54 protein-coding genes, 1 other RNA gene and 1 pseudogene are annotated in these 55,520 nt (G+C 67.5%); 41 read left to right on the top strand and 15 right to left on the bottom strand.

Translation table 11 applies throughout. The features are described 5' to 3' along the window. Positions 1–61 precede the first annotated feature (61 nt). The 3 genes from AC1RNQ_RS05240 (at position 62) to AC1RNQ_RS05230 (ending at position 1,312) form a co-directional block, all read left to right on the top strand. On the top strand, positions 62–511 hold the full coding sequence (locus AC1RNQ_RS05240; RefSeq protein ID WP_493169484.1) for a DNA polymerase III subunit chi: 450 nt from the start codon (positions 62–64) through the stop codon (positions 509–511). A 78-nt stretch (positions 512–589) separates the two neighbouring features. Next, positions 590–1,012, top strand: coding sequence for a nucleoside-diphosphate kinase (gene ndk, locus AC1RNQ_RS05235; RefSeq protein ID WP_493169482.1), 423 nt, complete (start codon positions 590–592; stop codon positions 1,010–1,012). 99 nt (positions 1,013–1,111) lie between these two features. Continuing rightward, on the top strand, positions 1,112–1,312 hold the full coding sequence (locus tag AC1RNQ_RS05230) for a hypothetical protein (protein ID WP_493169480.1): 201 nt from the start codon (positions 1,112–1,114) through the stop codon (positions 1,310–1,312). Positions 1,313–1,317: 5 nt separating this feature from the next. Here AC1RNQ_RS05230 and AC1RNQ_RS05225 read toward each other — a convergent pair whose 3' ends face one another. Genes AC1RNQ_RS05225 through purM form a run of 3 tightly spaced genes read right to left on the bottom strand, consistent with a single transcriptional unit; the run spans position 1,318 to position 4,011 of the window. Continuing rightward, positions 1,318–1,947: a hypothetical protein gene (locus AC1RNQ_RS05225; protein ID WP_493169478.1), complete on the bottom strand. Its 630-nt coding sequence runs from the start codon at positions 1,945–1,947 to the stop codon at positions 1,318–1,320. A gap of 2 nt (positions 1,948–1,949) precedes the next feature. Beyond that, positions 1,950–2,900 (bottom strand): phosphoribosylglycinamide formyltransferase, encoded by a 951-nt coding sequence (gene purN / locus AC1RNQ_RS05220; RefSeq protein ID WP_493169476.1) that lies wholly within the window; start codon positions 2,898–2,900, stop codon positions 1,950–1,952. Next, positions 2,893–4,011, bottom strand: coding sequence for a phosphoribosylformylglycinamidine cyclo-ligase (purM, locus tag AC1RNQ_RS05215; RefSeq protein ID WP_493169474.1), 1,119 nt, complete (start codon positions 4,009–4,011; stop codon positions 2,893–2,895). The genes purN and purM overlap by 8 nt, the downstream gene beginning before the upstream one ends. Before the next feature lie 85 nt (positions 4,012–4,096). Here purM and AC1RNQ_RS05210 point away from each other — a divergent pair, with 85 nt between their 5' ends. Genes AC1RNQ_RS05210 through AC1RNQ_RS05195 form a run of 4 tightly spaced genes read left to right on the top strand, consistent with a single transcriptional unit; the run spans position 4,097 to position 9,672 of the window. Next, positions 4,097–5,368 carry a heavy-metal-associated domain-containing protein gene (locus AC1RNQ_RS05210; protein WP_493170583.1) on the top strand — a complete coding sequence of 424 codons (1,272 nt, stop codon included), beginning with the start codon at positions 4,097–4,099 and terminating at the stop codon, positions 5,366–5,368. After that, entirely contained in the window at positions 5,368–6,018 is a 651-nt protein-coding gene (locus tag AC1RNQ_RS05205) for an HdaA/DnaA family protein (RefSeq protein WP_493169472.1), read from the top strand. The genes AC1RNQ_RS05210 and AC1RNQ_RS05205 overlap by 1 nt, the downstream gene beginning before the upstream one ends. Further along, a complete protein-coding gene (locus AC1RNQ_RS05200) occupies positions 6,015–8,183 on the top strand; it encodes an RNA degradosome polyphosphate kinase (RefSeq protein ID WP_493169470.1) in 2,169 nt (722 codons plus the stop codon). The genes AC1RNQ_RS05205 and AC1RNQ_RS05200 overlap by 4 nt, the downstream gene beginning before the upstream one ends. 4 nt (positions 8,184–8,187) lie before the next feature. Next, complete coding sequence (locus tag AC1RNQ_RS05195) at positions 8,188–9,672, top strand: Ppx/GppA family phosphatase (protein ID WP_493169468.1); 1,485 nt, start codon at positions 8,188–8,190, stop codon at positions 9,670–9,672. 3 nt (positions 9,673–9,675) lie between these two features. On the opposite strand, the gene rnd is transcribed toward AC1RNQ_RS05195, so the two are convergent. Then, the gene (rnd, locus tag AC1RNQ_RS05190) at positions 9,676–10,875 is read right to left on the bottom strand and encodes a ribonuclease D (RefSeq protein ID WP_493169467.1); all 1,200 of its coding nucleotides are present in this window, start codon (positions 10,873–10,875) and stop codon (positions 9,676–9,678) included. Between the two features lie 105 nt (positions 10,876–10,980). Between rnd and AC1RNQ_RS05185 the strand changes: the two genes are divergently transcribed. The 8 genes from AC1RNQ_RS05185 to AC1RNQ_RS05150 all read left to right on the top strand — a co-directional run bounded on the left by AC1RNQ_RS05185 (position 10,981) and on the right by AC1RNQ_RS05150 (position 18,728). Further along, complete coding sequence (locus AC1RNQ_RS05185) at positions 10,981–11,310, top strand: hypothetical protein (RefSeq protein WP_493169466.1); 330 nt, start codon at positions 10,981–10,983, stop codon at positions 11,308–11,310. Next, entirely contained in the window at positions 11,310–12,821 is a 1,512-nt protein-coding gene (locus AC1RNQ_RS05180; RefSeq protein ID WP_493169465.1) for an FAD-binding protein, read from the top strand. Before AC1RNQ_RS05185 ends, AC1RNQ_RS05180 begins: the two co-directional genes overlap by 1 nt. 103 nt (positions 12,822–12,924) lie before the next feature. Beyond that, positions 12,925–14,706: an aspartate--tRNA ligase gene (gene aspS, locus AC1RNQ_RS05175; RefSeq protein WP_493169463.1), complete on the top strand. Its 1,782-nt coding sequence runs from the start codon at positions 12,925–12,927 to the stop codon at positions 14,704–14,706. Between the two features lie 5 nt (positions 14,707–14,711). Further along, the gene (locus AC1RNQ_RS05170) at positions 14,712–15,584 is read left to right on the top strand and encodes an alpha/beta fold hydrolase (protein WP_493169462.1); all 873 of its coding nucleotides are present in this window, start codon (positions 14,712–14,714) and stop codon (positions 15,582–15,584) included. Between the two features lie 58 nt (positions 15,585–15,642). Beyond that, entirely contained in the window at positions 15,643–16,584 is a 942-nt protein-coding gene (locus tag AC1RNQ_RS05165) for a hypothetical protein (protein ID WP_493169460.1), read from the top strand. 85 nt (positions 16,585–16,669) lie between these two features. Then, entirely contained in the window at positions 16,670–17,455 is a 786-nt protein-coding gene (locus AC1RNQ_RS05160) for a polyphosphate kinase 2 family protein (RefSeq protein ID WP_493169459.1), read from the top strand. A gap of 220 nt (positions 17,456–17,675) precedes the next feature. Continuing rightward, positions 17,676–18,212, top strand: coding sequence for a J domain-containing protein (locus AC1RNQ_RS05155; protein WP_493169458.1), 537 nt, complete (start codon positions 17,676–17,678; stop codon positions 18,210–18,212). A 90-nt stretch (positions 18,213–18,302) separates the two neighbouring features. After that, a complete protein-coding gene (locus AC1RNQ_RS05150) occupies positions 18,303–18,728 on the top strand; it encodes a hypothetical protein (RefSeq protein ID WP_493169456.1) in 426 nt (141 codons plus the stop codon). Positions 18,729–18,884: 156 nt separating this feature from the next. On the opposite strand, the gene mtgA is transcribed toward AC1RNQ_RS05150, so the two are convergent. From mtgA to AC1RNQ_RS05125, 5 genes are all read right to left on the bottom strand, one after another. Then, the gene (gene mtgA / locus AC1RNQ_RS05145) at positions 18,885–19,595 is read right to left on the bottom strand and encodes a monofunctional biosynthetic peptidoglycan transglycosylase (protein WP_493169454.1); all 711 of its coding nucleotides are present in this window, start codon (positions 19,593–19,595) and stop codon (positions 18,885–18,887) included. Between the two features lie 44 nt (positions 19,596–19,639). Beyond that, positions 19,640–20,752: a M23 family metallopeptidase gene (locus tag AC1RNQ_RS05140; protein ID WP_493169453.1), complete on the bottom strand. Its 1,113-nt coding sequence runs from the start codon at positions 20,750–20,752 to the stop codon at positions 19,640–19,642. A gap of 78 nt (positions 20,753–20,830) precedes the next feature. Beyond that, on the bottom strand, positions 20,831–21,670 hold the full coding sequence (locus AC1RNQ_RS05135; RefSeq protein ID WP_493169452.1) for a LytTR family DNA-binding domain-containing protein: 840 nt from the start codon (positions 21,668–21,670) through the stop codon (positions 20,831–20,833). An 11-nt stretch (positions 21,671–21,681) separates the two neighbouring features. Next, positions 21,682–22,584: an RNA polymerase sigma factor RpoH gene (gene rpoH, locus AC1RNQ_RS05130; protein WP_493169450.1), complete on the bottom strand. Its 903-nt coding sequence runs from the start codon at positions 22,582–22,584 to the stop codon at positions 21,682–21,684. An 82-nt stretch (positions 22,585–22,666) separates the two neighbouring features. Continuing rightward, entirely contained in the window at positions 22,667–23,620 is a 954-nt protein-coding gene (locus AC1RNQ_RS05125; RefSeq protein WP_493169448.1) for an RluA family pseudouridine synthase, read from the bottom strand. 320 nt (positions 23,621–23,940) lie between these two features. On the opposite strand from AC1RNQ_RS05125, the gene AC1RNQ_RS05120 reads away from it, so the two are divergent. The 9 genes from AC1RNQ_RS05120 (at position 23,941) to AC1RNQ_RS05080 (ending at position 31,578) form a co-directional block, all read left to right on the top strand. Next, the gene (locus tag AC1RNQ_RS05120) at positions 23,941–24,582 is read left to right on the top strand and encodes a histidine phosphotransferase family protein (protein WP_493169446.1); all 642 of its coding nucleotides are present in this window, start codon (positions 23,941–23,943) and stop codon (positions 24,580–24,582) included. Between the two features lie 236 nt (positions 24,583–24,818). Beyond that, complete coding sequence (locus AC1RNQ_RS05115) at positions 24,819–27,215, top strand: chemotaxis protein CheA (protein WP_493169444.1); 2,397 nt, start codon at positions 24,819–24,821, stop codon at positions 27,213–27,215. After that, the gene (locus tag AC1RNQ_RS05110) at positions 27,212–27,649 is read left to right on the top strand and encodes a chemotaxis protein CheW (protein WP_493169443.1); all 438 of its coding nucleotides are present in this window, start codon (positions 27,212–27,214) and stop codon (positions 27,647–27,649) included. Before AC1RNQ_RS05115 ends, AC1RNQ_RS05110 begins: the two co-directional genes overlap by 4 nt. 64 nt (positions 27,650–27,713) lie before the next feature. After that, positions 27,714–28,088, top strand: coding sequence for a response regulator (locus AC1RNQ_RS05105; protein ID WP_493169441.1), 375 nt, complete (start codon positions 27,714–27,716; stop codon positions 28,086–28,088). 10 nt (positions 28,089–28,098) lie between these two features. Next, entirely contained in the window at positions 28,099–29,217 is a 1,119-nt protein-coding gene (cheB, locus tag AC1RNQ_RS05100) for a chemotaxis-specific protein-glutamate methyltransferase CheB (protein WP_493169440.1), read from the top strand. Continuing rightward, positions 29,214–30,071, top strand: coding sequence for a CheR family methyltransferase (locus AC1RNQ_RS05095; RefSeq protein ID WP_493169439.1), 858 nt, complete (start codon positions 29,214–29,216; stop codon positions 30,069–30,071). Before cheB ends, AC1RNQ_RS05095 begins: the two co-directional genes overlap by 4 nt. A gap of 71 nt (positions 30,072–30,142) precedes the next feature. Then, positions 30,143–30,832, top strand: coding sequence for an N-acetylmuramoyl-L-alanine amidase (locus tag AC1RNQ_RS05090; RefSeq protein ID WP_493169437.1), 690 nt, complete (start codon positions 30,143–30,145; stop codon positions 30,830–30,832). 125 nt (positions 30,833–30,957) lie between these two features. Beyond that, positions 30,958–31,348: RNase P RNA component class A (gene rnpB, locus AC1RNQ_RS05085), an RNA gene on the top strand. A gap of 74 nt (positions 31,349–31,422) precedes the next feature. Then, a complete protein-coding gene (locus tag AC1RNQ_RS05080) occupies positions 31,423–31,578 on the top strand; it encodes a hypothetical protein (RefSeq protein ID WP_493169436.1) in 156 nt (51 codons plus the stop codon). Positions 31,579–31,587: 9 nt separating this feature from the next. Here the strand turns inward: AC1RNQ_RS05080 and AC1RNQ_RS05075 are convergent, their stop codons facing one another. Next, positions 31,588–32,250 carry a hypothetical protein gene (locus tag AC1RNQ_RS05075; protein WP_493169434.1) on the bottom strand — a complete coding sequence of 221 codons (663 nt, stop codon included), beginning with the start codon at positions 32,248–32,250 and terminating at the stop codon, positions 31,588–31,590. A gap of 167 nt (positions 32,251–32,417) precedes the next feature. Here AC1RNQ_RS05075 and AC1RNQ_RS05070 point away from each other — a divergent pair, with 167 nt between their 5' ends. After that, on the top strand, positions 32,418–34,175 hold the full coding sequence (locus AC1RNQ_RS05070; RefSeq protein ID WP_493169433.1) for a caspase family protein: 1,758 nt from the start codon (positions 32,418–32,420) through the stop codon (positions 34,173–34,175). A 252-nt stretch (positions 34,176–34,427) separates the two neighbouring features. Here AC1RNQ_RS05070 and greB read toward each other — a convergent pair whose 3' ends face one another. Both greB and AC1RNQ_RS05060 read right to left on the bottom strand, forming a co-directional pair. Then, the gene (greB, locus tag AC1RNQ_RS05065; RefSeq protein WP_493169432.1) at positions 34,428–34,916 is read right to left on the bottom strand and encodes a transcription elongation factor GreB; all 489 of its coding nucleotides are present in this window, start codon (positions 34,914–34,916) and stop codon (positions 34,428–34,430) included. A 7-nt stretch (positions 34,917–34,923) separates the two neighbouring features. After that, positions 34,924–36,951, bottom strand: a complete 2,028-nt coding sequence (locus AC1RNQ_RS05060; protein ID WP_493169430.1) for a lytic transglycosylase domain-containing protein — start codon at positions 36,949–36,951, stop codon at positions 34,924–34,926. Positions 36,952–37,052: 101 nt separating this feature from the next. Between AC1RNQ_RS05060 and dapA the strand changes: the two genes are divergently transcribed. The 13 genes from dapA (at position 37,053) to AC1RNQ_RS04995 (ending at position 51,414) form a co-directional block, all read left to right on the top strand. Beyond that, entirely contained in the window at positions 37,053–37,928 is an 876-nt protein-coding gene (gene dapA / locus AC1RNQ_RS05055; RefSeq protein WP_493169429.1) for a 4-hydroxy-tetrahydrodipicolinate synthase, read from the top strand. Positions 37,929–37,937: 9 nt separating this feature from the next. Then, entirely contained in the window at positions 37,938–38,423 is a 486-nt protein-coding gene (gene smpB, locus AC1RNQ_RS05050) for an SsrA-binding protein SmpB (protein ID WP_077028920.1), read from the top strand. After that, the gene (locus tag AC1RNQ_RS05045; protein ID WP_493169427.1) at positions 38,420–39,058 is read left to right on the top strand and encodes a DUF2062 domain-containing protein; all 639 of its coding nucleotides are present in this window, start codon (positions 38,420–38,422) and stop codon (positions 39,056–39,058) included. The genes smpB and AC1RNQ_RS05045 overlap by 4 nt, the downstream gene beginning before the upstream one ends. A gap of 81 nt (positions 39,059–39,139) precedes the next feature. Further along, a complete protein-coding gene (locus AC1RNQ_RS05040) occupies positions 39,140–41,200 on the top strand; it encodes a M13 family metallopeptidase (RefSeq protein WP_493169425.1) in 2,061 nt (686 codons plus the stop codon). 95 nt (positions 41,201–41,295) lie between these two features. Further along, the gene (locus AC1RNQ_RS05035; RefSeq protein WP_493170582.1) at positions 41,296–43,671 is read left to right on the top strand and encodes a hybrid sensor histidine kinase/response regulator; all 2,376 of its coding nucleotides are present in this window, start codon (positions 41,296–41,298) and stop codon (positions 43,669–43,671) included. Next, entirely contained in the window at positions 43,664–44,014 is a 351-nt protein-coding gene (locus AC1RNQ_RS05030) for a response regulator (RefSeq protein WP_493169424.1), read from the top strand. Before AC1RNQ_RS05035 ends, AC1RNQ_RS05030 begins: the two co-directional genes overlap by 8 nt. 122 nt (positions 44,015–44,136) lie before the next feature. Continuing rightward, the gene (gene recA / locus AC1RNQ_RS05025) at positions 44,137–45,213 is read left to right on the top strand and encodes a recombinase RecA (protein WP_493169423.1); all 1,077 of its coding nucleotides are present in this window, start codon (positions 44,137–44,139) and stop codon (positions 45,211–45,213) included. Between the two features lie 141 nt (positions 45,214–45,354). Further along, positions 45,355–46,170 carry an agmatinase gene (speB, locus tag AC1RNQ_RS05020; RefSeq protein ID WP_493169421.1) on the top strand — a complete coding sequence of 272 codons (816 nt, stop codon included), beginning with the start codon at positions 45,355–45,357 and terminating at the stop codon, positions 46,168–46,170. A 12-nt stretch (positions 46,171–46,182) separates the two neighbouring features. Beyond that, positions 46,183–46,806, top strand: a complete 624-nt coding sequence (locus AC1RNQ_RS05015) for a glutathione S-transferase family protein (protein WP_493169420.1) — start codon at positions 46,183–46,185, stop codon at positions 46,804–46,806. A 25-nt stretch (positions 46,807–46,831) separates the two neighbouring features. Then, positions 46,832–47,386, top strand: a complete 555-nt coding sequence (locus AC1RNQ_RS05010) for a hypothetical protein (protein WP_493169419.1) — start codon at positions 46,832–46,834, stop codon at positions 47,384–47,386. Positions 47,387–47,488: 102 nt separating this feature from the next. Next, on the top strand, positions 47,489–48,226 hold the full coding sequence (locus AC1RNQ_RS05005; RefSeq protein WP_493169417.1) for a hypothetical protein: 738 nt from the start codon (positions 47,489–47,491) through the stop codon (positions 48,224–48,226). 60 nt (positions 48,227–48,286) lie between these two features. Continuing rightward, entirely contained in the window at positions 48,287–50,938 is a 2,652-nt protein-coding gene (gene alaS / locus AC1RNQ_RS05000) for an alanine--tRNA ligase (protein WP_493169416.1), read from the top strand. Continuing rightward, entirely contained in the window at positions 50,935–51,414 is a 480-nt protein-coding gene (locus AC1RNQ_RS04995; RefSeq protein WP_493169414.1) for an SRPBCC family protein, read from the top strand. Before alaS ends, AC1RNQ_RS04995 begins: the two co-directional genes overlap by 4 nt. 169 nt (positions 51,415–51,583) lie before the next feature. Here the strand turns inward: AC1RNQ_RS04995 and AC1RNQ_RS04990 are convergent, their stop codons facing one another. Together AC1RNQ_RS04990 and AC1RNQ_RS04985 are read right to left on the bottom strand one after the other, a co-directional pair. Then, positions 51,584–51,997 carry a holin family protein gene (locus AC1RNQ_RS04990; protein WP_077028929.1) on the bottom strand — a complete coding sequence of 138 codons (414 nt, stop codon included), beginning with the start codon at positions 51,995–51,997 and terminating at the stop codon, positions 51,584–51,586. A gap of 52 nt (positions 51,998–52,049) precedes the next feature. After that, on the bottom strand, positions 52,050–52,625 hold the full coding sequence (locus AC1RNQ_RS04985) for a glycoside hydrolase family 108 protein (RefSeq protein ID WP_493169413.1): 576 nt from the start codon (positions 52,623–52,625) through the stop codon (positions 52,050–52,052). Between the two features lie 72 nt (positions 52,626–52,697). Here AC1RNQ_RS04985 and AC1RNQ_RS04980 point away from each other — a divergent pair, with 72 nt between their 5' ends. Both AC1RNQ_RS04980 and AC1RNQ_RS04975 read left to right on the top strand, forming a co-directional pair. Then, positions 52,698–53,675 (top strand): NADPH:quinone oxidoreductase family protein, encoded by a 978-nt coding sequence (locus tag AC1RNQ_RS04980; protein WP_493169411.1) that lies wholly within the window; start codon positions 52,698–52,700, stop codon positions 53,673–53,675. Between the two features lie 139 nt (positions 53,676–53,814). After that, positions 53,815–54,129 (top strand): EF-hand domain-containing protein, encoded by a 315-nt coding sequence (locus AC1RNQ_RS04975; protein ID WP_493169409.1) that lies wholly within the window; start codon positions 53,815–53,817, stop codon positions 54,127–54,129. A gap of 210 nt (positions 54,130–54,339) precedes the next feature. Here the strand turns inward: AC1RNQ_RS04975 and AC1RNQ_RS04970 are convergent, their stop codons facing one another. Continuing rightward, positions 54,340–55,212: a helix-turn-helix transcriptional regulator gene (locus tag AC1RNQ_RS04970; RefSeq protein ID WP_493169407.1), complete on the bottom strand. Its 873-nt coding sequence runs from the start codon at positions 55,210–55,212 to the stop codon at positions 54,340–54,342. Between the two features lie 189 nt (positions 55,213–55,401). Here AC1RNQ_RS04970 and AC1RNQ_RS04965 point away from each other — a divergent pair. Beyond that, positions 55,402–55,520: pseudogene (locus AC1RNQ_RS04965) on the top strand (sulfate adenylyltransferase subunit CysD); the annotation flags it as partial.

The following is a 55,520-nucleotide window of genomic DNA, read 5'->3' as shown; positions in this document are numbered from 1 at the left end:
GCCTATCGTCGTGAACGCCCTCCGACAGGCTCGGGGCTACGGTGAGGATGAGAGGGAGAGCATGCCCCGCGTCGACTTCTACCGCCTGACCCGCGACCCGGTCGAGCGCGTGCTCCCCGCCATCGCGACGCGCGTCCTCGGTAATGGCGACCGCCTGCTCGTCGTCGCGGGCCCGGCGATGCAGCGGCAGGCGATCGACGACGCGTTGTGGACGCTCGCGCCGCCAAGCTTCCTGCCGCACGGCGCCGCGGGCTCGCCCGACGAGGAGATCGAGCCGATCCTGATTTCGGGCACGCTCAATGCCTCGCCGCCCAATCGCGCGACGCATCTCGCACTCGCCGACGGCGAATGGCGCGAGGAAGCGCTCGGCTTCGAACGCACTTTCCTTTTCTTCGACAACAGCCGCATCGACGACGCCCGCGCGCTCTGGCGCGCGCTCGCGGCGCGCGATGATGTCGACAACCGCTTCTGGAAACAGGACGAAAATGGCCGCTGGAGCGAGGGCCCCTAGACAAGCTTGCCTTGCGGTGCGGCGAAAGCGCGGCTAGAGGCGCGCGCATCAAATAACACACCACGCAGGAGCTTTCCCATGGCGGTCACCCGCACCTTTTCGATCATCAAGCCCGATGCCACCCGCCGCAACCTGACCGGCGCGGTCACCAAGATGCTGGAAGACGCCGGCCTGCGCGTCGTCGCGTCGAAGCGCATCCACATGAGCCGCGAACAGGCCGAAGGTTTCTACGCGGTCCACAAGGAACGCCCCTTTTTCGGCGAGCTCGTCGAATTCATGATCAGCGGCCCGGTCGTCGTCCAGGTCCTCGAGGGCGAGGACGCGATGCAGCGCAACCGCGACATCATGGGCGCGACCAACCCCGCGAACGCCGAACCCGGCACGATCCGCAAGGAACTGGCTGAGAGCATCGAGGCGAACACCGTCCACGGCTCGGACAGCGACGAAAATGCGGCGATCGAAATCGCCTATTTCTTCAAGCCCGAAGAAATCGTCGGCTGATCCCGCCGGGATAGCAAATAGAAGGGGCCGCCGGAGCGATCCGGCGGCCCTTTTCTTTGGTTCGCGCCGCGGTTAGTCTGACCGCATGGGGAGGGGATCATGGCCAGAACAAGATCGGTCGCGGTACAGGGCGGCAATCTCTACGAGATCGGCGAATATGACGGCACCTTCTATGTGCGCCGGGTGAAGGTCAATCTGCTGTTCAACGACAAGTCCGACATCGGCAAGACGCGCTCGCTCGAGGATGCGTTGACGCTGATCCGCTCGCATTCGGGGCGCGAGATCAAGAGCATCGACTGAGGGCGCTAGTCGAGCGCGGGGCGGACCCAGTTGAACTGCGGTAGCGGGCCATCCGCGGCGGGACGGCTCGCCTTTGCGGCGTCGCGTAGCACCTGCACCGATTCGGGCCGGCATTTCTCGTCGAAACCGGGGAAGCGCACCAGCGTGTCGGGTTCGTCGTCGTCGGCGCCGTCGACGGGCTCGTAGCGGCCGCACATCACGATCCAGAAGCCGATCGCGCGCAGCTTCGCCGTCGCTGCGGGCTTGTTGTCGAACGCGACGAAGGTGAAGGGCGTCGGGTCGACCTTGCCGTCGTCGCCGGGTTCGGATTCGAGCTGGACGATCGCGATGTCGCCGTTCGACACCACCACCGCCGTGCGCGGCACGGTCTTGGTCGCGGTGCCGCTGTCGCCGTCACGCGCGAACCATTGGCCGTCCCGGTGCACCGCCCAGGTCGCGCAGTCGGGCCATTCGGAAACCGGCCGTGCGGCGTCGACGGCGCAATCCGCCTCTTCGTCCAATTCGGGCATCAGCCAGACGCCGTCCTCGAATTGCGGCGCGCCGGCGGTGTCGGCGGCGGTCAGCATCGGTTTGTCGGAGACGGCGATACCGCAGCCGCCGAGGAACAGGATCAACAGCGCCGCGAAAAACCGCATCGTCAAAACTCCTCCGCGACCCCCATCAGCCCCGCCAGCTTCTTGGGCGCGACCGCGAGCCAGCTCTTGCGCAGCCACTCGCCGATCGCATCCCAGTCGGTATCGCCGAGGTCGAGGCGGATGCCGATCCAGCCGTCGCCGAAATAGGCGGGGCGATAATAGCGCGCCTCGTCCATCTCGATCAAGGCGGTCTGCTCGTCCGCGCCGCTGATCTTCACCAATATCGCGATCTTGCCGTCGCCGTGATGATCCTCGGTGAAATAGGCGAATTTCTTGCCTTTCACGATCCCGAAACAGGGCATGCCGTGCGAGGTCACCTCGTCGGCCTCGGGCAGCGCCAGCGCGAGGTCGCGCACCCGGCCGCGGAGGTAATCGGGCGAGCGCTCGCGGGAAACGAAGGCGGCGAGGGTGGCGGGATAGAGTTGATGTTCGGCAAAGCGCACGCGCGCGGCGAGGCTTTCGACCGTGTCGCCGGCGACGATGGCGACTTTCGTCTGCGCGAGTACCGGGCCGTCATCGACCCCCGCGGTCACGATATGCACGCTGCACCCGCCGAACTTGTCGCCCGCGTCGATCGCTTGGCTGTGGGTGTTCAGCCCTTTGTAGAGTGGCAGCAGGCTGGGGTGGATATTGACCATCCGCCCCGCCCACTGCGCGACGAAATCGTCGCTCAGGATGCGCATATAGCCCGCGAGCGCGACGAACTCGGCCTTCGCTGCGCGCAACTGTTCGTCGACCAGTGCGTCGAAGGCGTCGCGGTTCAGTCCCTTGTGCGAGAGGCTCCAGGTCTGGATGCTCTCGGCCGCGGCGATCGCGAGTCCCGGGGCATCGGGGTCGTTGCTCGCAACCAGCACCAGCTCATAGGGGCAATCCGCCGCCTTCGCGGCATAGAGCAGCGCCGCCATATTGGTCCCGGCGCCCGAGATCAGCACGGCGACCCGCGCCTTAGCCATGATGCGTCGCGCTCCACGCGCTCATCGCGCTCCAGGTATCGGCGCTGCCCGACACCGTGCAGCCCTTCGGCGCTTCGGCGATACGCCCGATGCGCAGCACCGTTTCGCCCGCCGCCTCCAGCGCCGCCGTCACATCGGCGACGTCGGTCTCGGCGACGACCACCGCCATGCCGATGCCGCAGTTGAAGGTGCGCGCCATTTCCTCGGGCTCGATATGGCCCTGCGCCTGCAGGAACGCCATCAGCCTCGGCTGCGCCCACGCGTCGGCATCGACGAAGGCGTGCAGATCGGCGGGCAAAATCCGCGGGATATTCTCGAGTAGCCCGCCGCCGGTGATATGCGCCAGCGCGTGCACCTTGCCCGACTTCACCAGCGGCAGCAGGCTTTTCACATAGATGCGCGTCGGCGCCATCAGCGCCTCGATCAGCAGCACTTCCTGGTCGAACAGCGCGGGGCGGTCGAGCTTCCAGCCCTTGTCCGCCGCGAGCCGCCGCACCAGCGAGAAGCCGTTCGAATGCACCCCCGACGAAGCGAGGCCGAGGATCACGTCGCCCGCCGCGACCTTGTCGGCGGTCAGCACCTCGTGGCGCTCGACCGCGCCGACGCAGAAGCCCGCGAGGTCGTAATCGCCCTCGCCGTACATGCCCGGCATCTCGGCGGTTTCGCCGCCGATCAGCGCGCATCCCGCCTGCTTGCACCCCTCGGCGATGCTCGCGACGACGGCGGTCGCGATGGCGTTGTCGAGCTTGCCGGTCGCATAATAGTCGAGGAAGAAGAGCGGCTCGGCGCCCTGCACGATCAGGTCGTTGACGCACATCGCGACCAGGTCGATGCCGACCCCGTCGTGCTTGCCCGATTCGATCGCGAGCTTGAGCTTGGTGCCCACGCCATCATTGGCCGCGACGAGCAAAGGATCGTTGAATCCCGCCGCCTTCAGGTCGAAAAAGCCGCCGAATCCGCCTAGGTCGGCGTCGGCGCCCGGGCGGCGCGTCGCACGGGCGAGCGGGGCGATGGCACGGACCAGCGCATTGCCGGCGTCGATCGATACGCCCGCCTGGGCATAAGTGTAGCCGGCGGGCTGCCCGTCCGATTTGTTGTGCTTGGAATCCATGGCACGCGCGACTAACGGTTCCAGCCGACAAATGCCATGATTTCCTTGTCCCCGACGCGGGTTCGGGGCAGAGCATAGAGAAGTGATGATTTCGGCCGCGCCCTCCCGTTTCGCTCCCCGCTTCGACCTCGCCCGCCTGCTCGGCCGCGACCGGCGGATTGTCGCGCTTCTGGCGCTGCTCGCCCTCGCGCTCGTCGTCGGCGTGGTGCAGGGACAGATCGGCCGCGGCAATCGCGGCATCACCCCGATCAACAGCAGCGGCGACTTCCTGACCAGCGGCATCCTGGTCGACGTCACCGGCGACAATGCCGACGACGCCCGGACCAAGGGTTGGCGCGAGGCGCAGCGCAAGGGCTGGGCGCAGCTCTATCGCGCGACCAACGGCAGCGACGGCCCGGCGCTCGGCGATTCGGTGCTCGACGGCATCGTCACCGCGATCGTCGTCGAGGAGGAACAGATCGGCCCGCGCCGCTATGTGGCCAGGCTCGGCGTCCAGTTCGACCGCGTCCGCGCCGGCCAGATTCTGGGCGTTAGCGGCCGCACCCTGCGCTCGCCCCCCTTGCTCGTCATCCCCGTCTATTCGATCGACGGCATGCAGCAGGTGTTCGAACAGCGCAGCGCCTGGCAGCGCGCCTGGGCCGAGTATAATACGGGGCAGAGCGCGATCGACTATGTCCGCACCGCGGGCACCGGCGCCGACACGCTGCTGCTCAATTCGGGCCAGATCGGGCGCCGCGGCCGCGTCTGGTGGCGCGTCATCCTCGACCAATATGGCGCCGCCGACGTGCTCGTACCGATCGCGCGCGTCGAATACAGCTATCCCGGCGGACCGATCACCGGCCATTTCACCGCGCGCTTCGGCCCCGACAACAAGCTGATCGGCGGCTTCACCATGACCGGGCCCAGCCCCGCAGCGCTGCCCGACATGATGGAAAAGGCCGTCGCGCGCATGGACCGCCTCTACACCGACGCGCTCGCCGCGGGGGTGCTGCGCACCGACACCTATCTGGTGCTCGAAAAGCCGGTCGCGGTCGAGGAACTGCCCGCAGTGGCCGATGCCGACGCCGACGCGCTGCCGACCGAAGTGGACAACAGCGTGTCGACTGCGCCGGTCGCGGGGGCGCAAAGCTTCACCGTCCAGTATAGTTCGCCCGACGTCGAATCGGTGTCGGCGACCGAGCGCGCCGTCGGCGGCATCGCGGGGGTCCAGTCGGCGGCGACCTCCAGCCTCGCGCTCGGCGGCACCTCGGTGATGCGCGTGACCTTCCGCGGCGACCTTGCCGCACTGAAGGCCGCGCTCGAAGCGCGCGGCTACAAGGTGCAGGCGGGCGGGAGCACGCTGCGGATCAGCCGCTGATGGCAGGCCCGTCGGGACAGATCGCGCTCCCGCTCGACTGGAGCGCCGGGGGCAGCAACGACGGCCCGCTGATCGTCGGCACCAGCAATGCCGATGCGGTGCGCTACCTCCGCCATGTCGGAACCTGGCCCGTGCGCACCGCGGTGCTCACCGGCCCGCGCGGCTCGGGGCGCAGCCTGATCGGGCGGCTCTTCGCGCGCGAGACCGGCGGCCGCGTCATCGACGGGCACGCCAGCGTCTCCGAAGAGGAGATTTTCCACGCCTGGAACGCCGCGCAGGCGAGCGGCACGCCGCTGCTGATCGTCGCCGACGCGCCGCCCGCCGGCTGGGACATCCAGCTTCCCGATCTGGCATCGCGGCTTCGCGCAGTGCCCGTGCTGACGATCGGCGAGCCCGACGACTGCCTCGCGCGCGACCTGATCGAGGCGCTTTTCGCGCAGCGCGGCATCGCGCTCGCACCGGGGGTCGCCTCCTATATCGTGCCGCGGATGGAGCGCAGCTATGCGACGATCCACCGCATCGTCGCCGCGCTCGACGCTGCCTCGCTCGAACGCGGCGGCGGGATCGGCGTTCGTCTCACGCGTGAAACATTACTGTCACAGGGGCTGATCGATCCCGATCTGCTCGAACGACAGGATAATGATATATGACCCTCTCCGGACAGCCGCTTCGCGCCGACAATGACGCCGATACGGCGGGCCCCGGTTTCGGCCCCGAACGCTTCTTCAACCGCGAACTCAGCTGGCTCGCCTTCAACCGGCGGGTGATGGAGGAGGCGCGCAACCCCGCGCATCCGTTGCTCGAACGGCTCCGCTTCCTGTCGATATCGGGCAGCAACCTCGACGAATTCTTCATGGTCCGCGTCGCGGGGCTGAAGGGCCAGCAATTGCAGGGGATCGACGATCCCAGCGCCGACGGCCGTTCGCCCGGCCAACAGCTCGCCGAGATCGAGGCCGAGGTGAATCGCCTCGTCGATCAGCAGCAGAGCGAGTGGCAGCGGCTGCACCGGCTGCTCGGCGAACAGGGGATCGTCGTGCACGGCACCGGCTCGGACGCCGAAAGGCTCCGCACTGCGCTCCGCCAATATTTCATCGACCAGATTTTCCCGATCCTGACGCCGCAGGTGCTCGATCCGGCGCATCCCTTTCCCTTCATCCCCAACCGCGGCCTCGGGGTTATTTTCGACCTCGAACGCAAGGCGGGTGGCGAGAATATCCGCGAACTGGTGATGATCCCGTCGGCACTGGCGCGCTTCGTGCCGGTGCCGGGCGAACCGTCGGCGTTCGTCCCGATCGAATATCTGATCGAATTGTTCGGCGACACCTTGTTCCCGGGCTATCGAATCCGATCGCGCGGGGTGTTCCGCATCATCCGCGACAGCGACATCGAACTCGAGGAAGAGGCGGAGGATCTCGTCCGGCTGTTCCGCACTGCGATCCGCCGCCGCCGCCGCGGCCGCGTCATCCTGCTCGAACTCGAAGCCGACATGCCCGGCGAACTCGCCGCAGTGCTCAACGCCGATATCCAGGGGCATGAGGCGATCGTCGCCAAGATCGACGGGTTCGTTGGCCTCGCGGCGCTGTCGGCGCTGGTCGACGTCGACCGCCCCGACCTCAAATTCCCCGCCTTCTCGGCGCGCTTCCCCGAACGCATCCGCGAACATGGCGGCGACTGTTTCGCGGCGATCCGCTCGAAGGACATCCTCGTCCACCATCCCTATGAGAGCTTCGACGTCGTGCTCTCCTTCCTGCGCCAGGCGGCGGCCGACCCCGACGTCGTCGCGATCAAGCAGACGCTCTACCGCGCGGGCAACCAGTCACCGGTAATCCGCGCGCTGATCGAGGCGGCGGAGGCGGGCAAGTCGGTGACCGCAGTGGTCGAGCTCAAGGCACGCTTCGACGAGGAGCAGAATCTGCTCTGGGCGAACCAGCTCGAACGCGCGGGGGTGCAGGTCGTCTACGGCTTCATCGAGTGGAAGACCCACGCCAAGATTTCGATGGTCGTGCGCCGCGAAGGGCAGGGGTACAAGACTTATTGCCACTTCGGCACCGGCAATTACCACCCCGTCACCGCGCGCATCTATACCGATTTGAGCTTCTTCACCGCCGATCCGCGCGCGGGGCGCGATGCCGCGCAATTGTTCAACTACATCACCGGCTATGTCGAGCCCGAGCGGCTCGACATGATCACCATGTCGCCGCTCAACATGCGCCGGCATCTCAGCGAATTGATCGATGCCGAGACCGCGGCGGCGAAGGCGGGCCTGCCGTCGGGGGTCTGGGCGAAGATGAACAGCCTCGTCGACCCCGACATCATCGACAGGCTCTACGAGGCGAGCGCGGCGGGGGTGCCGGTCGAGCTCGTCGTGCGCGGCATCTGTTGCCTGCGCCCCGGCGTGCCCGGCCTGTCGGAGACGATCCGCGTCAAGTCGGTCGTCGGCCGCTTCCTCGAGCACAGCCGCGTCTGGGCCTTCGCGAACGGCGCGGCGCTGCCGAACCGCAACGCCAAGCTCTATATCTCCAGCGCCGACTGGATGCCGCGCAACTTCGACCGCCGCGTCGAATATATGATCCCGATCGAGAATCCGACCGTCCACGACCAGATTCTGGACCAGGTGCTCGTCGCGAACCTCATCGACAATGAACAAAGCTGGGTGCTGCAACCCGATGGCACCTACATGCGCTTAACTCCGGACGACAAGCCTTTTAACTTGCATCATTATTTCATGACGAACCCGTCGCTGTCGGGCCGCGGCACCGCGCTCCATCAGCGCCAGGACGTGCCGACGCTCATCCTCGACATGCGCGAAGATTGAGCCATTGCCCTTCCGCCGAACGCCCGTCACCAAGGTCCACCGCTCGGCGGTCATCGACATCGGCTCAAACTCGGTCCGCCTCGTTGTCTATGAAGGCCCGCCACGCGCGCCGGCGGTGATCTTCAACGAAAAAGTCGCCGCCGGCCTCGGCCGTGGCCTCGCGATCGACGGCCGCATCGCGCCCGAAGACGCCGAACGCGGCCTCTATGCGCTGCGCCGTTACGCGCTGCTCGCGCGGCACATGGAGGTGCAGGACCTGCAATGCGTCGCGACCGCCGCGGTGCGCGACGCGCCCAACGGCCCCGATTTCATCGCCGGAGCGGCCGAAGCGGGCCTGACAATTCGCCTGCTGTCGGGGCAGGAGGAGGCCGAGGCGGCGGGTTATGGGGTGGTCGCAGCGATCCCCGACGCGCACGGCATCGCGGTCGATCTCGGCGGTGGCAGCCTCGAACTCGCGCAGGTGTCGAACGGTCAGGTCGGGCGCCGCAACAGCTTCCCGCTCGGCGTGCTGCGGCTCCCCGCGCTGCGCAAGGACGGGCACCAGGCGTTCGAGCGCGCGATCCGCAAGATGCTGCGCGCCAAGGATTGGCCGGGCGATTGCGCGGGACTGCCGCTCTATCTCGTCGGTGGCTCGTGGCGCGCGCTGGCGCGCCTCGACCTCGAACTCACCAACGATCCGCTTGCCGTGCTCGACCAGCACAGCCTGCCGCGCACCGCACTTCGCCGGCTGACGCGCGCGACGCAGCGGCTGAGTTTCGAGGAATTAAGGGCGATCCCCGGCATGGCGTCGAACCGCGCCGCGTCGCTGCCCGACGCCGCCGCGCTGCTCGCCGCGCTCGCCAATATCATCGACGTGCCCGAAATGACGATCTCGTCGTCGGGCTTGCGCGAAGGGCTGCTCTATCAGGCGCTCGACGCGGCGACCCGCGGACAGGACCCGCTGATCGTCGCCGCCGAGTTCGAGGGGCGCCGCCTCGCGCGCTTCGCGCCGCACGGCCCCGCGCTCGCCGACTGGATCGCACCGCTGTTCGCGGCCGAGGACCAGGCCGACAGCCGCATCCGCCTCGCCGCGAGCCTGCTCAGCGACGTCGCCTGGTCGGCAAATCCCGATTTCCGCGCCGAACGCGGGACCGAGATCGGGCTGCACGGCAATTGGCGCGGCATCGACATTCCCGGCCGCATCCTGCTCGCGCGCGCGCTGCATGCGGGCTTCGGCGGCGCCGACGGCGATTTTCCGGCGATGGGCAGCCTGGTGTCCGCCGAACGGCTGGCGCGCGCGCGGCAATGGGGGCTGGCGATTCGCCTCGCGCAGCGGCTGACCGGCGGGGTCGAGGCACCGCTCAAGGCGAGCCGCATCACGCAGGAAGACGGGAAGCTGGTGCTCCGCCTCGACGCCGGCTGGCATCATCTGGCGGGCGAATCGGTCGATCGCCGCCTGCGCTCGCTGGCGCAGGCGCTTGGCGCGAAACCCGAACTGGTGCTGCTCTAGTTTTTAGACGGCGTCGTCGATCGGCGTCGCGGCGGCGGGGTCGATCACGCTCATCACCAGCTTGCCGTTCACGACCGCAAAGCCCATCCGCCCCTCGACGAGGTCGAGCGCGGCATGGCCGAACACGTCGTTACGCCAGCCCTGGAGCATCGGGATATCGTCGCGTCGCCCTGCGGCGAGCGCCTCGAGGTCGTCGCTCCGCGCGATCAGCCGCGCCGCGACATTGAGCTCGCGCGCACGAATCTTCAGCAGCAGCTTCAAGAGGTCGGCGACGAGCACGCCCTCCTTGCCGAGCCCCGGCCCGCGCGGTGCGCGGTCGGGCAGGTCGTCGCGGCCGAGCGGCTGGGCGTTGGCCAGCGCGTCCATCAGCCGGCTGCCGATGTCGTTCGAGCGCCAGGTCGCCGACAGCCCGCGTACGCGGCCGAGCCCGTCCTGGTCCTTGGGCGGATGCGCCGCGAGGTCGGCGAGCGTCTCGTCCTTGACGATGCGCCCGCGCGGCAGGTTCTTCGTCCGCGCCTCGCGCTCGCGCCATGCGGCGAGCGCCTTCAGCCGCCCGAGCACGTCGGGCTTGCGCGACGGGATTTTGATCCGGTGCCACACCTGTTCGGGATCGATGTTGTAGTTGGCGGGATCGGCGAGCTTTTCCATTTCCTCGTCGAGCCAGTGGCCGCGCCCGGTCTTGACCAGCTTCTTGAGCATCATCGGGAAAATCTTTGCGAGATGCGTGACGTCGCCGATCGCATAGTCGATCTGGCGCTTGTCGAGCGGGCGCCGGCTCCAGTCGGTGAAGCGCGCGCCCTTGTCGAGATGGAGGCCGATCCACGCCTCGACCAGGTTCGAATAGCCGACCTGCTCGGCCTGGCCGAGCGCCATCTGGCCGATCTGGGTGTCGAAGATCGGGTGCGGCGTCTTCCCCGTCAGGTTGAAGATGATTTCGACATCCTGGCCGCCGGCGTGGAAGACCTTCAGCATCTCCTCATTGTCGACGAGCAGGTCGAGCAGCGGACCCAAGTCCATATCTTTCGCCATAGGATCGATCGCCGCGGCATGCTCGCTGTCCGCGACCTGGATCAGGCAGAGTTCGGGCCAGAAGGTATTCTCGCGCATGAACTCGGTATCGACCGCGATGAAATCGCTGTCCTTGATCAAATTGCAGAAGTCGACGAGCGCGGCGCTGGTTTCGATGAGCGGATGGACTTGCATGCCGCGCCTATACAGCTAGTTGATGCAGACGGGCAGGAAAATTTGCCCAAGCTCTTCGGGGTCGTGGAGCCGGAAAACCGGCCGGAAACGCGAAGGGGTATCGACATGCATTGGGTCGGTTGGGGGCTGGCAGCGCTCGGATTCGCGCTGCTTTTCGGGCAATATCTGGCGGGGCAGGCCGACATTTTCGTGTCGATCGCCAATCCGCGGCCGCTCGACGAGGAGCGGATGACGGTGACGATGCGCTGGTGGGGCTTCGCCGCCGAGTCGCATCAGCCGTTCGTCACGCCCGAATCCGATCATGGCCTGTGCGACGTGCGCGTCTATGCGACGCGAAAGCAGGTGCTGACTGCGCTCGTTACCTTCGGCGCGATGCGCCCGGTCACCGTCACCTGGCGCGCTCACGCCGGCATCCAGCCGCTGGGAGACGCGTGATGCCGATCGTGAGGCTCGGCGACGCGACCGACTGGACCAATTACCATGGCACCGGGGTTTGCGAAGGCGCGGTCCGCTATGCGCTGCGCAGCGGCGCCGCGCCGCGCGGGCGTGACGAACTAGCGGCCTCGGCGGCGGCGGTGCACCAATGGCTGGTCGAGGCGCAGGCGGCAGGCAAGCGCGTGCGGCCGCTCGGCGCGGGCTGGTCGCCCTCCAACGTCAACATCTGTTCGCAGGCCTGGCTGCTCCATACGCGCCGCTTCAACCGCTGCTTCCGCATCGGTCCTGACGACGTGCGCCCGGGCGTCGATGCCGCGAGGCTGATGCTCGTCGAAGCGGGCACGCTCGTCGACGAAGTGTCCGACAAGTTCGAGGAACAGGGCCGCTCGCTGTGGACCAGCGGCGCGGGCAACGGGCAGACCTTCGCGGGCGCCGCCGCGACCGGCACGCACGGATCGATGGTGACGCGCGGCGGCATCCAGGACCATATCCGCGCGGTGCAGGTCGTGACGCCCGCGGGCGTGCACTGGATCGAGCCGGCCGCGGGACTGATGAGCGACGCCTTCATCGCCGCCACCGGGTCGGTGCCGGTGCGCGACGACGATCTGTTCGCGGCGGTCCAGCTTCCGGTTGGCGCGCTGGGCATCGTCACCGCGCTGGTCGTCGACAGCGTCCCCAAATTCCTCGTCCGCCCGATCCAGAATCTGCGCAAGGTGGACTGCGCTGCGCTCGATTGGCTGGCGGCGGGCGATTTCCGGCGCTTTTCGGCAGCCTATGCGCTCGATCGCGAGCCCGATTTCGTGCAGATGATCGTCAACCCTTTCAAGCCCTTCAAACGGCCCGCGATGCTGCGCTTCCTCTACCGCGAGGAATGGCGGCCCGACTATCCGCACGCTACGCCAGGCCAGATGGGCGCGGGCTATGACGCGCTGAGCCTGCTCGGCAAGCTCCTCGACGATTATCCCTGGGCGCGCGGCGCGCTGCTCCAGTTCGCGATGAAACAGGGCTATGCCGCGGGTCCCGATGTCGACGACCCGCCGGTATTCGGAACGTGGGGCGAGGGGCTCGACACGCACCGGCCGCTCGCCGACCTGTTCAACGCCTCGGTCACTGTCGACCGCGCCGAACTGGCGCGCGTGTTCGAGCTCATCTGCGCCGTTTATACGAAGCATGGCGGCTCGACCGCGGTGACGATCCGCTTCATGGAGCGCGCCGAGGGGCTGCTCGCCCCCGCGCGCTTCGCGCATAATGCGGTGATCGACTTCGACGGGCCGCGGAGCCAGCGCACGGCCGATGCCTATGCGCGCGTCGTGGAGTTGCTCGACCGCGAGGGCGTGGTATTCACGCGCCACTGGGCGAAGAGCTGTCACCTCGACGCGGCGCGGATCGCCGCCGATTATGGTGACGACTTGCGCCGCTGGCGTGCCGCACGCGACCGACTGCTGCCCGACCCGGCCCACCGCGGCCTGTTTGGCAGTCCGGTGCTCGACGGACTGGGCCTGACGGTCTGAATCGCCCGTCGACCCTTGACAAATGGCGCGCCGGCCTGCCTTAGGCGCGGCCATATCGGCGCGGCTTTTGCCCACGCTCCCCCGAATATTGAAAGACGAAATAATGCACGCCTATCGCACGCACACCTGCGGCCAGCTTCGCGCCGAGACCGTCGGCCAGTCTGTCCGCCTCTCGGGCTGGGTGCACCGCAAGCGCGACCATGGCGGGCTGCTGTTCGTCGACCTGCGCGACCATTATGGCCTCACGCAGATCGTCGCGGACTCGAGCGATTCCGCCTTCGCGATCCTCGACGGGCTGCGCGCCGAAAGCGTGGTGACGGTGACCGGCGATGTCGTCGCGCGCTCGGCCGAGACGGTCAACGCCAACCTGCCGACCGGCGCGATCGAAGTGCGCGCGCGCGAAGTCTCGGTCCAGTCGGCGGCGGTCGAACTGCCGATGCCGGTCGCGGGCGAGCAGGAATATCCCGAGGATATCCGCCTGAAATACCGCTTCCTCGATCTGCGCCGCGAGCGGCTTCACGCCAACATCATGCTGCGTTCGAATGTGATCGCCAGCCTGCGCCGCCGCATGGTCGATCAGGGTTTCACCGAATATCAGACGCCGATCCTCACCGCCTCGTCGCCCGAGGGCGCGCGCGACTATCTGGTGCCGAGCCGCGTCCATCCCGGCAAATTCTATGCGCTGCCGCAGGCGCCGCAGATGTTCAAGCAGCTGCTGATGGTCGCGGGCTTCGACCGCTATTTCCAGATCGCGCCTTGCTTCCGCGACGAGGATGCGCGTGCCGACCGCAGCCCGGGCGAATTCTACCAGCTCGACTTCGAGATGAGCTTCGTGACGCAGGACGATGTGTTCAACGCGATCGAGCCCGTGCTCGCGGGCGTGTTCGAGGAGTTCGCCAACGGCAAGTCGGTGACCCCGGCGGGCTCCTTCCCGCGCATTCCCTATCGTGAGTCGATGCTGAAGTACGGCAACGACAAGCCTGACCTCCGCAACCCGCTGATCATCACCGACGTTTCGGCGCACTTCACCGGCTCGGGCTTCGGCCGCTTTGCCGATATCGTGGCGGCGGGGGATGTCGTGCGCGCCATCCCGGCGCCGGCGACCGCCGAGAAGAGCCGCAAATTCTTCGACGATATGAACAGCTGGGCGCAGGGCGAGGGCTTTGCGGGTCTCGGCTATGCGACGCGCAAGGGTGGTGAATGGGGCGGCCCGATCGCCAAGAACCACGGCAGCGACAAGATGGACGCGCTCGCCGCCGAGCTCGGCATCGGTCCCGACGACGGGCTGTTCTTTGCCGCGGGCAAGGAAGCGGTCGCGGCGAAGCTCGCTGGCTTTGCCCGCACCCGCGTCGCCGAGCAGCTCGAGCTGATCGACCCGAACAAGTTCGAGATGTGCTGGATCGTCGACTTCCCGATGTTCGAGGCTGACGAGGACACCGGCAAGATCGACTTCAGCCACAACCCGTTCAGCATGCCGCAGGGCGAGCTTGAAGCTTTGGAAACCAAGGACCCGCTCGACATCCTTGCCTGGCAGTATGACATCGTCTGCAACGGCGTCGAACTGTCGTCGGGCGCGATCCGGAACCATCGCCCGGACATCATGTACAAGGCGTTCGAGATCGCGGGCTACAGCCAGGCCGATGTCGATGCCAACTTCAGCGGCATGATCAACGCGTTCAAGTTCGGCGCGCCGCCGCATGGCGGGTCGGCGCCGGGCGTCGATCGTATCGTGATGCTGCTCGCCGACGAGCCGAACATCCGCGAGGTCGTGGTCTTCCCGATGAACCAGAAGGCCGAGGATTTGATGATGAACGCCCCCGCGCCGGTCAGCGACAAGCAGCTCAAGGAACTCGGCATCCGCATCGTGGATGGGCCGAAGGGCTGATCCTTATGGGCGAGCCGCGCGAACACCGGCTCGCCGCGCCGGATGGCGAACTCTGCTGGTTCGAATGGGGGGCACCGTCGGACCGGCCGTCGGTGCTGCTGCTGCACGCGACGGGTTTCCACGCCCGGCTGTGGGACCGGGTCGTCGCGGCGCTGCCCGCGGGCACGAATGTCGTGGCGCCCGACAGCCTGGGGCATGGCCGTAGCGCCAAGCCGGAAACGCTGTTCGACTGGGCGAAGACCGCCGATTTCCTGTTGCCGCTGGTCGATCGTTTCGCGGGCACGCCGCTCGTCGGTTGCGGGCACAGCATGGGTGGTTACCTGCTGACCCGGCTCGCCGCCGAGCGGCCGCAGGCGTTCCGTCACCTGTTCCTCGTCGATCCGGTGATCATGGATCCGGTCTTGTATGCCGGGGCCGCCGATCAGCCGTTACCCGATCCTGGCGAACATCCCGTCGCACGGCGGCGCGCACGCTGGGAGGGGTGGGAGGCGATGCATGCGCATTTCGGCAAGCGGCCGCCGTACATGCACTGGGACCACGCGGTCCTCGCCGATTATTGTCGCTATGGGCTGCTCCCTGCGACAGACGGCGAGGGATGGGAGTTGGCCTGTCCGCCGGCGGTCGAGGCCTCGATCTATCTCGGCGCGCTCGGGACCAGCCCGCACGATTGGCTCGGGCGCATCGCCGCGCCGGTCAGCGTGATCCGGGCGAAGACCGGCGAGCGCGAAGGGGCGCTCGATTTCTCGCTCAGCCCGACCTGGCCGGCCCTTGGCGACGCGCTCGGCGCGAAGCGGGACGAGCAGTGGAGCGAGCGCAGCCATTTCATCCCGATGGAGGCGCCACGGCGCCTTGCCGACCTCATCGCCGCGGAGCTTTGACAGGTCCGCCGGGCTGCGATAGCCAGCCAGCGGGGTTGACGGGCATCGGGGGGACGAGATGGGCCATGTGCGATGGATGCTGGGCGCGGCGCTGCTGTGCGGCGCGGTGCCGGCGGCGGCGGAGACGCTGACCGTTGCGGGGAGCTATCCGGCGGGCAACGGCAATATCAACGACCTGATCAGCATCGCGGTCGACCGCTTCGAGGGCGAGGACGGCGGCGTCCTGTCGCAGGCGCTCGAGGGCGAACTCACGGGTGTGCGCTTCGGCGGCCAGCCCTATTTCCGCGTCGTCGCACCCGAATCGGGGGTGCCGACCGATGCGCTGGTGACCGGCAGTGTGCGGACGGGCGTCGAGGAAGCGGGCTATACCGAAAAGCGCAAGCGCTGCATCGAGCAGGACCCCGCCGACAAGAGCAAGTGCCTGAAGGAAGAGGAATATGACCTGCGCTGCCGCCGCCGCGTCGCGACGGTCAGCACCAATGTCCGGCTGGTCGCGCTGGGCGACGGCAGCATCCGCTACACCCGGCCGCTGAGCGCGCGCGACGAGCAGAGCTATTGCCCCGACCGCAAGGCGAACCGCACGGTCGATGCCTTCGTCGACCAGACGCTGGAGGCGCAGGTGCGCACGATCCGCTACGATCTCGCGCCGAGCGGCTTTTCGGACAATGTCCGCGTCGACGAGAATCGCAAAGGTCTGCCCAAGGACACGGCGGAGGCGTTCAAAAATGCGATCCGCCAGACCAAGAGCGACCAGGCGGGCGCCTGCGACAGCTGGGCGGCGATCGCGCGAGACGCCGAGCCGACCGCGGCGCTCGCCTTCAACCTGGGGCTTTGCGCCGAGGCGCGGCGCGATTTCGTCGCCGCGATCGACTGGTACGGGCAGGCGCAGCGGCTGGGGTCGAAGAACCGCGACATCGGCGAAGGGCTGACGCGCATCGACCGGCACCGCCGCGCGCTCGCCGACTGGGATGCGCGGCGGGCGCTGCTCGGCGAGCGGTAAGGAACAGCTACGACGCTGTGCCAAAGGGCGACAGCAGACGATCTGGCGCTTGGTGATCGCGCGTGCCTTGGGCTAGGGTCGTGCGATGACCATATCGCTCTCCGACTTCGAAACCGGCGCCAAATATGACGGCGATTATTCGGACGACCTCGCCGAACTGCAGGAGCGGCTGGGCCGCATCCAGGCGGCGCATATCACCCACGGCCAGCGCAGCGTCATCATGTTCGAGGGCTGGGACGCGGCGGGCAAGGGCGGGATCATCACGCGCCTGACCGCGCCGCTCGATCCCCGCTATTTCGAGGTGTGGCCGATCGGCGCGCCGAGCGACGAGGAAAAGGCGCGCCATTTCCTGTGGCGCTTCTGGAAGCGGCTGCCGGGCAATCGCGAAATCTCGGTCTTCGACCGCAGCTGGTACGGCCGCGTGCTGGTCGAGCGCGTCGAGGGCTTCGCGAGCGAGGTCGAGTGGCGCAAGGGCTATGACGAGATCAACGAGTTCGAGGCGCAGCTGACGGGGTCGTCGACGCACCTCGTCAAATTGTTCGTCCACATCACGCAGGACGAGCAGGACGAGCGCTTCGCCGACCGGCTGAACGACCCGTGGAAGCGGTGGAAGACCGGGCCCGAGGATTATCGCAACCGGTCGAAGCGCAAGGATTATCTGGCCGCGCTCCACGACATGTTCGCGCAGACCGACACGCGCTGGGCGCCGTGGAAGGTGATCGACGGCAACAACAAGAAGGCCGCGCGTATCGCCGCGCTGACGCATATCGCCGACACGCTGGAGGCCGCGGTGCCGATGACGCCGCCGGGACTCGACCCCGCGACGGTCAAGCTGGCGCACAAGGCGTTCGGGTTCGAACCGAAGGATTGAAGCCTTAAAGCGACAAAAGATACGCATGTGCGCGTCGAAATTGTCTCCTTTGTCGCTTTAAGCGGCGATGCGCGGCGCGTGAAAACCATCGGGATATGGACGATGGAAAGAGCCTGACGTCGAAGGCTGGCACAGCGATGTTTTTCAGGAAAGCGCTTTTTTCTGCGGCATTCGCCCGGCTCGGCTAGCCATTCTCACCCCCAATCGCTACATGGGTCGGATGAGCCGCGCGAAGCGATCCGACGACTGGGGATTTCCCCGCTGGCGCCCCTATGGATCGTCGCGCGAAGCGCAGAAGGTCCGGCTGTGCGACCGGCACGGTTGCACCGAACCCGGCAACTGTCCCGCCCCCAAATCGCCGAACAGCCCCGAACGCTGGTATTTCTGCGAAACGCATGCGGCCGAATATAATCGCGGCTGGGACTATTTCGAAGGGCTGAGCGCCGAAGACGCCGCCGAACGCGCCGCCGAGGAGGCGCGCGGCGCGCGCAGCTATGCCAAGGCGCAGCATTATAGCTGGGGCGGATCGGGCGACGGCAGCCGCAGCGCCGACGAGATGCGCGCGCTCGAAATCCTCGACCTCGAACCCGACGCCGATTTCGAGGCGACCAAGAAGGCGTGGCGCGCGCTCGCCAAGGAATGCCATCCCGACGTCAAGCCGGGCGATGCCGAGGCGGCGAAGCGCTTTGCCGCCGGGCAGGCGGCGTTCGAGGTGCTCAAGCAGGCCGAAGATCGAAAGAGCTGGAAACCGGCCTGACCGCTGGCGAGCCCATATCGGCGATGTAAATTATAATTGACTCTATGTTATATATTTTTAACATGGAGTCATGTAGGACAAACATGGGGGATGAACGATATGCGAACGATGATGGCGTTGCTGCTCGCTGCCGCGCTGACGACGCCCGGCTTGGCCCAGTCGGCGGGCTTTCGCGATCAGGGGCTCGGCCGCGCCGAGGGCATCGTCGGCGTCGGCTTCACGCTCCCCTTGGGTGGCGGGCGCAAGGCGGAGGCACCGCGCCTCGAACTGCGTCTCGCGCGTGACACCGTCAACATCGACGGCAGCCGCCAGTCGGATCGCGAGGCGCGGCGCTTCGAAAGCCGGATCGGCATCGCGCTCGACGGCAAGCAGAGCCTGCTCCTCAATGGCCGCGCGCTCGAGCGGAAGCCGCGGAACAATCTCTCGACCGAGGCGGGGATTGCGATCGGCGTCGTCGCGGTCCTCGTGATCGGCGGGCTGCTGGTCGCCGACGCGGCGCGCGACGCGTCGGAATAGGGGCTGATTCGGGCGGAAGGCGACAAGCCGCCCTGTAATCCCGTTCGTGTCGAGCGAAGTCGAGACACCCGAAGGCAGGCGCTTCGCAAGTGTGTCTCGACTTCGCTCGACACGAACGGAAATGGAGGCGGTCGCGGGACCACCTCAAAACCGCTGCTATTTATAGATACACCCATCCAGCCCGTCGCGGCCCACAACCCCGATCCGCGCGCGGATCGTATTGCCGTAGCGGCGGGTGAAGCCCGAGGGGCTGATCGCCTCGCGCTTCTTGGGCAGCGGCAGGATCGCGGCAATGCGCGCGGCCTCGGTCGGGGTCAGCTTCGCCGCGCCATGGCCGAAATAGCGTTGTGCCCCCGCTTCGACGCCATAGGTGCCGAGCCCGGTTTCGGCGACGTTGAGATAGACTTCCATGATCCGGCGCTTGCCCCAGATCGTCTCGATCAGGAAGGTGAACCAGATTTCGGGGACCTTGCGGACATAGCGCGTCCAGCCGCTGCCCTGCCACAAGAAGACGTTCTTCGCGGTCTGCTGGCTGATCGTCGAACCGCCGCGCAGGCGCTTGCCCTTCGCGTTGCGCTCGATCGCCTCCTCGATCGCGTCGCGGTCGAAGCCGTCGTGGGCGCAGAATTTGCCGTCCTCGGCGGCGATCGCGGCGCGCACCATGTTGCGGTCGATGTTCGAGAGACTTTCCCAGTCCTTGGTGATGCCGTTGCCGTCGGTGAGCATCGTCACCGTCACCGGCGGCGGCACGACGGCATAGATCAGCACCCAGACGACCGAGATGGCGATAAACCACAGCAGCCATTTGAAGGGCCGCAGATACCAGGGGAGCTTGCGGCGCTTGGGTTTTGCTTTGGCGGTCGTCATCCCCGTTTCTTAGCCGCTTGGCGGCATGCGGCAAGCCGCCGCGTCTATGGGTGCGCCGGATCGAAGAAGATCACTGCATTGGCGGGCGGCAGGCCATCGATGGGGCGCGGCGTTTCGGCCTGCCAGGGTCTGCCTGCGTCGAAGTCGGCGATGTCGGCGTAGCGTCCGGCGATGCGGCCCGCTCCGAAGCGGTAAGGCAATCCCTCGCTATCGAGCGGGGTGGGGCCGTCAGCGACATGGAAATGCAGGTGCGGCTGGGTGACATGGCCCGAGGCGCCGACCCGGCCGATGACCTGCCCGCGCCGGACGCGCAGGCCGGGGCGGAGGCTGAGGCCGGGGGCGAGATGCTGGTAGAAGGCGTGGCGGCCGTCGGCGAGCCGCAGCACGATCATCGCGCCGGTCTCGTCCTCGACATTGGGGTGGGCGCCGGGGACCGGCTCTGTCTTGACGATGACGATCTTGGCATCGGCGACCGCGAGGACATCGGCGCCGGAGCCGTCGGGCGCGACGCCGGTGCCGGTCGATGCGGGATCGAAACCCGCGACGGGCATCCAGTCGATCGCGTGGCGACCCGGGATATGGACGCGGCCGCGAACGGCATAGGGATAGCGGCGGTGGCCGTTGTCGACGTCGGGCAGCGCGATCGCCGCCCAGGGCCCGCCGCGCAATGGGGCGCCGAACGCGGCGTCATAGGCGGGGCGCGGGGTGAAGGCGGCGCCAGCGATGGTGACCGGGTCGGATGCGGCGCCGTCGCGCTGCGGGACGAACGTGATGTGATGGACCAGCGGCGCGGGACGGTCGCGGGTCCATGGCACGGACAGGTAGATAATCGCGCGCTGTCCGGGGGCGAGGTGACTGGCGGGACCGGCCGCGGCGCCGATCCGGCGCATCGTGGCCGCGGGGTCGGCGCGGGCGATGCGGGTTCCATCGGTGGCGGCGAGGACATCGATCGCGGTGATCGCCAGCGTCCGCGCCGAGAAATTGGTCGCGTGCACTTCGTAGACCAGCCGGTTCGCGCCATCGATGCGTGCGATCGGCGGCGTGTGGGGCAGTTCGAGGTGGAGCGACTGATAGGGGCGGATATCGGCGGTTGGTTCGGCCGGAGCGGCGGTGGCGGGGGTTGCGGCGAGCAGGATGGCGAGGAACGGTAGCGGCATGGGACAATCTCCAGTGGGACGGGACCGCCGGTTGCGCCAAATCGCGGGGGCGCCGCGAGCGCCGATCTGCGAGCGGGACTATTCGGCCGGCTGGGCGGGCGGGTGGAGCAGCGCGGCCAGATTGTCGCGGAAGCGGCGGCTGAGGCGCAGCTCCTGACCCGTCGCCAGGCGGACCTGCGCGTCGCCGCGTCCGATCGGGTCGATGGCGCGGACGCGGTCGAGGCGGATCAGTGCGCCGCGGTGGATGCGCGCGAAGTCGCCGGCGGGGAGGCGCGCCGCGAGCGAGGTCAAAGATTCCTCGATCAGATAAGCGCGGCCCTCGCTATGGACTTCGGCATAGTCGCCTGCCGCGCCGATCCAGTCGATCGTGTCGAAGGGGATGCGGTGGACGCGCCCGCGGCCGCGGATCAGCAGCGCGTCTTCCTCGGGGGCTGCGCGGTTCTCGGGCGCAGCACGGCGCGGCCAGCGCGTCCAGCCGATCGCCAGCGCGACGAGCGCGGCGTAGAGCAGCGAATTGCTGTCGAAATTGCGCACGAACATCAGCTCGATCATCGCGCCGCGCGTCGGCACGGCTTCGCCGCGGTAGAGTGGCCAATAGAGGAGGCCGAAGAGCAGGACATGCGCGCCGGCGACGAGCGGCCACAGCGCGAGATAGGCGAGGATGCGCGCCCACCAGCGGCGGATGCGGCGTTCGATTGTCAGGGCCGCGCGGACGATCGGCCAGCTGAGCAGCGCCCAGACCGAATAGATTGCCGCGCTATAACCCAGCGTCGGCCACCAGAGCTGAGGCTGGCCGCGCCAGGCGGCGACGGCATAGCCCTGCGCCGCCTGGACGAGCGCGATCAGGCTCCAGCCGAGGAAGAGGACGACAATCCACCCGCGCGGGCCCGCGGGCGCGCGAAGGCGGATCGCCGGCATCCGCTATCCGATCAGGCGCCCACCAGGCGGCGGTCGCCGGCGAGCTTGAGCATCGCCTTTTGCAGCTTTTCGAAAGCGCGGACCTCGATCTGGCGGACGCGTTCGCGGCTGACGTCATAGACCTGGCTCAGATCCTCGAGCGTCTTGGGATCGTCGGTCAGGCGGCGTTCGGTCAGGATGTGGCGTTCGCGCTCGTTGAGCGTCTCGAGCGCCTCGTTGAGCAGCGAATGGCGGATGTCGCGCTCCTGCGTCTCGGCGACGCGCTCGTCCTGCAGCGGGCCTTCGTCGCCGAGCAAATCCTGCCACTGACTGTCGCCGTCCTCGCCCATGGGCACGTTGAGCGAGGTGTCGCCGCCCATCGCCATGCGGCGGTTCATGCTGGTGACTTCCTCCTCGGTGACGCCGAGGTCGGTGGCGATCTTGGTCAGATGTTCGGGCGACAGGTCGCCGTCCTCGAACGCATCGAGGCTGTTCTTCATCCGGCGGAGGTTGAAGAAGAGCTTCTTCTGCGCCGCGGTGGTGCCCATCTTCACGAGGCTCCACGAGCGCAGGATGAATTCCTGGATCGAGGCGCGGATCCACCACATCGCATAGGTGGCGAGGCGGAAGCCGCGGTCGGGGTCGAATTTCTTCACCCCCTGCATCAGCCCGATATTGCCTTCGCTGATCAGCTCGCTGACGGGCAGGCCATAGCCGCGGTACCCCATCGCGATCTTCGCGACGAGGCGGAGGTGGCTGGTCACCAGCTGCGCGGCGGCTTCATTGTCGCCATGTTCCTGGAAACGCTTGGCGAGCATGAACTCCTGCTCGGGGGTGAGTAGGGGAAATTTGCGGATTTCGGCCAGGTAGCGGTTCAGGCTCGCCTCACCGCCGAGCGCGGGCACCACTGCCGGAACATTGCTTTTGTTAGCCATAGGAGAGCGTCTTCCCTAACAAACTTTGGAGAAAATATGCCGCGGTTGGCTCCGCCGGTCGAGATAGATTTTCATTCGAAACTTAAACGCGCAATTTGTCGATCAGTTCCCGCATATCGGCGGGTAGTTCGCTGTCGAGCGCGATGGCGTTACCGCTCACCGGATGAATAAAGCCCAAATGGGCCGCGTGCAATGCCTGCCGTGCGAAACCCAGCGTTTTGAGGACGTCCGACAGCGGCCTTTTGGCGCGGCCATAGACCGGGTCGCCGACCAAAGGATGGCCGATGTGGGTCATGTGTACGCGCACCTGGTGCGTGCGCCCCGTCTCCAGCCGGCATTCGACCAGCGTCGCGCCCTTGAGCGGCTCGATCGTGCGATAATGCGTCACTGCATGCTTGCCGCGGCTTGTCGCGACCACCGCCATTTTCTTGCGGTTGGTCGCCGAGCGGCCGAGCGCGGCGTCGACGGTGCCGTTCGCGGGCATCGGCCGCCCGGTCGCGAGCGCGAGGTAGCGGCGGTCGATACTGTGCGCGGCGAATTGCTTCGCGAGCCCTTCGTGCGCTTTGTCATGCTTGGCGGCGACGATCAGCCCGGTGGTGTCCTTGTCGATGCGGTGGACGATGCCGGGGCGCGCGACCCCGCCGACGCCCGACAATTGCCCCGCACAATGGTGGAGCAGCGCGTTGACGAGGGTCCCGTCGAGATTGCCCGCCGCGGGGTGTACGACGAGCCCCGCGGGCTTGTCGACGACGATCAGATGCTCGTCCTCATAAGCGACGACGAGATCGAGGTCCTGCGCGACATTATGCGCGGGCGCGGGCTTGGGCAGGCGCAGTTCGAGCGTGGCGGGCATAGCCTTCGCCGAGGGATCCCACAGCGTGGTGCCCCGCGCATCGCTGACGCGGCCGCCCTTGATCAGGCTCTTCAGCCGTTCGCGCGAAAGGTCGGGCAGGGCTTCGGCGAGCGCGCGGTCGAGGCGCAGGCCAAGGACGCTATCATCGAGCGCCACGGTCAGAACTTCGTCATCCCCCTGCATTGCTCGCGATATGGGGGTGGGGGGCGGAAATTCAAGGTGAGGCCGCCGCCGATCCTCCCCGGAACGGGGAGGGGGACCAGCGAAGCTGGTGGAGGGGCACAGGCGGTTTGCTTTGCCGGTGAGGTAGCGCACGACAGATTCGTTGTTGGAAAGGAGGGGCGTTGAGCTTTGCCGCCGCGCAAACCGCCTGTGCCCCTCCACCACCCTTCGGGTGGTCCCCCTCCCCCGCTGGGGAGGGATCGCTCTTGCCCTCTACGTGCCGCCTGCCCTAACAGCGTCGCCATCCGGAAACTGCCGGACCGCGGGGAGCTTTACCATCCATGTCCGACGATCGCGTCGATTTCGCCTCCATGCTGGCTTCGCGCCTGTGTCACGATCTACTGAGCCCGGTCGGCGCCTTTGCCAACGGGCTCGAACTGCTCGCCGACGAGCGCGATCCCGAGATGCGCGCGCGTGTGACCGAATTGCTCGAACAGAGCGCGCGCACCTCGGCGAACAAGCTCAAATTCTTTCGCCTCGCCTTCGGGTCGGCGGGCGGGTTCGGCGAGCTTGTGCCCGCCGACGAGGCCAAGTCGGCGATCCAGGGGATCATCGGCGACCGCGCGATCGACCTCAACTGGATGATCGGCGCCGAGCCGCTGCCCAAGCCCGCGGTGAAGATCATCCTCAACCTGTCGCTGCTGCTCGTCGATGCGCTGGTGCGCGGTGGGCGGCTCGATATCGGGTGCGAGAATCAGGGCGGGGGCGCCATCGAAATCGCGCTGCACGTCGAGGCCGAGCGCCTCTTCCTCGACGCCGACGTCGAGCGCATCCTGGCCGAGGGCGAGGGCGCCAGTCCGATGACCTCGCGCACCGCGCCCGCGATTCTGGTGCAGGCGGTCGCGGCGCAGAATGGCGGCACGGTGATGCTCGCGCGCGAGACGCCGACCTCGCTGCTCGTGGGCGCCGTCCTGCGCGGCTGACCCCGCCCACGCCTGGCCCGATCCCCCCGATATCGCGCAGCGCGCGTCTACCCATTTGCTCCTTCCGATTGGGCAGACCTGCCGCCGGGGGCTCAAACCCTCGGCGGTCTTCGTCCGGACGCGGGGACGTGCGCCCGAAAATCGCTGGAACCGGCGGCTTTCGCGCCGATATGTAAAGCCCTCCTTAACCATTGTCCTCCATGGTGGCGGCCTGATTTTGGGGGCGCGCCAACACCGTGATCGACGATCTGCTCAACGATTTTCTGGCCGAGACGGCGGAAATATTGGCCGAGGCCGGCGGCGCGCTGGTCGCGTGGGAGGCCGACCCCGCCGACCGCGCGCAACTCGACGCGATTTTCCGCCTCGTCCACACGATCAAGGGCAGCTCGGGTTTCCTGTCGCTGCCGCGCGTCACGGCCTTGTCGCACGCCGCCGAGGATGCGCTCGACCAGGTGCGGCGCGGCAACCGGCCGGCGAATGCCGCGCTGGTCACCGCGGTGCTTGCGATCGTCGACCGCCTGTCGGGCCTGTGCACGTCGCTCGGCAACACGGGGAGCGAGCCGCAGGGCGACGACGGAGACGTCATCGGCGCGCTCGCCCTCGACGACGACACCCCCGCCGCGGCGGCGGCCGCCGAGCCCGCCGAAACCGAAGCCGGCGAAGAGGATATCAACACCGACCTGCTCCAGAGCTGGCGCTCGATCCGGGTGCCGCTGCCTTTGCTCGACAGCGTGATGACCGGGGTCACCGACATCGTGCTGGCGCGCAACGAGTTTGCGCGGCTGCTGCGCGAATCGGGCGCCGATGCGTCGGTGATCGCGTCGTTCGACCGCCTGTCCGATTCGATCGCCGGCATGCGCCAGTCGGTGAGCCAGATGCGCATGCAGCGCATCGACAAATTGTTCGCGCCGCTGCCGCGCATCGTCCGCGACCTGGCGCAGGATCTGGGCAAGAAAATCCGTTTCTCGACGAGCGGCGGCGAGGTCGAGCTCGACCGCGAGATGATGGAGAATATCCGCGACCCGCTGATCCACATCGTCCGCAACGCGATCGACCATGGTATCGAACCGCTCGACGAGCGCGTCGCGGCGGGCAAGGGCATCACGGCCAATATCGCGGTGTCGGCGCGCCAGTCGGGCAACCAGATCGAGATCGAGGTGCGCGACGACGGTCGCGGGCTGTCGCCCGACGCGCTGGTGGCCAAGGCGCTGTCGGCGCGCGTCATCGGCGCCGCCGAGGCGAAGGCGCTGACCCCGCGCGAAAAGCTCGAGCTCATCTTCCGCGCCGGCTTCTCGACCGCCGCCAAGATCACCGCGATCTCGGGCCGCGGGGTCGGCATGGATATCGTCAAGGCGAACCTCGAAAAGATCGGCGGCGTGGTCGAGCTGCGCAACGACGAGGGACGCGGGCTGTCGATCGTGCTGCGCGTGCCGATGACGCTGACGATCATTTCGGGGCTGATGGTCCGCGCCGTCGGCCAATATTTCGCGATTCCGCGCGGATCCGTCCGCGAAATCCTGCTCGAAACGAGCGATTCGGTGCGTATCGACCGCGTCGGCGGCGGCGAGCTCGTCACCGTGCGCGGCGAACAATTCCCGCTGCTGCGGCTCGAACAGGCGCTGGGCGGCGCGATCGACGCGAGCGAAGATCGCGACGACCGTGCGGTCATCCTGATCCGGCCGGGGCAGGGGATGAGCTATGCGCTGAGCGTCGCGGCGATCCACGACCATGAGGAACTGGTGATCAAGCCCGCGGCGCCGATGATCATGGCGACCGGGCTCTACGCCGGCACCACGCTGCCCGACAACGGCCGTCCGGTGCTGCTGCTCGACGTGCAGGGGCTGCTCGCTGCCGCCGGGGTCGATGCCTCGGAAGCCGGCCGGCTCAGCGACGCCAATGCCGATGCGGCGGCCGAAGCCGCGGCGGCGCGCGACGCGGTGCAATTGCTGCTGTTCCGCGAAGCGTGCGGCCGGACGCGCGGCGTGCGCCTGTCGGTGATCGAGCGCGTCGAGGAAGTGCCCGCGAGCGCGCTGTTCGAAAGCGCCGGGGCGGTGCAGGTCCGCATCGGCGAGACGATTTTCCCCGTGCACGCCGGCGCCGTGCCCGAAGGCGCGGGCGCGGTGAAGCTGCTCCGCCTCTACGACGGGCGGTCGGTGCTCTGCTATCCGATCGATGCCGTGATCGACATCGTGCGCCTGCCCGACGCGGTGCAGGCCGCCGCGCATCCGGGGCTGATCGCCGGGGTCGCGATCGTCGGCGGCGAGCCGGTCGAACTGATCGATCCCTTCTGGCTGATGGCGCAATATGAGGCGGGCGAGGCCGTGCCGGCCGATCGCCAGCCGCTCTGCCGCATCGCGGCGGACGCCGACGGCTGGGCCAGCAATTTCCTTGCCCCGATCCTGCGGGGCGCCGGCTACCGTGTCGTCGGCGGCGACGAAGCCACCGAAGAACGCCCCGACGTCCAGCTCTGCCTGACCGAAGCGACGTCGGGTCCGATCGCTACCGATGTCCCGCTGGTCCGGCTGCGCGCTTCGCCCGCCGCGACGGGGCCCGGGGACGACAGCATCTATCGCTACGACCGCGCCGCGCTGCTCGAAGCGCTGCGCAAACAGGTCGCGGGAGGCCGCTCATGATGGAAAAGCTTTACCTGATCGCGCGCATTGCCGACACACGCGTCGCGCTGCGCAGCCGCGCGATCAATTCGGTGGTGACGGTGGGCACGCCCGTCCATGTTCCCGCCGCGCCGCCGCATGTCGCGGGGCTGTTCGCGCTCAGAAGCCGCGTCTTCACGCTGATCGATCCGCATGTCGTGATCGGCCTGCCGCCGGTGCCCGTCGCGCCGGGGCAGCGCGTGATCGTCGTCGACGTCGCCGAACATGGCTATGCGCTGCTCGCCGACGCGATCGAGGATGTGTGCTTCATCGAGGCGCCCGAAACGCGCGTCGCGGGCAAGCTGCTGCCCGGCTGGGCGCGCGTCGCCGACGCGATGATCGAGCATGAGGGCGCTTCGCTGCTGGTCGTCGACCCGTCGCATTTCGTCACTTTGCCCGTGGCCAAGGCGGCATGACATTAACGCGCTGAATACGTTTCTTGCGGTATCCCCACGCAATCCCCGGGGGACGGAGTATATTATGTCGAAATCCTGTCTGGTCGTCGATGACAGCAAAGTGATCCGCAAGGTCGCGCGCCACATTCTGGAAAGCATGGCCTTTTCGGTGGACGAGGCGGCCGACGGACAGGAGGCGCTGACCTTTTGCCGCGCCAATCGTCCCGACGTGATCCTGCTCGACTGGAACATGCCCGTGATGAGCGGGATGGAGTTCCTCGGCGCGTTCAACGACCTCGATTACGGGCATGAGGAACGGCCGCGCGTCGTCTTCTGCACGACCGAGAACAGCATCGACCATATCCGCGCCGCGATCGAGGCGGGTGCCGACGAATATGTCATGAAGCCGTTCGACCGCGAAACGCTCGAAGGAAAATTGCAGCTCGTCGGCGTCGCCTGAGGCGGCGCGGGTGGCGGCGTCCCGATCCCTGGCCCGCGCGGCCCCGACCGACGAAGTCCTGCCGGCACCGCGCGACGTGCGCGTCATGCTGGTCGACGATAGCCTCGTCGTGCGGAGCATCCTCGAGCGGATCATCGACCAGAGCGCGGGGCTGACGGTCTGCGCCTCGGTCGCCTCGGCGCACGACGCGCTCGCCTATCTCGCGTGCGAACCCGTCGACGTCGTCGTGCTCGACATCGAAATGCCGGGGATGAACGGCATCACCGCGCTGCCGCTAATCCTCGAACGCGCCGAACGGGCGCGCGTGCTGATCCTCTCGTCGAACTGCGTCGAAGGCGGCCCCGCGGCGATCGAGGCGCTGTCGCTGGGGGCGAGCGATACGCTCGCCAAGCCCGGCCGCGGCAGCTTTTCGGGGCGTTTCGCCGAGATATTGACCGAGCGCATCCGGACGCTGGGGCAGCAGCCGCAGCACGGCATCACCATCGTGCGCGCGGCGGCGCCCGCGGTGGCCGCGCCCGCGCCGGTCGCGATCGACACCGACCAGCCGCTCGAATGCATCGCGGTCGCCGCCTCGACCGGCGGCATCCCCGCCTTCACCAGCTTCCTGACGCATCTCGACCCGCGCATCACCGCGCCGATCCTGCTGACCCAGCATCTGCCCGACGCCTTCATGGAATTCTACGCGAAGCAGATCGCAACGATGACTGCGCGCAAGGTCGTGGTCGCGGCGGCGGGGATGATCGTCGAGAAGAACCATATCTACCTCGCGCCGGGCGACGCGCATCTGGTCGTCGTGGCCAACGGCCGCCGCCGCGAGATCGCGCTCGACCGGCGGCCCGTCGCCAACGGCTGCTGCCCCTCGGCCGATCCGATGTTCGATTCGCTCGCCGAGGTCTACGGTCCGCGCGCCGCCGCGGTGGTGCTGAGCGGCATGGGGCGCGACGGCGCCGACGGCGCGGCGCGGCTGAAGGAAGCAGGCGGGACGGTCTTTGCCCAGGCGCCCGAAAGTTGCGTCATCTGGGGCATGCCCGGTGCGGTCGCCAAGGCGGGGATCGCCGCCGCGACGCTCAACCCCGACGCGATCGCGCTGATGCTCGGCAGCCTCCTCAAGGGGCGGGCGAAATCATGATGGAGGGGAGCGCCAGCGAATCGGCCTACCGCGTGCTGATGGGGGTCCTCGAATCGCGGACCGGCCAGACGCTGTCGCCGAGCCGCATCTGGCGCATCGAAATGTCGCTGAAGCCGGTCATGCAGCGCCACGGCATCGCCGACCTCGACGGGCTCGTCGCGGCGCTGGTGACCTCGACCAGTCGCCATTTGCTCGACGACACGGTCGATGCGATGCTCAACAACGAGACATTTTTCTATCGTGAACACAGCGTGTTCGACGACATAGCGCAGACCGCGCTTGAAAAGCTGAGGGTGATCAACGCCGACAAAAGGCGGCTCACCATCTGGCACTGCGGCGTGTCGACGGGGCAGGAAGCCTATTCGATGGCGATGCTGCTCGCCGAGCAAGAGGCGCGCTGGGCGGGGTGGCAGGTCGACATCATCGGCACCGACGTCAGCTATCATGCGATCAGCCGCGCGCGCGTCGGCCTCTACAGCCAGTTCGAGATCCAGCGCGGGCTGCCGGTGCAGCGCATGGTGCGCTGGTTCGACCAGACCGAGGGCGGCTGGCTCGCCAAGGCCGATTTGCGCCGCCGGATCGACTTCTCGGTGCAGAATATGCTGACCGACCGCCCGCCGCTCGCGAGCCCCGCGGACCTGATCTTCTGCCGCAACCTGCTGCTCTATTTCTCGCTGCCGATGCGGCAGAAGGCGTTCGCGCGGCTGCGCATGGCCGCCGCGCCGCAGAGCTTCCTCGTGCTCGGCGCGGGCGAGACGGTGCTTGGCCAGACCGACCAGTTCGTCGCGAGTCCGCGCCTCCGCGGCCTCTACGAACCCGCCGACCAGCAGGTGCGCCGTCCGCAAGCGGCCTGAACCCGCCTTGCATTTTGTGCGGGGGTGGCGCAGGTGGGGACGGGTTTTGGACGGATCGGGCCGCGACACGCATGAGCGAATATATCGAACGCTGGTCCCCCAATTTCGACGAGCGCGCGCTGAACGTCTCGATGATCGTCCTCCATTATACCGGCATGAAGAGCGGCGCCGAAGCCATTGATTGGCTTGCCGATCCCGAATCGAAGGTGTCGGCGCATTATGTCGTCAGCGAGGACGGCCAAGTCACCCATATGGTGCCCGAGGAGAAGCGCGCCTGGCATGCGGGGCGCTCGCACTGGCGCGGGGTCAGCGACATCAATTCGGCGAGCGTCGGGATCGAGATCGTCAATCCCGGGCACGAATGGGGCTATGTGCCCTTTCCCGACCCGCAGGTCGCTGCGGTCGTGCGGCTGGTCCATCTGATCAAGGATCGCCATTCGATCACGCGCGGCAATGTCGTCGGCCATTCGGACATCGCGCCGACGCGCAAGCAGGATCCGGGCGAGCTCTTCCCGTGGGAGGAACTGGCGCGCCGCCGCCTCGCGTTGCCGCGCCCGACGAAGAAGCTGACCGATCCGCTGTGGACCGACGCGGGTTTCCTGCTCGCGCTCGAACGCTTCGGTTACGACGTCACCGACGGTTTCGCCGCGACGGTCGCCTTCCAGCGGCGCTTCCGGCCCGAGCTGATCGACGGCACGATTTGCGGCGAATGCCGGGCGATCCTGCTGGCGCTGCTGCTGCCGCAGCCCGAGGGGGATTGATAGTCCGTCGCCCCCGCGAAGGCGGGGGCCGCTATGGGCGTGGTGCAAGATTGCCAGCGGCCCCCGCCTTCGCGGGGGCGACGAATTATCACAAATTGTGATGGAACCTGTTATACTCGCCCCCGCCAGAGGGTCGGGCGATCGCCGCTTCGCGCAAGCGAGGGGGAGGAAAGTCCGGGCTCCACGGAAATCACGGTGCCGGATAACGTCCGGCGGCTCCGGGAAGCCGGAGCAAGGGAAAGTGCCACAGAGAGAAGACCGCCAAAGGCCTCGGCCCGGCGAAAGGTGAAAGGGTGCGGTAAGAGCGCACCGCGCGGACGGCAACGGACGCGGCATGGCAAACCCCACCGGGAGCAAGGTCGAATAGGGATGGCACGGATTTATCCAGGGCTGGTTCCGGCCCCGCCGTCCGGGTTGACTGCTTGAGCGTCCGGGCAACCGGCCGCCTAGAGGAATGATCGCCCATCCCCCGTCAAAAGGGGTGGACAGAACCCGGCTTACAGACCCTCTGGCACACTCTCCCTATCGGCGGCGCGGGAACCGCGCCGCGACGGCCCGCGTATTAGGTGGACCAGAAAAGGAGACGAACCATGAAAGTCGTCGATGACCATGTCGAGGTGACCGAAACCGAGGCGAGCAGCGGGGTAAAGGGCCATAATGTACGTTATGTCCTGGCCTTTTCGATGATCGCGGTGATCATCGTGCTGTCGGCGATCTGGATCGTGCCTGCGCTGCTGCAGCCCTGATTCCGCCGCTTATTTTGCTTTCGTCACGCCGATCAGCTCGAATTCGGGCTCGGGCGTGTCGTCCATGAAGATCGTCCGCGCCGGCCGCTTGAATTTGCGCGTGTAGAGCGTGTCGTAACTGCGATCCTCGCCGTCGCCCCTGACCTTGAGCAGCGAGGTGACGGTGTCGCCGGTGAGCACATTCCAGCTCATCTCGTCGCCGTCATGCGCATAGGTGCGGCTGTAGAGGGTGACGTCCATCCCGATCAGCTGCATGCGCGGCTGCGCCTTGGCAACCCGGTAGCGATAGGTGGTCGACATCGCCGTGGTGCCGCCGGTCAGGTCCTCGATCACCAGCACACCCTTTCTGATCGACAGCCCCACGTCGCCGAGCCGGTCGGGCTGGAGCGTCAGCCGGCCGCCGAGTGTCTGGCCCGCCATCTCGGCGTTGCGGACGCTGAGCACGACGTTGACGATACGCTCGTCGGGGCTGGCGACGACATAGACAGTGTCGGGCTCGCCATCGCCATTGAGGTCGCCGTCGACCCGCGCCTCGATTTCCTGCCCCATTTCCAGCCCCGCATCGAGCTGTTCGTCGGTGATCCGCGGGATGGGTATGGTCAGCGGCGAGGGCTCCGCGGCGTGCGCGGTTCCGGCGAGCAGCATGGCGGCGGCGACAAGATAGGCCTTCATAATATCCCCTGGTTCTGGTCGATCAGATTATCAGCTGTTGCCCGATCGTCCAGCGTGCCGCGGTGACGGGGCGCACAGGCGGTCTTTTTCGCTTTGCCATGCGATTTTGCGGGCTTAGGATCGCCCCGGGTCGCAGAATCGAACGATGATGCGGGGGCGATCAAGCGATGACGAGGACGATCTGGCGAAGCGCGGTGGCGGCGCTGTTCGTGCTGCTGCTCGGCACGGCGGGGACGGCAGCGGCGCAGACGGGCGGTACGTGCGGCAATGCGCCGCTGCGTGGCGACCGTGTCGCGCTGCTGATCGGCAACAGCGCCTATGACGGGTACAGCTGGGCCGCGCTCGCCAATAGCCGCAACGATGTCGCGCATGTCTGCTCGACGCTGACCGACGCCGGCTATGCGGTGCGCGTCGTCGCCGACGCCGAGCATGCCGATCTGATGGCCGCGCTCGACCGCTTCGCGGCCGAGGCCGTGGGGGCGGGGACGGTGGTCGTCTATTACGCCGGGCACGGCTTCCAATATGCGCAGAAGAATTACGTCGTGCCGACCGACGCGCCGCCGATGACGCGGCGCAGCGACCTCGACCTGCGTTTCGTGTCGCTCGAGACGATTGCGAAGCGCGTGATCCCCGACGGCGCGGTCGCGCTGTTCCTGGTCGATGCGTGCCGCACCGCCGACCCGGTCGTGCGCCTCGCCGACCAGCCCGCCGTCGCGACCGAGGGCGGGGTCGGCCCGATCGGCCTCCTGTCGCTGCCGCGCGGGGCGGTGCTCTATTCGACCGCGATCGGCGCGCCGGCCTATGACGACGCGCCGATCGGCTCGCGGCTCAGCCCCTTTGCGACCGCCGCGGGGCGCTACCTCGCGATGCCGGTGCCGCTGACCGCGATGTTCGGCGCGATCGAGAGCGAGGTGCCCGAACTCACCGAAGGCATGCCGCGCGGCGAGCAGGAACCCTTTCATTATGGCCGCAAGCTGAGCGGGCTGTATCTGGTCGAGCCCACGAAGCTCGACCCCGCACTGGCCGCGCCGCCGCCCGCCAGCGCCGCGGTGCCTGTTGCCGCCGCGCCCGCGCAGGCGACGACGCGTGGTGCGCCGGCGCCGATCGCGCCGCTCGACCTGCCGCTCGCGCGGCTCGCGGTCGAGGACGAGCCGATCGTCGTCGCCAAGCTGCTCGCGAGCCGCTCGACCGCCGACATCGCCGCGCTGGCCAAAGGCGGCGACCCGGTGGCGCAACATATCCTGGGCTATATGCTCGAATTCGGGGTCGGGGTGGCGCGCGACATGGGCGCGGCGCGCGAATGGCTCGCGCGCTCGGCGGCGGCCGACTATGCGCCGGGTCAGCTCGAATATGGCTATCTGCTGATCGGCAGCGCGCCGGGCACCCCCGACCGTATCGAAGGCGAGCGGCTCTACCGCGCCGCGGCGGCGAGCGGCTATGCCAAGGCGAAGACGCACCTCGCACATCAATTGTGGATAGGCGGCTTCGGCAAGCCCGATCTGGCGGGTGCCGAACGTTTGTTCGTCGAGGCGGCCGAGGCGGGGCACCCCGCGGCGATGTTCTTTGCGGCCGCGCTGAATCCCGCGAAGCGGGGCGACATGGTCGCGCGGCTGCGCGGAATCGCGAAGGACGGCGATGTCGAGGGCAATTTGTGGCTGTGCGAGCTGGGCGTTTTCAACAGCAGCGTCGCCGACGCCTTCGACGACTGCGCCATTGCGGCGCGCAGTTCGGTGCTGGCAGGCGACGGCTCAAGCGCCGAAACCGCGCGCGCCAATGCGATGGCGATCGTCGCGCTCGCCTATCGGACCGGACAGGGGGTCGAGGCCAATCCGGCGATGGCGCGGCAATGGGCGATGCGCGCGGTCGAATATCCCGACCTGCGCAGCGAATTGCGCGCGCAGATGGAGGGGATTGTTGGGAAATAGGCATACCGATCCTCCCCGGAACGGGGAGGGGGACCAGCGAAGCTGGTGGAGGGGTACAGGCGGGTTGCCTTGCCGGTAAGGTGGCGCACTGTTGCTTCGTCGCCGGACATGTGAGGCTTTTCGGTATAGCGCTGCGCAAACCTCATGTGCCCCTCCACCACCCTTCGGGTGGTCCCCCTCCCCCGTTGGGGGAGGATCGCTTTTGCCCGTTCCCGCCCGAAACCCGCCGCCGCGCAATGGCGAGGCGAGCCCCTACGTCCCCGGATACCCCACCGCCATCACCTCCCACTCCTTCGGGCCCGCGGGCAACTGCACCGTCCGCAAATCCCCCACCGCGGCGCCGCGCAGCGCGCGGGCGAGGGGGCTGTTCCAGCCGATCCGGCCTTCGCCTGCATCGGCCTCGTCGTCGCCGACCAGCGTGACGGTGCGCCGGGTATCGTCGTCGTCGGCCAGCTCGACCGTCGCGCCGAACCAGATGCGGCTCTTGTCGGGCTGCTCGGCGGGATCGACGACGCGCGCCGCCTTCATCCGCCGCGCGAGGAAGCCGAGCCGCCGGTCGATCTCGCGGAGGCGCTTGCGGCCGTAGATATAATCGCCATTCTCGCTGCGGTCGCCATTGCCCGCGGCCCAGCTGATCACCTCGACCAGCTTCGGCCGCTCGTCGCCGAGCAGCGCGTGATATTCGGCGCGCAGCGCGGCGAAGCCCGCGGGGCTGATGATGTTGGTCTTGTCCCCCGCCATGGGCGTGTCAGCCGGGAGTGCGCTTGCCGAGGTAGAAGCTCAGCGGCGCCTGCGGCAGCGGGCGGTCGCGCAGCGTGTCGTAGACGACGGCATTTTCGAGCACGCGCTGGACATAATTTTTGGTCTCGAAGATCGGGATCGCCTCGATCCAGTCGACCATCTCGATCGTGCCCGAACGCGGGTCGCCGTTGGCGCGCAGCCACCGGTTCACATTGCCGGGCCCGGCGTTATACGCCGCGACCGCGAGCGGATAGCTGCCGCCGAAATAGCTCAGCATCTGCTGGAAATAGGTCGAGCCGAGCGTCATATTATAATTGGTGTCGGTGGTCAGCGCCTCGCGGTTATAGGTAAGGCCGAGCTTGCCGGCGACCTCGTTGGCGGTGGCGGGCATCAGCTGCATCATCCCGCGCGCGCCGACGTGGCTCATCGCGGCGCGGTCGAACTGGCTTTCCTGCCGCGTGATCGCGTGGATGAAGGTCCAGTTGCCCTCATGCCCCGCGGGCACGCGCACGGTCGGGAAGCCCGATACCTCGACCGCGTCGAGGCTGTTCGCCTGCGCGCTGCGGCCGATCATCACGCCGAGGTCGGGGCGGCCGATCTGCGTTGCGAGCTGGCCCGCAAGGACATGGTCGGCGGGCGAGGTCGCGCGCTGCGCGAGCGCGCGGAGGAACAAAGACTGTTCGCGCCAGGCGCCGATCTCGCCCAGCGCACGCGCGGCGCGGACGAGCCGGTCGTCGTTGAAGGCGGTGCGTTCGGCCGGGCCGACCTGGATCGAGGGGACCGGCGCGGGTTTGGGCTGCGGCCGGCCGAGCCGTTCGAGCGCGAGCTGGCCGTAGAACTGGTCGTAATGCTGCGCCGCGTCGGCGAAATGCGCGTTGGCGCTGCCATTGTCGCCCGCGGCGAGCGCGGCGCGGCCGGCCCAGTAGAAGCCCTTGGTGCGCGTCTGCGCCGAGCGCGCGGCCTCGCCATATTGACGGAACATGCGCGCGGCGTCGGCGGGACGGCGAAGGTCCTTGAGCGCGATCTGTCCTGCGAGCCAAGCGAGGGTGGTATAATCGTCGCGAACGCTGAGCGGGGTTTCGCGCACCACCGTGCCCGGCGGCAGCGCGTCGCCCAGCTGGCTCGCGATATTATAGGCGGTACGCTTGTCGCCGCTTTCCGACGCGCCCTTGGCGTTGGTGAGCAGGGTCGCGAGCCATTCCTCGGCGTCGGTCGGCGCCTTGGCGAGCGACCGGGGCGCGGCGAGCAAGGCGCGCGCTTCGCCGGCGCGGCCGGCCTTGCGCAGCCAAGTCGCCTTGTCGGTGATATAGCCCGCGTCGGTGCGCGTCAGGCCGGGGTTGGCTGTCTCGACCGCGTTCGCCTGCAGCGCGGCATCCACCGCGCCGCTACGCATCGCCAGGCGCGCGGCAAAGACCACGCGCCGTTCGGGCGAGGTATAGGCAAGCTGGCGCCCCGCGGCGCTCGTCGCGCCCGACCAGAGCAGCCGATCCATGCGCGCGTCATGATCGGCGGCCGAGAGCGCGCCGGGGAAGAGCGACAGGACGCGGCTCGTTTCATAATCGTCGAGCGGGCCGCCGGTCCAGGCGCGGCGCACCGCGGCATAGGCCTCGTCGCGGCGCCCGCTGGCGTTGAGCGCGAGCGCCTGGCGCAAATGGCCGCTTGCGGTCTGCGGCGCATAGGCCTGGAAATAGGCGAGGGTGCGTGGCGGGTCGAAGCTGTCGAGCGCGATCGCCTTTTCGGCGCGGGTGCGCAGCTTGGCGGCGTCGGGCCAGTCGCGGTTGGCGAGCAGGAAGCGCGACAACTGGTCGAAGGAGGCGCCCGTGTTCGCGGTCAGCCGCCGCCATTCGAGCACCGCGTCGCCGACGCTGTTGCCGCTGGTCGGCGGGCTGTTCGATGCCGCGGCGAGCCCCATTTGCGCGCGGTACCACGCCATCTGTTCGGGGGTGAGCTCGCTGGCATGGGCGATGGTGGGAAGGAAAAGCGCGGCGGCGAGCGCGAGGCGGGAAACGGAAGGCAGCGAAATCATGCGGGCCATGCTAGCGGCAAACTCCTTGCGGGGCGCTGAATAGGCGTCCATGAGGCGGCGCGCCGACCGCAGCTATCGAGCGCGGCATGGGCTTTGTAAAGGAGCGGAGCATGTTTTCGGGGTCGATTCCCGCCTTGGTGACGCCATTTCGCGATGGGGCGTTCGACGCCGCCGCTTTCAAACGGCTGGTCGAATGGCAGATCGGCGAAGGGACGAGCGCGCTCGTCCCGTGCGGCACGACCGGCGAGAGCCCGACGCTGTCGTTCGACGAGCATTATGAGGTGATCGACAGCTGTATCGAGACCGCCGCCGGGCGCGTGCCGGTGATCGCGGGCTGCGGGTCGAACGACACCGCGACCGCGGTCCGCCACATGCGCTATGCGCAGCAGGCGGGCGCCGCCGCGGCGCTCGTCGTCGCGCCCTATTATAACCGCCCGACGCAGGCAGGTATGCTCGCGCATTTCGCGGCGCTCGCCGACGCGTGCGACCTGCCGATCGTCGTCTATAACGTCCCCGGCCGCACCGTCGCCGACATCGCCGCCGAGACGATGAACAAGCTCGCCGAAATGCCGAGCGTGGTCGCGATCAAGGATGCCAGCGGTGACCTCGCGCGCGTGACGATGCACCGCGCGGGGGCGGGCGCCGATTTCTGCCAGCTCAGCGGCAACGACGATCTGTGGCTGCCGCATGCGGTGCTCGGCGGCGCGGGCTGCATTTCGGTCACCGCGAATGTCGCGCCGCGGCTCTGCGCCGATTTCGCCGCGGCCTGCGCCGCGGGCGACTGGGCGAAGGCGCTCGCGCTGCACAACCGGCTGTTCGACCTGCACAAGGCGATGTTCACCGACGCGTCGCCCGCGCCGGCAAAATATGCGCTGTCGCGCATCCACGACTGGTTTTCGCCCGAAGTGCGCCTACCTATCATCCCGGCGTCCGATGCATCGCGTGCGGCCGTCGACGCCGCGCTGTCGTCGGCAGGAGTGATTTAAGCTTTCGTTATGGCCCGTCCGCAGTCCGCCGCCGAATTCGACAAGAAGAAAGTCGTCGCCGAAAACCGGCGCGCTCGCTTCGACTATAGCATCGAACAGGTGTTCGAGGCGGGTATCGCCTTGCAGGGCACCGAGGTGAAGTCGCTGCGCTTCGGCGAGGGCACGATTGCGGAGAGCTATGCCGAGGTGACCGGCGGCGAGGTGTGGCTGATCAACGCCAACATCCCTGAATATAGCCACGGCAACCGGTTGAACCACGAGCCGAAGCGCCCACGCAAGCTGTTGCTCAACTGGCGCGAGATCAACAAGATGCACGCGGGCGTCGCGCGGCAGGGCATGACGCTCGTTCCCTTGAGCGTCTATTTCAACAGCCGCGGCCGCGCCAAGGTCGAGCTCGCGCTCGCCAAGGGCAAGAAGGCGCATGACAAGCGCGAGTCGATCAAGGAACGCGACTGGAAGCGCGACAAGCAGCGCCTGATGAAGGACCGCGGATGAGCGGCGAGGCGCATCCCGATCCAAAAGCCCGGGACAAGGCGACGGTGATGAACTGGATCCGCCGCAACTCGCCGACGCGCGAGGAACTGCTCGCGAGCCGGTTCGTGAAGCCGTTTGCCCATAGGGTGGCGCACAGCCATTTGTGGCGCTTTTCGCGCACCTCGGTGCGGCGCGGCACCGCGCTCGGGCTGTTCGTCGGCATCTTCTTCCTGATCCCGGGGGTGCAGATATTGGGGGTGGCGCTGCTCGCGCTGCCGTTCCGTGCCAATATCCCGATCGGCGCGGCGATGACCTTCCTCTCCAATCCGGTGACCACGCCTTTCATTCTCGCGGCGTCGATTTGGTTGGGCAGCTTCCTGTTCGGGCTGCACACCAATGTGTCGAACCTCTATATCCTCTACGACGAGGGCGCCTCGCTGATCGAGTGGTGGCACTGGTTCACCGCCAATGCAGGTACCGCGCTGCTCGGCGGACTTGCCGGGCTGTTCGTGATTTCGGCGGTGTCGGCGGTGATCGGCTATGTCCTCGCGTCGGTGATCTGGGACAATTGGATCCGCCTGCGCTGGCGGCGCAAATTGCACCGCGCGCGCGACAAACGACTTGAGGCATCGACGAGCGACACGGCCGCCGGTTGAACCACCCGCACGCGGGTTTATAGCTTCCCCATCGCAGATCGCCCCGCGCGCGTCGCTGGGCCAGTAACACCGGGGAAAATCATGACTCGTTCGATGCAAACATCGCGCCTGCTGGCGACCGTGGCGCTTGGCGCCCTACTGCTCGCCGCCGCGCCCGCGACCGCCAAGGAAAGGACTGCGGCATCCGCCCCCACGCAGCCCGCGCACAAGCCCGAACTCGGCGACTTCGGTTTCGATTCGACAGGCATGGACAAGAGCGTCCAGCCGGGCGACGATTTTTACGCTTACGCCAATGGCACCTGGGCCAAGAACACCGCGATCCCGGCCGACAAGTCGAATTACGGCATGTTCACCGCGCTTGGCGACCTGTCGCAAAAACGCACCCGCGAAATCCTCGACGTCGCCAAGGCCGATCCGGACAGCATGATCGGCCGCGCTTACTCTTCTTATCTCGACGGCGCGACGGTCGAATATAAGGGCCTCGCCCCGATCCAGCCCTGGCTCGGCAAGATCCGCAGCGTCGAGAAGGCGGGGCTCGCGCAGCTGCTCGCCGAGGCCGACCGCAGCGGCATCCAGCATTTCTTCGGCGGCTTCGTCGGCCAGGACGACAAGAACCCCGAGGTCTATATCTACACCATGTTCCAGGGCGGCATCGGCATGCCCGACCGCGACTTCTATCTGAAGGATGGCGAGCGCAACACCAAGCTGCAGGCGGCGTACCTCAAGCATCTGGAAAATGTTCTGACGCTTGCGGGCGAGAGCGATGCCGCGGCGCGCGCGCAGGCGATCTACGATTTCGAAAAGCAGGTCGCGACGGTCCATTGGGACAAGAACGACAGCAGCGACGCGACCAAGGTCTATAACAAGATGACGATCGGCGAGCTGGCACAGGCCGCGCCGGGCTTCGACTGGACGAGCTTCATCCGCGGTATCGGCGTCAAGGAGGATTCGCTCCTCGTGTCGCAGCCGAGCGCCTTCACGGGCGAGGCCAAGCTGCTCGCCGACGCGCCGATCGGCGTCATCCGCGACGCGCTGATCGTGCGCAGCCTCGACAGCTTCTCGGGTGTGCTGCCCGACGCGGTCGCGCAGGAGGCCTTCTCCTTCTACGGCACTGCATTGTCGGGCACGCCGCAGATGCAGGAGCGCTGGAAGCGCGCGGTCGACTTCACCACCGGCAATATGGGCGAAGCCGTCGGCCAGGACTATGTCGCGAAATATTTCCCGCCCGAGACCAAGGCGGCGATGGACGTGCTGGTCAAGAATGTGCTCGCGTCGATGGGAGACCGCATCGACGGCCTGGCGTGGATGCAGCCCGCGACCAAGGCCAAGGCGAAGACCAAGCTGTCAAAATTCACCACCAAGATCGGCTATCCCGACCGCTGGAAGGATTACAGCAAGCTCGAGATCAAGGCCGACGATCTGTTCGGCAACCAACTGCGTTCGAACCACTTCGCACACGACGACAATATCAGCCGCCTCGGCGGTCCGATCCGCCGCTGGGAATGGGGGATGACCCCGATGACGGTCAACGCCTATGCCAATTTCGGCATGAACGAGATCGTCTTCCCCGCCGCGATCCTGCAGCCGCCCTTCTTCGATCCCAATGCCGACGCGGCGATCAACTATGGCGGCATCGGCGCGGTGATCGGTCATGAAGTAAGCCATCATTTCGACGACCAGGGCGCGAAGTACGACGAGACCGGCAAGCTCGCCGACTGGTGGACGCCCGAGGATGTCGCGGCGTTCGAGGCAGCCGGGCAGGCGCTGATCGCGCAGTATAACGCCTATGAGGTGCTGCCCGGCGAGCATCTCGACGGCAAGTTCACGCTGGGCGAGAATATCGGCGACCTCGCCGGCCTCGCCGTCGCCTACGACGCCTACAAGAAGTCGCTCGGCGGTAAGGAAGCGCCGGTGATCGACGGGCTGACCGGCGACCAGCGCTTCTTCCTCGGCTGGGCGCAGGTGTGGCGGCGCAACTATCGCGAGCAGAATCTGTCGCAGCGGATCACGACCGATCCGCATTCGCCCTCGATCCAGCGGACTTGGGTCTCGCGCAACCTTGACCCTTGGTATAAGGCCTATCAGGTGCAGGAAGGGCAGAAGCTCTATCTGAAGCCCGGGGAACGCGTCCGCATCTGGTGACGCGATAAAGAGAAAGTCTGGCATTGACCGCGACGAGCCTGCCTTCCGCTGATCCCGACATCGGCAGGGGGGCGGGTTCCGGCGCAGTCTTGCCGGTGGTGGGCGGGCTGTCGCGCTTCGACGCGGCGCTGCTCGTCGGGCTCGCATTGCTGTCGGTCGGACTTTTGTTCTGGGCGACGCGCGACGCGGTGCTCGCCGCGGGGTTCCTCGGCGGCCTCGCACTCGCCGCGGGCGGCGCGATCCTGTTCCGCCGCCTGTTCCCCGCCGCGGCCGCCGGCGAGGCGGTGCTGCCCGACTGGACGATGCTGCGCACCGCGGTCGACCATGACGATGTCGGCGTCGCGGTGACCGACCGCGCCGGGCGGCTCGTCTGCGCCAACGACCTGTTCGCGACCTGGATGGGGGGCTTCGTCACCCCGCCGGGGCTGCCGCTCGAAGGGCGCGGCGCCGAACTGCTCAAGAACGCCGGCCGCGCCGCGTGGCGCGACGGCGAGGGCGGGGTCGACGAGCTCGCGGTCGGCACGCTGCACCTGCGCGCGCAGGTGATCCGCACCGGCCTGTCCGAAGATTATCTGGTGTGGCGCTTTTCGGCGGTCGAGCGGCTCGACCTGGTGACCGAGATCAGCCGCCACCTCGACGGCCCCGCGGGCCGCACGCTGGCGCAGGCGGGGGTGATGGCGGCACTGGTCAGCGCCGAGGGGCGACTGCGCGTCGCCAATCAGGCCTTCCTGCTGCGCGCGCTCGGCGAGGGCGACGCCAGCCATTATGCCGGGCGCGACGTCGCGCCGCTGCTGCGGCTCGACGATGCCGGGACGCTCTATTTCGGGCGCGAGGGCGATCGCGCACCGCCGGTGCGGCTGATCCAGATCCCGCTGATCCCCGCCGACAGCCACGGCCCGATGCTGCTCGCGCTGATCGACGAGGAAATCGGCGTGGCCGACCGCGGCACCGCGCAGACCTATGTCGAGACTTTACTGTCGCTGCTGCCCTTCGGGCTGGCGATGGTCGATCGCGACGGGCGCTTCCTCTATATGAACCGCGCCTTCGTTCGCGCGGCCGGGCTCAACGAGGCCAGGATGCCGCGCTATCCCGGCGATATCGTGGTCAACGAGGACAAGGGCCCGCTCGCCGACATGATCCGCCGCCACAGCAGCGGGCAGCAGGTCGGCGGCGACCTGTCGATCCGCCTCGCGGGGCAGGGCGATGAGCCGGTGTCGATGCGCGTCGTCGGGGTGCGCGGGCTGGGCGAGGCGGCGGTGCTGCTGAGTCTCAAGGATTCGAGCGAGGAATCGCGGCTGAAGCGCCAGGTCGCGCAGGCGTCGAAGATGCAGGCGGTCGGCCAGCTCGCCGGCGGCGTCGCGCACGACTTCAACAATATCCTGACCGCGGTGCTCGGCAGCTGCGACCTGATGCTGATGCGCCACACGCCGGGCGACAGCGACTATGACGACATCCAGCAGATCCGCAGCAACGCCAATCGCGCCGCCAGCCTGACGCGGCAATTGCTCGCCTTCTCGCGCCAGCAGACGTTGCGCCCGCAGATATTGCAGCTGCCCGACGTGATTTCGGAGGTGTCACACCTCCTGAAGCGCCTGATCGGCGAGTCGGTGCAATTGTCGGTGCGCCACGGGCGCGGACTGGGCGCGGTGCGCGCCGACCCGGGGCAGCTCGAGCAGGTGATCGTCAACCTCGCGGTCAACGCGCGCGACGCGATGGGCGGGCACGGCACGCTGACGATGGAGACCTATCCGGTGAGCGCCGCCGAAGTCCGCGCGATGGGCAGCGATATCATGCCCCCCGCCGATTACAGCGCCTTGAAGGTCAGCGATACCGGCAGCGGCATCCCCGCCGACGTGCTGCCCAAGATTTTCGAGCCGTTCTTCACGACCAAGGACGTCGGCAAGGGCACCGGGCTCGGCCTCTCGACCGTCTATGGCATCATCAAGCAGTCGGCGGGCTTCATCTTCGCCGACAGCAAGCCGGGCGAGGGGGCGAGCTTCACCATCTACCTGCCCGTGCACCGCGCCGAAAAGGATGCGCCCGCCGCCGCGCCGCCGCCGCCCAAGCCCAAGAAGAGCCAGTGGGGCACCGGCACGATCCTGCTCGTCGAGGACGAGGATATGGTACGCGCCGTTGCCGAGCGCGCGCTGACCCGCGCGGGCTATAATGTCGTCACCGCGTCGCAGGGCGAGGAGGGGATCGAACGCTTCGGCAGGATGGACAAGGTCGACCTGATCCTGACCGACGTGATGATGCCGACGATGGACGGACCCGCGATGGTCCGCATCCTGCGCGGCCAGCGTCCCGACCTGCCTGTTTTGTTCATGTCGGGCTATGCCGAGGAACAATTGCGCCAGTCGATCGATATTGACCATGTGTCCTTCCTCCCCAAACCCTTTTCGGTCGCGCAGCTGACCGAGGCGACCTCGGCGGCGCTCGACGCCGCTGCGCAGCGGGCCGCGCATGGCTGAGCGCCGCATCCTGCTCGTCGAGGACGATGTGCTGATCGGTATGATGCTCGCCGACATGTTCGACGCGCTCGGCTATCCCGAACCCGCGCAGGCGGCGAGCGTCGAGGATGCGCTCGCGGCGATCGCGGCCGGGCCGCTCGACGCGGCGCTGATCGACATCAACCTTGGCGACGCCAAGGGCTGGCCGGTCGCCGACGCGCTTGCGGCGCGCGAGATCCCCTTCGCCTTCACCTCGGGCGGGGGCGACGTGATTCCCCCGGCGCACGCGCATCGCATATTGGTGTCGAAGCCGTTTCGGCTGAGCGAGATCGAGGCGGTGCTGGGTGGGTTTTTTGGCGGTTAGCTGCGCGCAGTCGCGCATCCAGATTATTTTTGTTCTACTCTTGTTCCACTGGAACAAATGCCGTACACAGGTCCGGCGTTGCGATGCTTCTGCCTTCGCGATAGAGCAGGAAAGGGACGGTCATGGCCGGTCAATTGTCACTCGTGGATGTGGGGAAATCAGTGAATAGCTCGGACAGGCAGAAGGCGCTCGACGCCGCGCTGGCGCAGATCGATCGCGCCTTCGGCAAGGGCTCGGTGATGAAATTGGGCCAGAAGGAAGCGATGCAGGTCGAGTCGATCTCGACCGGCTCGCTCGGGCTCGACATCGCGCTCGGGGTCGGCGGTCTGCCGCGCGGCCGCGTCATCGAAATCTATGGTCCCGAAAGCTCGGGCAAGACGACCCTCGCGCTGCACACGCTCGCCGAGGCACAGAAGGGCGGCGGTACGGTCGCCTTCGTCGACGCCGAACATGCGCTCGACCCCGTCTATGCCAAGAAGCTCGGGGTCAATATCGACGAACTGATCGTGTCGCAGCCCGACACCGGCGAGCAGGCACTCGAAATCGTCGACACGCTCGTGCGCTCGAACGCGATCGACGTGCTCGTCGTCGACTCGGTCGCCGCGCTCGTCCCGCGCGCCGAAATCGAGGGCGAGATGGGCGACAGCCACGTCGGCCTGCAGGCGCGCCTGATGTCGCAGTCGCTGCGCAAGCTCACCGGCTCGATCAGCCGCTCGCGCTGCATGGTGATCTTCATCAACCAGCTGCGCATGAAGATCGGCGTTATGTACGGCAATCCCGAGACCACGACCGGCGGCAATGCGCTGAAATTCTACGCGTCGGTGCGTCTCGACATCCGCCGCACCGGCCAGATCAAGAATGGCGACGAGATCGTCGGCAACACGACGCGCGTCAAGGTTGTCAAGAACAAGGTCGCGCCGCCGTTCAAGCAGGTCGAGTTCGACATCATGTATGGGCAGGGCATTTCCAAGATCGGCGAGATTCTCGATCTGGGTGTCAAGGCCGGCATCGTCGAGAAATCGGGCGCCTGGTTCAGCTATGACTCGATCCGCATCGGGCAGGGTCGCGAGAATTCCAAGACCTTCCTCAAGGACAATCCGGAACTGATGGATCGGCTCGAAGCCGCGATCCGCAGCCGCACCGACGCGGTGGCCGAGGAAATGATGGCCGGCCCCGACGACGAGGGCGACGACGACTGATAGCCTCGGCCGCCCCGGTCCTTATGACCGGTGCGGCCCACCAACGGCGGCGGGTTCCTTGCCCCTCGGTCTGCGCCCTCTCGTGACCGGCCCGCCCGCCGTTGGCCTTGCGCGACCCCTGCGAGCGGCTACAGAAGGGCGATGCCCGCGATCCGCCTCTTCGGCCTGCCCACCGACATCAACAGCAGCTTCGAACGCGGCGCCGCGCGCGGCCCCGCGGCGATCCGCGCGCAATTGTGGAGCGAGCGCGGCAATATGGCGAGCGAGCTCGGTCCCGAGCTCGGCACCGACATCGCCTTCGCCGACGACGGCGACCTCGCGCTGACCGAGGACACCCCGCGCGACGACGCGATGATCCGCCGTCACGTCGCGCTGGTGCACGAAGATGGCGAAATCCCGCTCGCGCTCGGCGGCGACCATGCGGTGACCTTCCCGCTCGTCGAGGCCGCCGCGGCCTGCTTCGGCCCGCTCAATATCCTCCACATTGACGCGCATCCCGACCTCTACGATGATTTCGCCGGCAACCCCCGCAGCCACGCCTCGCCCTTCGCGCGCATCTGTGACGGCGGCCACGCCAAGCGGCTGGTGCAGGTCGGCGTTCGCACCCTGACGCGCCACTGCCGTGAGCAGGCCGACCGCTTCGGGGTCGAGATCATCCCGATGACGGGCTTCGCGCCCGGAGCGGTGCCGGTATTGGATGGGCCGCTCTATATCTCGATCGACATGGACGGCATCGACCCGTCGGCGGCGCCCGGCGTCGCGCATCCCGAACCCGGCGGGCTCACCGTGCGCGAACTGCTCGCCGTGCTGCACAAACAGACTGCGCCGATCGTCGGCGCCGACATCGTCGAGCATCATCCCGGCCGCGACATCGGCGACGTCACCGCGATCCTCGGCGCCAAGCTGGTGCGCGAACTCGCGGCGCTGATCGACCGCAACGGATCTTATAAGCCCTAACAGGAGAGCGACATGAGCCTGATCGTCCACCATCTGAACAACAGCCGCTCGCAGCGCATCCTGTGGCTGCTCGAGGAACTCGGCGCGCCCTATGCGATCAGGCACTACCAGCGCGACGCCGCGACCAACCTCGCGCCGCCCGAGCTCAAGGCGATCCACCCGCTCGGCAAATCGCCGCTGCTCGAAGATTCGGGGCGGGTGATTCAAGAATCGGGCGCGATTGCCGAATATCTGTGTGAAAATTACGGCGGCGAGGCGTTCGTCCCGGCGCGCGGCACCGACGACCATGTCCGCCACCTCGAGCTGATCCATTTCGCCGAGGGGTCGGCGATGACGCCGATCCTGCTCAACATCTATCTGGGCCGCCTCGGCGACGCCGCCGCGCCGGTCAAGCCGCGCATCGAAGAACAGTTGGGCGCGCATTTCGCCTATCTCGAAGACGAACTCGGCGATTCGGGTCATTTCATCGGCGACAGCCTGTCGGCGGCGGACATCATGTTGAGCTTCCCCGCCGAAGTCGCGGCGATGGGCGGCGCGGCGCGCTATCCCAAACTCGCGGCGTTCGTCGCGGCGATGCACGCGCGCCCCGCCTGGCAGGCGGCGCGCGCGAAGGGCGGGGCCTATTTTGTCTTCTGAGGCCGGCTTGCGCATCGCGGCGTTGATGTTGGCGTTCGGCCTGGCAGCACCCGCCGCCGCCGAGCCCGCAGTGCTCGATCCCGCGGTCGAGCGCAGCGTCGAGACCTTCGGCGCGGCCGCTTTCACCCCGACCGCGGACGACGAAAGCGCCGCGATGGCCCGCCTCGCCGACTATACGCTCGCGCTCGAAAAGCGCGATTTCGCGACCGCCTATGCGATGCTCAGCCTGACGCGGCAGGCCGCGACGCCGCGGCTCGAATGGGAGGGCAATCTGCGCAAGCAGGACGGGCTGTGGGCCGACGGCCGCATCCGGATATTGCGATTGCAATGGTATCTCGATCCGCCGGCGCAGACCCCCGGGCTCTACGCGGCCTTCGACTTTCGCGGCGACCGGCCCGACGGGACGATGGATTGCGGCTATATCGTCGCCCACCGCGCCGCGCCCGGCGGCGCCTTTGCCGTGGCCAGCAGCAATGTGTCGATCGTGCCGCCCGAGCTGATCGAGGACGGCGTGCCCAAGGCCGATGTGCTGCGCCAGCTGCCCTGTTACCTGGGCAAGGGCGTCGCGACCGCGCTCTGATCCGACCGCGCTGAAACCCAAGGAATTTCGGCTTGCCGCGCCGAACGCGGCGCGGCAAGGTTCGCGCGCTGCCGCCCGGCGGCTTGCGGTGGGGGAAATTCGATGGCGATGATGGCACTGGCATTGCTGGCGGCGGCGGCCGGCCAGCCCGAAATCAAGGTCGCGCCGGTGCCCGGAAAGGGCTTCGTCGCGACGGTCGCGCTGATCGACGCCGATCAATATGACGCGACCATCGACCGCATCAAGATACTGGCGACCCAGCGCTGCGGCAGCCTCAAGGTGCGGTTCGGGCGCTATTATTTCGACAACCAGATCGACGTCGATCGCGGCGTCACCGTGATCAAGGATTTTCGCCAGAATTTCTCGTGTTTCGACCCCGCGACCGATCCGTACAAGCCGGTCCCCGCCGACTGGAAGGCGAGCGCCGCCGAAGTTACCGCGGCGACGGCATTCGCCAAACGATTCGTCGACAATCTGGACGCCGGCAATGGCGCGGCGCTGGCCGCGATGATGGATCCCGCGCTCGAGACGACGACCGCCGAGATGAAGCGCTTCAGCGAGGAAGCGAAAATGCACCAGACCGGGCCCGGCGCGTTCACGGTGCGGCTCGACGGCTGGCTCAACAATCCCGAGGATGCCGCCTATCCGGGTGCTTATGCTTTTTTCGCGGTGATCAGCAGCCATCCGGGGATCGCGGGGACGTGCGGCGGGCTGCTGCTCTATCGCGAGCGGACGGGTGTCTACAAAATCTCGCAATATGACGTGCGCTATGTCTCGCAGGCTCTGATCGACGAGGAAGGCTATAGCGACGAGGAGCTCAACCGGCTCTGCCAGCGCTAGGCCCGGTCCAACGCAAGCATCACGCTTGAGAAAAGCCGCGTAGCGCACTAGATCGCGCGCATGACTTCGACCAACGACATTCGCCGCTCGTTCCTCGACTATTTCGCGGGGACCGGCCACCATATCGAGCCGTCGGCGCCGCTGGTGCCGTACAACGACCCGACTTTGATGTTCGTCAACGCCGGGATGGTGCCGTTCAAGAATGTCTTCACCGGGCTGGAGAAGCGGCCGTACAGCACCGCGGCGTCGTCGCAGAAATGCGTGCGCGCGGGCGGCAAGCACAACGACCTCGACAATGTCGGCTTCACCGCGCGCCACCACACCTTCTTTGAAATGCTGGGGAATTTCTCCTTCGGCGATTATTTCAAGGAACAGGCGATCCACCATGCCTGGACGCTGATCACCAAGAGCTGGGGCCTCAGCCCCGACCGGCTGACCGCGACCGTCTATCACACCGACGACGAGGCGTTCGACCTGTGGAAGAAGATCGCGGGGCTGCCCGAGGAGCGGATCATCCGCATTCCGACCAGCGACAACTTCTGGTCGATGGGCGACACCGGGCCGTGCGGGCCGTGCAGCGAGATCTTCTACGACCATGGCGACCATATCTGGGGCGGCCCGCCAGGGTCGGCGGAGGAAGACGGCGACCGCTTCGTCGAGATCTGGAACCTGGTGTTCATGCAATATGAGCAGCTGCCGGGCGGCGAGCGCGTCGACCTGCCGCGGCCGAGCATCGACACCGGCATGGGGCTCGAGCGCGTCGCGGCGGTGCTGCAGGGCGTCACCGACAATTATGACACCGACACTTTCAAGGCGCTGATCGCGGCGTCGGTCGACCAGACCGGCGTGCCCGCCGACGAAGCGCACAAGGCCAGTCACCGCGTGATCGCCGATCATTTGCGCGCGTCGAGCTTCCTGATCGCCGACGGCGTGCTGCCGTCGAACGAGGGCCGCGGCTATGTGCTGCGCCGGATCATGCGCCGCGCGATGCGCCATGCGCATCTGCTCGGCGCCAAGGATCCGCTGATGTACCGGCTGCTGCCGTCGCTGACCGCCGAGATGGGCGCCGCCTATCCCGAGTTGATCCGCGCGCAGCCGCTGATCGCCGAAACGCTGGAGCGTGAGGAAACCAGGTTCCGCCAGACGCTCGACAAGGGCCTGCGGTTGCTCGACGAGGCGACGATGGGCATGAGCGCCGGCGCGACGCTGCCCGGCGACGTCGCGTTCAAGCTCTACGACACGTTCGGCTTCCCCTATGATTTGACCGAGGATGCGCTGCGTACGCAGGACATCGCGGTCGACCGCGCGGGGTTCGACGCGGCGATGGCGCAGCAGAAGGCGGCGGCGCGCGCGGCGTGGAAGGGCAGCGGGCAGAAGGCGTCGGAAGAAATCTGGTTCGACCTGGCCGAGGCCAACGGCAGCACCGAATTCACTGGCTATGGGTCGACAGAAGGCGATGCGACGGTCGTTGCCCTGGTGAAGGACGGGGTTCCGGTCCAGGAAGCGGAGGCCGGCGACAAACTGGTCGTGCTTACGAACCAGACACCATTTTATGGCGAGAGCGGCGGGCAAATGGGCGATACCGGATCGCTCTATACGTCGGATGGAACACGGGCGATCATCAGTGACACCGGCAAGCCGCTCGGCCGACTCCATACGCATCAGGCGGAATTGACCAGCGGCAAACTGCGCGTGGGGGACACGATTCATCTTAGCGTCGACGCCGAACGCCGCGACCGCATCCGCGCCAATCACAGCGCGACGCATCTGCTGCACGCGGCGCTCCGCAACCGGCTCGGCGGGCATGTGACGCAGAAGGGCAGCCTGGTCGCCGAGGACCGTTTCCGCTTCGACTTTTCGCACCCCAAGGCGCTGAGTGCCGAGGAAATCGCCGATGTAGAGGCCGATGTGAACGCGCAGATCCGCAGCAACGAGGCGGTGACGACACGGCTGATGACCCCCGACGACGCGGTCGCCGCGGGCGCGCTGGCGCTGTTCGGCGAGAAATATGGCGACGAGGTGCGGGTGCTCAGCATGGGGCATGGCGACGATCATCATTATTCGGTCGAGCTTTGCGGCGGGACGCATGTCCGCGCGCTGGGCGATATCGCGCTGTTCAAGATCGTCGGCGAATCGGCGGTATCGTCGGGTGTGCGGCGCATCGAGGCACTGACCGGCGAAGCGGCGCGGCAGTGGCTGAACGGCCGCGACGAGGCGCTGAAGGCGGCCGCCGCAGCCCTCAAGACCTCGCCTGACGAGGTGCCGGCGCGCGTCGCGGCGCTCGCCGAGCAACTCAAGAAGGCCGAGCGCGAACTCGCCGATACGAAGAAGGCGCTCGCGCTTAGTGGTTCTGGGGGCGGCGGCGGCGGTGCCGCGGCGGGTCCGGCGGTCGAGCAGGTCGGTGACACCGCCTTCCTGGCGCAGGTCGTCGACGGGCTCGATCCCAAGGAACTCCGCGGCACGGTCGACGGGCTCAAAAAGCAGGTCGGCAGCGGCGTGGCGATGCTCGTCGCGGTCAACGACGGGCGCGCTTCGGTCGCGGTCGGCGTCACCGAGGGTGTGCCGCATAATGCCGTCGACCTGGTCAAGGCAGCGGTCGCGGCGCTCGGCGGGCAGGGCGGCGGCGGGCGCCCCGACATGGCGCAGGGCGGCGGGCCGAACGGCGACGCGGCGAATGACGCCGTCGCGGCGGTCAAGGCCGCGCTCGCTTGAAACCCACCAAGAAGACGCGGCGCACCGACCATGCCGAGCGGCTGATCGCGGCGCCGCTGGTCGACGTCTTTGCGGCCTTCACCAGCGCGGCAAAGCTCGCGCAGTGGTTGCCGCCCGAAGGGGCGACGGGGACGTTCGAGCATATCGACCTGCGCGCGGGCGGCGGCTTTCTGATGCGGCTGACCTTCGACGACGCCGATGTCGAGACCAAGAGCGACGACGATAGCGATGTCGTGGAAGTCTATATTCCGACCCTCGACGACGGGCGGCTGGTGGTGTGGGAGGTCGAATTCATATCCGACGACCCGCGCTTTTCGGGGACGATGGCGATGCACTGGTATCTGTCGCGGCAGAGCGGCGGCACGCTGGTGACGATCGACGCGCATCAGGTGCCGCCGGGAATTTCGGCGAAGGACCATCTGGAGGGACTGAACTCGTCGCTGGCGAATCTGGCGCGGGTGGTGGAAGCGGGTTGAGGCACGTCCTCTCCCCTTCAGGGGAGAGGTAGCGCAGCTTGCTCCGGCAGGAGCTAGCGAAGCTCGGAGAGGGGCTTGGCCTCGGGCCGGCGTTCCCCTCTCCAACTCCGGCTAGGCGCTTTGCGCCAAGCCTGCGTATCCTCTCCCCTGAAGGGGAGAGGGCTTTGCCTCAACTCTCCACCCCCTTTGCCTTCCCCCACGCCCTGGCGGCCGTGTAGCCGAGATAGCCGGTGCCGAAGAGCGCGTAGAGCGGTTCGGGGATGCCCGCGAGATAGGCGTTCATGCCCTCGGCGATGCCCCGGGCCATGTCGGGGCGCGCGGCGGCGATCAGCCCCATCGGGATCGCCCAGAGCAAGAGCGCATACATGACATAGAGGAAGCTCGGCCGTGCGCGGCTGGTCCAGGGATCGGCGCTGTTCGCCTCGGCGACGATCGCCGCCATGCGCGTCCGGATCGCCTCCATCTCCTGGCTGCCCTCGAGCTTCAGCAGCTCGAGCTTGGCGCGGTCGCGCGCCTCGGGGTCGGGGATGATCTTGTCGATCAGCTTGGCGACGGGGCCGATCAGACCTTCGATAATGCTCATTTTATGCTCCATGATGTCAAAGTTCAGTAAAGTTCAGCCCAATGACGCGCTTTCACGCGTCGCTCTGTCCGATGCGGCCCGCGAGCCAGCCGTAGAGAAAGGCCTCCTGGCTGGGGCGGCGTTCGGCGAGCGCGATATAGCGCTCGCCTTGCAGCGCCTCGATCGCGCGCCGCAGCACCGTCTCGCCGCCGGCGCCGCGCACGCGGAGGAAGGCGTCGAGCGCCGACAGGGTGCGTGGGCCGAGTTCGCGGTCGACCGCGATATCGGGATAGTCGCGCGCGGCGCGGTTGAGCGCGTTGAGCGCGCGCTGGAGGAAGCCGGTCGCGGTGCCGCACCCCATGTTGACGCCGGTGTCGAACAGTTCGGCGGCGATGTCGGGCGCGCGGCGCGCGACGCGGTCGAAGCCGGGGCGCTGCCAATAGAGGCGGCGGTAGATGGCGGCGGCGGCTTCGCGCGGCAGGTCGCGCATGGTGCCGCCATAACCCTCGGCGCGCGCGACCGCCTGGGTGATGCCCCAGCAGGTCGGACCGCCGCGGTCGGCGGGGTGGTTTACATAGCGGCCTTCGCGGTCGATGACGGCTTCGATCAGCGCGTCGGCGTCGAGATCGGCGCGGTGGGGTCTGGGCATGATTCGCGTCTCCGGTTTGATGATTCGGTGTGAATGAACCATATGGGTGTTTTTTAGGAAAGGTTTTTCTCCATGCGCGCATTGTCGGTCAGCGAATTGGCGGAAGACCATGGCGGCTGCGCGCTCGTCGACCTGGCCGTCCCCGAGCCGGGACCGGGCGAGGTGCGGGTGCGGGTGCGCGCGGCGGGGATCAATTTTCCCGACCTGTTGATGACGCGCGGTGCCTATCAGCTGAAACCCGAACTGCCCTTTACGCCGGGGCTGGAGTTCGCTGGCGACGTCGATGCGCTCGGCGCGGGCGTGAACGGCTGGCAGGCGGGGGATGCAGTGATCGGCGGCAACCGCTTCGGCGCGATGGGCGAGTATATCGTCGTCCCCGCGGCGAACCTGCGGCCGAAGCCCGCGCGGCTGAGCTGGGAGGAGGCCGCAGCCTATGGCGTCGCCTATCTGACCGCCTGGGTGGCGCTCACCCGCTGCGGGCAGGTGCAGGCGGGCGAATGGGTGCTGGTGCACGGCGCGGCGGGGGGCGTCGGGCTGGCGACGGTCGACCTGGCGCAGGCGCTGGGCGCGCGGGTGATCGCGGCGGCGAGCAGCGAAGAAAAGCGCGCAATGCTGACCGAACTCTACGCGCCCGATGCGGTGATCGGCGGCGCGCCGGGGTTTCGCGAGACGGTCAAGGCGCTCACCGGCGGCAGGGGCGCCGATGTCATCTTCGATCCCGTGGGCGGCGATATATTCGACGAATCGACGCGCTGCATCGCCTTCGGGGGGCGGCTGCTGGTGATCGGCTTCGCGTCGGGGCGGATTCCGGAGGTGTCGGTCAACATGCCGCTGATCAAGGGTTTTTCGGTCGTCGGCGTGCGCGCGGGCGAATATGGCCGCCGCTTTCCCGCGCGCGGGGCGGAGAATATCGCAGCGATCGACGCGCTGGCGGCGGAAGGGAAAATCCGGCCGCACGTCCACGCCGCGCTCGACCTTTCCGACTGGCGCGAAGGCTTTGCGATGATCGAGCGGCGCGAAGTGGTGGGCAAGGTAATTCTGACCGTCTGACGCCGGGCTCCGCCTGCAGACGAGCCGCCGTGCAATCGCGGCGACCCGCGCGGGCGTCCTATGGCCTTGCGACAATCGGACCGTCATAGCGGCGCCGGGGGGTGACGGCGGCCACGCCGCCCTACCGAAAGGAATTGACGTGAAGACATTGCTACTCATCGCGGCCCCGCTCGCGCTGGCCACATCGGCCGCCTATGCGGCGGAACCGGCGGGCGATGGCGACGCCCTGTTCGTCAAGCTCGACGCCAATGGCGACGGCAAGATCGACAAGGCCGAGCTGACCAAGGCGCATGAGGCCAAGGCGGCCGAGAAGGGCGACAAGACGCCGGTCGACGGCGCGAAGATCGACGAGATGATCAAGCGGCTCGACACCAATGGCGATGGCGCGGTCGACAAGGCCGAAATGGCGGCGATGCGCAAGGCGCCCGCCCCGGGCGCCGAAGAGAAGCGCTGATGTGAGGAAGGCGGCGGTCCCCGGGCTGCCGCCGACCGCGGTGGGTCAGGCGAGCCGGATCGCCTGGACGAGGAAACCGAGCCCGACGAGCGTGACGATCCAGCGGCGGCAGCCACGGAAATGCGCCTCGCTGATCCGGTCGAGGATTTTGCGCCGACCATGATGCCCGCCATCGACGCGACGATCGCCCTCGGCCGCGAGAAGGTGCCGCTAATTGCTGCGTTGGCGGAGGCTTGCAGGGGAAAAGCCGAAACGGCTCTTGAAGGCGTTCGACAGATGCGCCTGGTCGGCGAAGCCGCACCGGTGTGCGATGTCGATCAGCGGCGCGCCGCGACGCGCGAGGTCCATCGCGGTCGACAGGCGGATGTCCTGCAGGAAGCCGTGCGGCGTGACCCCGACCTCGCGCTTGAACTCGCGCGCGAAATGGGCGCAGGAATAGCCGAGCCGGTCGGCCATGTCCTGCACCCCGATCTTCGCCTCGAGGTTGTTTTCGATCCAAACGCGCAGGTCGGCGACCATATAGGGCGCGATGCCGCCGCGCGCCGAGGCGGCGGAGGGCGCGGGCGCGCGCTGGTGCAGCGCCATCATGAAGCTGTCGATCAGTGACTGCGCGAGCGCGCGGTCGCCGCTGGTGTCGCGCCGTTCGTGGCAGAGCTGCTCGATCAGCGCCCGGAACAGCAAAGTCAGCATCTGGTCATGGTCCGACCAGCCCGCCGTGTCGGCCGGACCCCGCCGCGACCCCAGCGCCGGATGGTCGACGATCGCAAAGGCCCAGCGCGTCCACAGGTCGTGGCGGATGTTGAGCGGGGTGCCCGCGGGGTGGATGAACAATTGGTGCGAGGGCAGGGCGGCCGGGACCCATTCGCCGTCTTCGTAAATCTCGACCGCGATCGGCTGGCCGGTGATCTGCATCCCGATCAGATGGCCCTGCAGCATCAGCGAGCGGACGTCGCAGCCGCGGTTGTGCCCGATCTCGAGATGGAGCCCGCGCCAGCCCTTTTCGGCCGAACAACGTTCGACGACCAGGTCCGACTGGTGCCGCGCATAAATGGCGCGATCGCTCTTAAAGAAGCTTCCCAGCATCCTCACCTCCCGCGAGGCCGCGCTTTGCTGCACGGTCCCCGATCCAGCTATCGCCCATTCCGCGATGGGCGTCACCTAGTCAGTCGATTAATTAGCAGGATTCTACAAAATAGCAGGATTCGTCAAGAGCCGGGCGCGTCGCCTGCCTAAGAACGCGGCATGAGACCGGCGACCTTCCATAGTCCGCGCATGCCTGCGGCCCCGAAAATGCACACCCACCTTGACCGTTTGGAGTCGGAGAGCATTCACATAATGCGTGAGGTTTTGGCGGATGCGGTGGCTCCGGTGATGTTGTATTCGGTGGGCAA

Source organism: Sphingopyxis sp. GW821-FHT12F08 (assembly GCF_058806755.1).
The sequence above is the reverse complement of the archived record's forward strand: the minus strand, read 5'-3'. Positions and strand labels throughout refer to the sequence as shown.

Excerpts from the sequence above, each read along its gene's own strand:
- AC1RNQ_RS05240 (WP_493169484.1), top strand. The coding sequence starts at position 62 with ATGCCCCGCGTCGACTTCTACCGCCTGACCCGCGACCCGGTCGAGCGC.
- ndk (WP_493169482.1), top strand. The coding sequence starts at position 590 with ATGGCGGTCACCCGCACCTTTTCGATCATCAAGCCCGATGCCACCCGC.
- AC1RNQ_RS05230 (WP_493169480.1), top strand. The coding sequence starts at position 1,112 with ATGGCCAGAACAAGATCGGTCGCGGTACAGGGCGGCAATCTCTACGAG.
- AC1RNQ_RS05225 (WP_493169478.1), bottom strand. The coding sequence starts at position 1,947 with ATGCGGTTTTTCGCGGCGCTGTTGATCCTGTTCCTCGGCGGCTGCGGT.
- purN (WP_493169476.1), bottom strand. The coding sequence starts at position 2,900 with ATGGCTAAGGCGCGGGTCGCCGTGCTGATCTCGGGCGCCGGGACCAAT.
- purM (WP_493169474.1), bottom strand. The coding sequence starts at position 4,011 with ATGGATTCCAAGCACAACAAATCGGACGGGCAGCCCGCCGGCTACACT.
- AC1RNQ_RS05210 (WP_493170583.1), top strand. The coding sequence starts at position 4,097 with ATGATTTCGGCCGCGCCCTCCCGTTTCGCTCCCCGCTTCGACCTCGCC.
- AC1RNQ_RS05205 (WP_493169472.1), top strand. The coding sequence starts at position 5,368 with ATGGCAGGCCCGTCGGGACAGATCGCGCTCCCGCTCGACTGGAGCGCC.
- AC1RNQ_RS05200 (WP_493169470.1), top strand. The coding sequence starts at position 6,015 with ATGACCCTCTCCGGACAGCCGCTTCGCGCCGACAATGACGCCGATACG.
- rnd (WP_493169467.1), bottom strand. The coding sequence starts at position 10,875 with ATGCAAGTCCATCCGCTCATCGAAACCAGCGCCGCGCTCGTCGACTTC.
- AC1RNQ_RS05185 (WP_493169466.1), top strand. The coding sequence starts at position 10,981 with ATGCATTGGGTCGGTTGGGGGCTGGCAGCGCTCGGATTCGCGCTGCTT.
- AC1RNQ_RS05180 (WP_493169465.1), top strand. The coding sequence starts at position 11,310 with ATGCCGATCGTGAGGCTCGGCGACGCGACCGACTGGACCAATTACCAT.
- aspS (WP_493169463.1), top strand. The coding sequence starts at position 12,925 with ATGCACGCCTATCGCACGCACACCTGCGGCCAGCTTCGCGCCGAGACC.
- AC1RNQ_RS05170 (WP_493169462.1), top strand. The coding sequence starts at position 14,712 with ATGGGCGAGCCGCGCGAACACCGGCTCGCCGCGCCGGATGGCGAACTC.
- AC1RNQ_RS05165 (WP_493169460.1), top strand. The coding sequence starts at position 15,643 with ATGGGCCATGTGCGATGGATGCTGGGCGCGGCGCTGCTGTGCGGCGCG.
- AC1RNQ_RS05160 (WP_493169459.1), top strand. The coding sequence starts at position 16,670 with ATGACCATATCGCTCTCCGACTTCGAAACCGGCGCCAAATATGACGGC.
- AC1RNQ_RS05155 (WP_493169458.1), top strand. The coding sequence starts at position 17,676 with ATGAGCCGCGCGAAGCGATCCGACGACTGGGGATTTCCCCGCTGGCGC.
- AC1RNQ_RS05150 (WP_493169456.1), top strand. The coding sequence starts at position 18,303 with ATGAACGATATGCGAACGATGATGGCGTTGCTGCTCGCTGCCGCGCTG.
- mtgA (WP_493169454.1), bottom strand. The coding sequence starts at position 19,595 with ATGACGACCGCCAAAGCAAAACCCAAGCGCCGCAAGCTCCCCTGGTAT.
- AC1RNQ_RS05140 (WP_493169453.1), bottom strand. The coding sequence starts at position 20,752 with ATGCCGCTACCGTTCCTCGCCATCCTGCTCGCCGCAACCCCCGCCACC.
- AC1RNQ_RS05135 (WP_493169452.1), bottom strand. The coding sequence starts at position 21,670 with ATGCCGGCGATCCGCCTTCGCGCGCCCGCGGGCCCGCGCGGGTGGATT.
- rpoH (WP_493169450.1), bottom strand. The coding sequence starts at position 22,584 with ATGGCTAACAAAAGCAATGTTCCGGCAGTGGTGCCCGCGCTCGGCGGT.
- AC1RNQ_RS05125 (WP_493169448.1), bottom strand. The coding sequence starts at position 23,620 with ATGCAGGGGGATGACGAAGTTCTGACCGTGGCGCTCGATGATAGCGTC.
- AC1RNQ_RS05120 (WP_493169446.1), top strand. The coding sequence starts at position 23,941 with ATGTCCGACGATCGCGTCGATTTCGCCTCCATGCTGGCTTCGCGCCTG.
- AC1RNQ_RS05110 (WP_493169443.1), top strand. The coding sequence starts at position 27,212 with ATGATGGAAAAGCTTTACCTGATCGCGCGCATTGCCGACACACGCGTC.
- AC1RNQ_RS05105 (WP_493169441.1), top strand. The coding sequence starts at position 27,714 with ATGTCGAAATCCTGTCTGGTCGTCGATGACAGCAAAGTGATCCGCAAG.
- AC1RNQ_RS05095 (WP_493169439.1), top strand. The coding sequence starts at position 29,214 with ATGATGGAGGGGAGCGCCAGCGAATCGGCCTACCGCGTGCTGATGGGG.
- AC1RNQ_RS05090 (WP_493169437.1), top strand. The coding sequence starts at position 30,143 with ATGAGCGAATATATCGAACGCTGGTCCCCCAATTTCGACGAGCGCGCG.
- AC1RNQ_RS05080 (WP_493169436.1), top strand. The coding sequence starts at position 31,423 with ATGAAAGTCGTCGATGACCATGTCGAGGTGACCGAAACCGAGGCGAGC.
- AC1RNQ_RS05075 (WP_493169434.1), bottom strand. The coding sequence starts at position 32,250 with ATGAAGGCCTATCTTGTCGCCGCCGCCATGCTGCTCGCCGGAACCGCG.
- AC1RNQ_RS05070 (WP_493169433.1), top strand. The coding sequence starts at position 32,418 with ATGACGAGGACGATCTGGCGAAGCGCGGTGGCGGCGCTGTTCGTGCTG.
- greB (WP_493169432.1), bottom strand. The coding sequence starts at position 34,916 with ATGGCGGGGGACAAGACCAACATCATCAGCCCCGCGGGCTTCGCCGCG.
- AC1RNQ_RS05060 (WP_493169430.1), bottom strand. The coding sequence starts at position 36,951 with ATGGCCCGCATGATTTCGCTGCCTTCCGTTTCCCGCCTCGCGCTCGCC.
- dapA (WP_493169429.1), top strand. The coding sequence starts at position 37,053 with ATGTTTTCGGGGTCGATTCCCGCCTTGGTGACGCCATTTCGCGATGGG.
- smpB (WP_077028920.1), top strand. The coding sequence starts at position 37,938 with ATGGCCCGTCCGCAGTCCGCCGCCGAATTCGACAAGAAGAAAGTCGTC.
- AC1RNQ_RS05045 (WP_493169427.1), top strand. The coding sequence starts at position 38,420 with ATGAGCGGCGAGGCGCATCCCGATCCAAAAGCCCGGGACAAGGCGACG.
- AC1RNQ_RS05040 (WP_493169425.1), top strand. The coding sequence starts at position 39,140 with ATGACTCGTTCGATGCAAACATCGCGCCTGCTGGCGACCGTGGCGCTT.
- AC1RNQ_RS05030 (WP_493169424.1), top strand. The coding sequence starts at position 43,664 with ATGGCTGAGCGCCGCATCCTGCTCGTCGAGGACGATGTGCTGATCGGT.
- recA (WP_493169423.1), top strand. The coding sequence starts at position 44,137 with ATGGCCGGTCAATTGTCACTCGTGGATGTGGGGAAATCAGTGAATAGC.
- speB (WP_493169421.1), top strand. The coding sequence starts at position 45,355 with ATGCCCGCGATCCGCCTCTTCGGCCTGCCCACCGACATCAACAGCAGC.
- AC1RNQ_RS05015 (WP_493169420.1), top strand. The coding sequence starts at position 46,183 with ATGAGCCTGATCGTCCACCATCTGAACAACAGCCGCTCGCAGCGCATC.
- AC1RNQ_RS05010 (WP_493169419.1), top strand. The coding sequence starts at position 46,832 with ATGTTGGCGTTCGGCCTGGCAGCACCCGCCGCCGCCGAGCCCGCAGTG.
- AC1RNQ_RS05005 (WP_493169417.1), top strand. The coding sequence starts at position 47,489 with ATGGCGATGATGGCACTGGCATTGCTGGCGGCGGCGGCCGGCCAGCCC.
- alaS (WP_493169416.1), top strand. The coding sequence starts at position 48,287 with ATGACTTCGACCAACGACATTCGCCGCTCGTTCCTCGACTATTTCGCG.
- AC1RNQ_RS04990 (WP_077028929.1), bottom strand. The coding sequence starts at position 51,997 with ATGAGCATTATCGAAGGTCTGATCGGCCCCGTCGCCAAGCTGATCGAC.
- AC1RNQ_RS04985 (WP_493169413.1), bottom strand. The coding sequence starts at position 52,625 with ATGCCCAGACCCCACCGCGCCGATCTCGACGCCGACGCGCTGATCGAA.
- AC1RNQ_RS04980 (WP_493169411.1), top strand. The coding sequence starts at position 52,698 with ATGCGCGCATTGTCGGTCAGCGAATTGGCGGAAGACCATGGCGGCTGC.
- AC1RNQ_RS04970 (WP_493169407.1), bottom strand. The coding sequence starts at position 55,212 with ATGCTGGGAAGCTTCTTTAAGAGCGATCGCGCCATTTATGCGCGGCAC.